Here is a 56,066-nt window from a genome sequence, read left to right on the forward strand (position 1 = left end):
CGGGGTCGACCGCCGTCATCCCCGCGTAGGTGTTGGTGACGATCGACGGCACCGCGAGTGCCACGAGGGCGATGTAGACGGGCCACATCGACAGGCCGCTGGCGAGGAAGACGAGGACCACGAGCCCGACCGTGGGCAGTGCCCGCCCGAAGCTCGACAGGTTGATCGCGACGAACGCGCCGCGCCCGGTGTGCCCGATGAGCAGACCGATCGGCAGGGCGATGGCGGCGGCGACGAGGGTGGCGAGCAGCGAGTACTGGAGGTGCTCGGCGAGACGGTGTCCGATGCCGTCGGGGCCGGTCCACTGCTCAGCGCCGACCAGCCAGTGGCCGAGGCCCGTGAGGAGTTCGTACATGAGGTCAGGCCCCCTGCTTCTGCCGACGGGTCCACGGCGTCAGGACGTACTGGAGGGTGACGAGCAGCGCGTCCGCGACGACTGCGAGGAGCAGGGTCAGGACGACGCCGACGATGACGGGGGTGGGGAAGTTGCGCTGGAACCCGTCGGTGAAGAGCTGCCCGAGCCCGCCGTCGCCGATGTACGTGGCCACGGAGACCAGGGAGATCGCCATCACCGTCGCGATCCGTACGCCCGCCATGATCACGGGGAGCGCGAGGGGCAGTTCGACGGTCAGCAGGGTGCGCAGCGGCCGGGAGCCCATCGCCTTCGCGGCCTCCTTCGTCCGGGCGGGGACGGAGTCCAGGCCCTCGACGGTGTTCCGCAGGAGCACGACGAGCGTGTAGATCGTCAGGCCGATGACGGTGGTGGTGCGGGTGAGCCCGCTGACCGGCAGGAGCAGGACGAACACGGCGATGGACGGGATCGTGAACAGGACGTTCGACAGCCCGAGGAGCAGCCCGCGCAGCCTGCGCACCCGGTGGGCCACCACGGCCAGGGGGAGCGAGACGATCAGCCCGAGGAGCACGGCGGTCAGGGCGGCCTGGAGGTGGGAGAGCGTCAGGGCGGTGAGATCGTCGGTGTGGTCGGCTATCCACGACCAGTCGACACTCATGCGGCCACCGTGCTCGCCGCGCTGTGCACCCGGCCCGCCCGGTCGTGGATGTCCTCGCGGGACGTCACGCCGGTGAGGACGCCGTCCGCGTCGACCCGGGCGACCAGGCCGCTCGGCGCGGCGATCGACTCGTTCAGCGCGGAGAGGAGCGAGTCGGTGTCCCGCAGGGGCCGGACCGGCATCTCCGCGTCCGTCTCCTGCTCGCGCCAGGCCAGGGGCTTGCGGGCCGCGTCGAGGGCGAGCCGCCAGCGGCCGCCTTCGGGGGCGGGACCCTGGGCGACCTCTTCGAGCGTCGTCAGGGACAGCAGCTTCAGGCCGCGCTCCGCGCCGAGGAAGTCCGCGACGAACGCGTCCGCGGGGCGGGCCAGCAGCTCGGCGGGGGAGGCGCACTGGACGAGATGGCCTCCGGTACGGAAGACGGCTATGCGGTCCCCGAGCCGTACGGCCTCGTCGATGTCGTGCGTGACGAAGACGATCGTCTTGTTCAACTCCCTCTGAAGGCGCAGCAATTCGTCCTGGAGCTGGGTGCGGACCACCGGGTCGACGGCGCCGAAGGGCTCGTCCATCAGGAGGACCGGCGGGTCCGCCGCGAGCGCGCGGGCCACGCCGACGCGCTGTTGCTGGCCGCCGGAGAGCTGGTGCGGGTAGCGCTTCCCCGCGTCGGCGGCGAGGCCGACCGTGTCCAGGAGTTCCGCCGCCCGGGCCCGCGCCTTTCCGCGGCCCCAGCCGAGCAGCAGCGGTACGGTCGCGATGTTGTCCAGGACGGTGCGGTGCGGGAAGAGCCCGGACTGCTGGATGACGTAGCCGATGGAGCGACGCAGCTCGGCGGCGTCCTGCTCCAGGACGTCCTTGCCGCCCACTCTGATCGTCCCGGAGGTCGGCTCGACCATCCGGTTGATCATGCGGAGCGTGGTCGTCTTGCCGCAACCGGAAGATCCGACGAGGACGGTCACGCCCCCTTCCGGCAGGTCGAGCGTGAGGTCGTGCACCGCGGTCGTGCCGTTCGGGAAGCGCTTGTGGGCCTTGTCGAATTGGATCATGAGGAGTCCCTTGCCCGACTGCATATCGGCATGCAGAGTTCTCGGTGACTGAATAGGTTGTCAATGGGTCGTCGCCGTGCGGGGGTGAATCCCTGGCTGTCAGTGGCCGCAGGACGAGACGGAACGCCCGACAGAGGAGGAATCGCTACTGATGTCGTCCCATATCCCGGACCGGGCGGCAGGCGGCAACCATGCGGTCGTCGTCCTTGACGGCCGCCGCATGATGGTCGCAGATGTCGTACGCATGGCCGAATCGGTCGCCCGTCCCCTCCCGGCGGCCGACGGTATGAAGCGTGTGGAAGCCTCCTGGATCGCCGCGCGGGAGATCGCTTCGTGGGGCCGCGTCTACGGCCGCTCCACCGGTGTCGGCGCGAACCGGAACGAGACCGTGCCCACGGAGGCGGCCGCCGACCACGGTCTGAGCCTGCTGCGGAGCCACGCCGGGGCGATCGGCGAGGAGCTGCCCGCACGGCAGGTCCGCGCCATGCTCGCCGTCCGCGCCAACCAGCTCCTCGCCGGCGGCGCCGGGCTGCACCCGACCGTCGTCACCGCGCTCTGCGAGGCCCTGGAGACGGGCGCCTACCCGAAGGTCAACGAGTTCGGCTCGGTCGGCACCGGCGACATCGCCGCGCTCGCGCAGATGGGCCTCGCGCTGGCGGGCGAGCATCCGTGGCAGGGCGCCGGGGCCGCCCCCGCGCCGCAGCCCCTCGACAACAACGACGCCCTCGCCCTGATCAGCAGCAACGCCCTCACCCTCGGCCAGTCCGCCCTCGCCCTGCACGAGCTGCGCACCCTGATCGCGGCCACGCAGGTGGTGGCGGCCCTGTCGCTGATGGCGATCGACGGCAGCTACGAGGCCTACGCGCTGCCCGTGCACGAGGCACGCCGGCACGCCGGTTCGTACGCGGTCGCGGAGCGGATGAGGCTGCTGCTCGGCGCCCCCGACCGCCCCACGCCGCCGCTCGGCCGGATCCAGGATCCGTACGGCTTCCGCTGCGTGCCGCAGATCCACGGGCCCGCGCACGACGCGGCGGACGCGCTCGAAGAGGTCCTCGCGGTCGAGATCAACGCGGCGGCCGAGAACCCGCTGATCTCGGCCGACGATATGGCCGCCTACCACCACGGCGGCTTCTACCTCGCCCAACTCGGCCTCGCCCTGGATTACTTCAGGCTCGCCGTGACCCAGGTGGTCCGCCTGTCCACCTCCCGGCTCTCGACGCTGAACGAACCGGGCTTCACCCGCCTGCGTCCGTTCCTCGCGGACGCCGAGCCGGCGTCCTCGGGCGTGATGATCCTCGAATACGCGGCCGGGGCGGCGCTCGGCGATCTGCGGGCCTTCTCCGCGCCCGCCTCGCTCGGCCACGCGGTGCTCTCGCGGGGTGTCGAGGAGCAGGCCGGCTTCGCGTCGCCGGCGGCACGGCAGACCCTGCGGGCGTGCCAGGCGTTCCGGCTCGTCGTGGGCTGTGAACTCGTCGCGGCCGTACGGGCGTTGCGCCAACGCGAGCTGCGCCTCGACCCGGAGCTGCCGGTCGGCCGCGCCTTCGGGCTCGCGGCCTCGGTGCTCGACGCGGAGTCGGCCGACCGGCCGCTGACGGACGACGTGGACGCGGCGGCCGGGCTGCTGGACCGGTTCGCCGAGCTGGGGGAGGCCTCGGTCCCGGCTGCTCGGCCGAAGGTGAGGACGTAGGCCTGGAGGCCCTCGTCCACGCGGGGTCGAGGCGTGCGGTGCGCGGGTCCCGGTCGTCGGTGAGCCGGTGGAGCGTCGGCGATCCGGTCACCCGGAGGGTCTTGGTGACCTCGCCGTCCACGAGCACGGTGACCTTGCCGGTGCCGCCGAGGACGATGTTGGCGTTCTTCCGCCCGGTAGGTGAAGGCGAGTCGGGCGTCACGCCCCGCCGTGAACTCCTCGCACCCGGCCGTCCACGTGCCGTCCAGCGACAGCTTGTTGAGCGGCAGATGGCCCTTCGGGAAGCGGTGGACGGCCGGCCGGTCGTCGGCCCGGAGACCACGGAGCGGGCGCGACCCCGGCGGACCGGCCGGGGCCGCTCTTCCGCTTCCCGCCCCTCCTCAGGAGCGGGTGGCGGTTCCGCAGCCCTCGTCCTCGGCTTCCCGCATGCGTTCCTCCATCGACGTGCTGCGGTCGTACGGGTCGACCACGGCGCCGTCGTCGCCCGTCCCGGCGGCGGTGCGCTCGGAGGGGAACGTGGGGGTCAGATAGCCGGTGTAGGTGTCGCAACCGCCGTTGGTGGTGTCCACCTTGTAGGAGACGAGCGAGAACGTCCCCGGCTCGATCACGATCTTCGCCGGGTCGTCCCAGCTCATCACCACCTCGCGGCGCACGATGGTCCGCGCGACCTCGTCGCTGTCCCTCCCGGCACGCACGACGGGGTAGACGTAGGTGATGTCGGTGGACACCTCCACCGCGCCGCGCCCGCCCTCCCGGAAGGTGACCCGGCCGCGGGTCTTGACCACGTCCCCGACCGGCCGCACGTCGGCGGACCGGAAGCGGCTGAACAGCAGGAGCGGGTCGTTCTCGCGGTCGGGTGCGCGGAGCGCCTTCCCGAGGAAGCCCCGCACATCCGCCTGGTGCGGGTTGATCAGCGCGATGGCCCTGTCCGGCCGCTCGCCGCGCAGTACGGCCGGGTCCAGGCTGGACGCGGCGAGGAAGTCCCGGGTCTTCGCGAGCGCTTTCGTGACCTCCGCCCTGCTCATCCAGCCGGTCGCCCGTGCCTCGGGCAGATGGATGCCCGCCGTCCCGTCGCTCCATCGCGCGGCCGGTGACCCCCTGAACGGCTCGTCCTGGGTGGGAGGCCGGTCCGCCGCCTCCTGCGCGGGCGGCCCGGTCGGGCGCTGCGACTCCGCGGCGAGCGGCGTGGTGATCGTCCCGTCGCCGCCGTCGAACCAGTCGGAGATCCCCCAGGGGCCGACGGCCACGACCACCACGGCGACGGCGGACGCCAGGCCGAGCACGGCCCAGCCCTTGCCGCCGCGCCGCCGGGCCGGGGTATACGTCCGCCACCCCTCCGGCCGGTCGGGCTCCTCCTGGAGCCGCTGTGTCACCATCCGGGCCCGCGCCGACGGTTCCTCGGGCGCCCCCGCGCCCCCGGCCTCGGCCTCCTTCAGGAAACGCTCCCACTCCTCGTCCGGTATGGACGCCCCGCCCTTGCTCAACGCACCGCTCCCGTCGCGCGTGTTGTGCTCGGCCCCTCCCCAGGTCCGAGCGCTGTACGGGGCATCATCACACGGCCCTCCGACACCCGGCGCCCGGCGGTCAGGTCACCGGCCGGGCGCCCCGACGCGCAGTCCGTCCACGACGGGATCCAGGAGCCGGCCGGCCCTCGGCACCCAGCCCTCGTGCGGATCGATCTGCCGGAGACCGGCGATGGCGGCGAAGAAGTCGTCCCGGGGCGCCCCGGGACGGACGGCACCGGCGTCCTCGCAGGCGCGCAGCAGGGTTCCGGCCGCCTCCATGACCGGGGCGGGGCCGGGCTCGGCGGGTCCGCCCGGCGCGCTGGTGACCAGCCGGATCGCGTCCGCCAGGCCGGCCTCGGTCAGGGCGGAGCGCGAGGTGGTCCATCCACTCGCGCAGGGCCCCGTTCGGGCGGGAGCGCCTGGAGCGACTCGCCCGAGGCATCGGCGACCTGCCGCGTCTCGTAGCGGTAGACCTCCAGGACGAGCGTCTCCCGGTGCGGGGAGTTCCGGTAGAACGTGCCCTGCCCGACGCCCGCCTTCCTGGCGATCGCGCTCAGCGGGGCGTCCGCGCACAGCGTCAGCTCGACCCATGGCCGCGCGCAGGATGCGCTCGCGGTCGCGCCGCCCGTCGGGACGCAGGGGAGCGTCCTTCCTCGGCTGCGACACGGCTCCTCCTCGCGGCTCCGGCCGAAACCCGTCCTTGTCGGCCGGACAGCTGTCCGTTACGTTTTTTCCCTTGAGCGGACAGCAGCACGGTCAGGGCTACCTCAGCGCCGGTCGCGTTCGCCGGCCACCGGGTCGACCGGTCGCCCGTCGGTGGCCCGGTTCCTCCTCACCAGACACCGGAGAAGGCTGAATCATGGCCCCAGCGACCTCGTCGACGTCCAGTGCGATCACCCTGAGCGTCAACGGCGAGAAGCACCATCTGTCCATCGACCACCGCACCACCCTGCTCGACGTCCTGCGCGAGCGCCTCGACCTCACCGGCACCAAGAAGGGCTGCGACCAAGGACAGTGCGGAGCCTGCACCGTCCTGGTCGACCGGCGGCGCGTCCTCTCCTGCCTCGGCCTCGCGGTCGCGGCCGAAGGGCGTGAGATCACCACCATCGAAGGAGTGGCCGAGGGCGATGGCCTGCACCCCGTCCAGCAGGCCTTCCTCGACCTCGACGGTTATCAGTGCGGCTACTGCACACCCGGCCAGATCTGCTCGGCCATCGCCGTCATCGAGGAACACGCGGCCGGCTGGCCGAGCGCCGTCACCGACGACCAGGGGCCCGGGTCCGGGCCGCCACCGCTGACGCCCGACGAGATCCGCGAGCGCATGAGCGGCAACCTGTGCCGCTGCGGCGCCTACGTCTCGATCGTCCAGGCCGTCGCCCGCGCCGCCGAGGCGCACGCCGAGGGCCGGGCGGCAGCCACGAAGGAGGCCGCCGCGTGAAGGAGTTCGGCTATCGGCGCGCCCACGACGTCACCGGCGCGGTCGCCCTCCTCGCCGCCGACCCGCAGGCGCGGTTCCTCGGTGGCGGCACCAACCTCGTCGACCTGATGAAGTCCGGCGTGGAGCGCCCCGCCCGCCTCGTCGACATCCGCGAACTTCCCCTGAACCGCATCGAACCCACGGCGGACGGCGGCCTGCGCATCGGCGCGACCACCACCAACAGCGATCTCGCCGCCCACCCCGAAGTCCGGCTCCGCTACCCGGCGTTGGCCCAGGCCGTGCTGGCCGGAGCCTCCGGACAGCTGCGCAACATGGCCACCGTCGGCGGCAACCTCCTCCAGCGCACCCGCTGCGGCTACTTCACCGACGTCTCCGGGCCCTGCAACAAGCGCGCTCCGGGCAGCGGCTGCCCCGCCGTCGCCGGCGAACACCGCAACCACGCCGTCCTCGGCGCCTCCGGCCACTGTGTGGCCGTCCACCCCTCCGACATGGGCGTGGCGCTGACGGCGTTCGACGCCGTGGTCTCCTACGAGAGCGCCGACGGGCCCGGCGAGACACCGTTCACCGACTTCTACCTCCCCGTCGGAGACACCCCGCACCGGGAGACCGCCCTGCCGCCCGGCGCCCTGATCACCCACGTCAGCCTGCCCGCCGCGCCCGTCGCCGCCCACTCGCGCTACCGCAAGGTGCGCGAACGCGCCTCGTACGCCTTCGCCATCGGCTCCGTCGCCGCGGCGCTCGACATCGAGGACGGCCTCGTACGCGAAGCGCGCCTCGCCCTCGGAGCCGTCGCCTCCCGGCCCTGGCGCGCCCGTGCGGCGGAAGCCGTACTGACCGGCGCACCGGCCGACGGCGCGTCCTTCGCCGCCGCCGCGGACGCCGAACTCGCCGCCGCCCGGCCGCTGCCCGACAACGGATACAAGGTGGCCCTCATGCGCAACCTCGTGGTCTCCGTATGCACCGAACTCGCGGCACGGGACGCCCGATGACGGCCACCACGCCGGGGCGCCGGGCCGCGCGCGGAGCGGTCGGCGTCGCCCACACCCGCGTCGAGGGCCGCGACAAGGTCACCGGCGCGGCCCGCTACGCGGGCGAGATCCCGCATCCGGACCTGGCCCACGGCTGGCTCGTGCTGTCCACCCTCACGCGGGGCCGGATCCTCGACGTGGAGAGCGCCCCGGTCCTCGACATGCCGGGCGTGCTCACCGTGCTGCACCACGGCAACGCCTCCCGGCTGAAGACCGACTGGACCGGCCTGTTCGGCACCCCGCCGGACCCGACCTGCGCCGTCTTCCAGAACGACAGGGTGCCGTTCGCCGGCTGGCCGGTCGCGCTGGTCGTCGCCGAGACCCCCGAGCAGGCCCGGGAGGCCGCCGAAGCGCTCGTGGTGAGGTACGACCGGGAGCCCCACGACACCGCGCTCGTCGCCGACCACCCCGGCGCCCGCCTCGCCGACTCCCAGACGTCCGCCGGGATGGAGGACGGCGACCTGGAGGACCGGCTGGCCGCGTCCGCCTTCGTGGTGGAGGGGCGCTACACCACCCCCGAAGGCCAGCACAGCATGATGGAGCCGCACGCGGCGACCGCCCGCTGGGACGGCGGGCGGCTCGACGTCGTCGACTCCAACCAGGGCGCCGGCTGGGTGCAGGGCGAGCTGGCCGCGATGTTCTCGCTCGACGCGTCCTCGGTGCGGGTGCGCTCCGAGCACATCGGCGGCGGATTCGGCAGCAAGGGCCTGCGGGCCCACCAGGTGTCCGCGGTGATGGCCGCGACCGTCCTGCGGCGCCCGGTGCGCGTCGTGCTGACCCGCCGTCAGATGTTCGCGCTGGCCGGCTGCCGCAGTCCCACCATCCAGCGGATCAGGCTCGGGGCGGCCCCCGACGGCCGGCTGCTGGCCCTGGAGCACCTCTCGCTGAACCAGACGTCGACGGTGTACGAGTTCGTCGAGACCGGCGCGGGTGTCGCCCGGGTGCTGTACGGCGCCGAGGCGCACCGCACCGCCAACCACGTCGTACGGCTCGATGTGCCCTCCCCGACCTGGATGCGCGCTCCGGGGCAGGCACCGGGGTCGTTCGCGATCGAGACGGCCCTCGACGAACTCGCGACACGCGCCGGTGTCGACCCGATCGAACTGCGCCTGCGCAACGAGCCGGAGACCGGTCCCGTCTCGGGGCTCCCGTACAGCAGCCGCAATCTGGCGGCCTGCTTCCGTGAAGGCGCGCGCAGGTTCGGCTGGGCGGACCGCGACCCGCGCCCCGGCACGCGCCGCGACGGACGCTGGCTGCTGGGCACCGGCACGGCGGCGGCCTCCTACGGTGCCGGCGCCGCCCCGTCCACCGCCCTGGTCACGGCGGAGGCGGACGGTTCCTTCACCGTACGGATCACCGCGGCCGACATCGGCACCGGAGCCCGCACCGCGCTCACCCTGGTCGCCGCCGACGCGCTGGAGACCGTGCCCGCACGCGTCCGGGTGCGCGTCGGCGACAGCGACTTCGGCCCCGCGATGATCGCCGGCGGCTCCATGGGCACCCGCTCCTGGGCCTGGGCGGTCACCGCCGCCGCCGCCGAACTGCGGGAACGGCTCGCGGCGACCGCGGTGATCCCCCCGGAGGGGATCACGGTGCGGTCCGACACCACCGAGGCCGTCAGGGACCTCGCGCGGAAGGAACGGCACTCCTACGGGGCCCAGTTCGCCGAGGCCGCCGTCGACACCGCCACCGGCGAGGTCCGGGTGCGCCGCATGCTGGGTATCTTCGCCGCGGGCCGCATCGTCAATCCGCTCACCGCACGCAATCAGCTCGTCGGCGGGATGACCTGGGGCATCTCCATGGCCCTGCACGAGGAGGCGGTCCGCGACCGGAACAGCGGCGGCCACTACGCCCCCGACCTCGCCGGCTACCACGTGGCCACGCACGCCGACGTCCCGGACATCGAGGCGGACTGGGTGGACGACGACGACCCGGACGATCCGGTCGGCATCAAGGGCGTCGGGGAGATCGGCATCGTGGGCGCGGCGGCGGCCGTCGCCAACGCGGTCTGGCACGCCACCGGCGTCCGCCACCGGGACCTGCCGATCCGCCCCGACCGGGTCCTCACGGCGACGGTGCCGGACCCCGCCGGGGGAGCGGCGGCCGCCGGCCCCTGACCGGGGGCGCGGCGCCCGTCCACCGGGAGCCGCACCCTGAGCCCCACCTGGGCCGGGGGGCCGTCATCCGGCGCCGAGTCCGCCGCGGATCCGCTCGACGACGGCGGCGACGAGCTGGTCGAACTGCTCGCCCGCGGTGGGAAGGGGCAGCGCGGCGGCCTGCCGGAGGGTGGGGATGTCGAGGTCGGCGTGAGCGGTGAGCCAGAGGTCGGGGACGAGCGTGTTCCGGTCGCCCTCGTGGTCGGCGGGCCCGTCGACCACGAGGGCGAAGGACAGCACGAGCAGGGAGAGCTGGCGGTGCGCCGCGAGCTCTGTTGCCTACGGCGCGGGCGCGGGGCCGGGGTGGTCGATCCCGATCCGGGCCAGGCGTAGCTCCTCGGCGTGCGGGCTCTTCCTCGCCACGTGGTTCACGAGCCAGTCGTGCACCTGGGGCGCGCGGGCCTCACGCACCACGGAGTCCGGCGCGTCACGCTCGAGCGCCTTCGGCCGGCGGACCAGGACGGCCGGCGGCACCGCCGCGGTGTCACCCGTCTGCCACAGCCGCACGCGAGCTCCCGCCGCGTCCACAGCCGCACGCGAGCTCCCGCCGTGTCCCCAGCCGCTTCGCGAGGGCGCGCAGCCTTCCGAGGTTTCCCTCGTGATCGTCGCCGTGCTCCTCCTTCGCCGCGCTCTCTCGGGTCCTCCGGCGCGGCCGACCAGGCCATCACCCCGGCCACCGTCGCGTCGGTCGGCGTCCCTGCGGCCACCTCGGCCTTTGGCGGTCTGTTCGTTCCGCGTACGACGTACCTCCGGCGCACAGCCGGTCTCCCGGAGAGGCGGGCGGCCGTACATGTTTGGCGGAGCCGTTCGAGGTCACTCCCCTACAGCGGCGCGAACCACCGGGAGCGGGACTTCCCCGGGTGAGTGACCCTGGAGTGCGCGCCGGGACCGAGGAGACAGGTACCGCTCGACGATGGAACTACCGCTGACCGCACAGGAGGACACGATGCGTGACGTACGCAGGATTCTGCGGGCCAAGGTGCTGAGGGCCCGCGGACTGGCCACGGAATCGGACGGCAAGGCGCTCGACGACCAGGACCGCAGGGACGAGGGCCGCCGGCAGCAGGCCGAGGCGCGCCGCCACGAGCAGCGGGACCGGCCAGACGGGCGTCCGGGCCGTTGAACGGGCGCGGGGTCCGGGCACCCGGGGGCGAGGACGGCCCGGTGGCGCGGCAGGCCCCGTCGGACGTGTCCGGCAGGGCCGCGCGGCCGGGCGCGGAAGCGCCGCGGCCGGGCAGGGTCGTGCGGCTTCCCGGCGTCTACCGGCCGCAGACCGACACGCTTCTCCTCGCCCTGGCCATGCGCCGGGAGGGGATCGGAGCGGGCACGGACCTGCTGGACCTCTGTACCGGGAGCGGCGCGCTGGCCCTGCACGCGGCCCGGCTCGGCGCCCGCGTCACCGCGGTGGACATCAGCCGCCGGGCCGTGGCGTCCGCACGGCTGAACACCGCGCTGGCCCGCCTGCCCGTCACCGTGCGCAGGGGTGACCTGCTCCGGGCCCTGCCTGGCCGTACGTTCGACGCGGTCGTCAGCAACCCCCCTTACGTCCCGGCTCCCGGCCTGTCGGTGCCGTGGCACGGGGCCGGCCGCTCCTGGGACGCGGGCCCCGACGGCCGGGTGATCCTCGACCGTATCTGCGACGACGCCTTCGCCGCGCTGCGCCCCGGCGGTCTGCTCCTGCTGGTCCAGTCGGGGCTGAGCCGCCCCGAGGAGACGGTCGGCCGGCTGTCCGCGGCCGGACTGGACGTCTCCGTGACCGACCGGGTGACGATCCCGTTCGGACCGGTCACCCGCGGCCGGGCGGCCTGGCTGCGGGACAGGGGTCTGCTGAGGGACCGCCTGGACAGGGAGGAGCTGGTGGTGATCCGTGCCCGGAAGGAATGAGACGCCCCGACGCGTGGTGCTGAACAGGGAAGGCCCGATCCTGGTGGAGGGGCCGGTCGAGGTCGTGGGCGACGACGGCACGACGACCCGGTCCGACCGCTTCGTCGTCGCGATCTGCACCTGCCGCCGCAGCCGCGCCTACCCCTGGTGCGACACCAGCCACCGCCGCCGCCGCCGCGAGCAGGCCGGGCCCTCCGGGGCCCCGCCCGGCGGCCGACAGCCCCAGGAGGGCGAGGAGGAGTCCCGACCGTGACGACACCGGCCACCACCCCCCATCGGAGCCCCGCGGCCTCTCCCGGACTGCCCCGGGCCCGCGGACCCCTGAGCGAGAGCGTCCTCGCCGTACTGACGGGCGGTCGAACCCGCCTGCCCGCGGCCGGTGCGGTCCGCGCCGCCGACCCGTACGGGGACGACCTGCACCTGCTCCTGTACGTCCTGTACGAGCTCCACTACCGGGGGTTCGCCGACGTGGACGAGCGCCTGGAGTGGGACCCCGCCCTGCTCGGCGTGCGCGCGGCGGCCGAGGACGTCTTCCTGGACGCCCTGCGCCGTGACAGCGGCCCGGGCGGCAAGGACGTGGCGCAGGCGGTCGACGCGCTCCAGCTGGAACCCGTCGGGGACGACGGGCACAGCGTCAGCCACCACCTCCAGCGGGAGGGCGAGCTGTGGCAGCTGCGCGAGTACGCCGCCGTGCGCTCCCTGTACCACCTCAAGGAAGCCGATCCGCATCTGTGGGTGGTGCCCAGGCTCCGCGGCCGGGCGAAGGCGGGCATGGCCGCCGTCGAGTTCGACGAGTTCGGAGCGGGCCGGGCCGAGGACATCCACGCCCAGCTCTTCGCCGACCTGATGACCGACCTCGGCCTGGACGCGCGATACGGCCGCTACCTCGACGCCGCGCCCGCGCAGGCCCTGGCCACCGTCAACCTGATGTCCCTGTTCGGGCTCCACCGGCGGCTGCGCGGCGCCCTCGTCGGGCACTTCGCCACCGTGGAGATCACCTCGTCCCCCGGATCGAGGAGGCTGGCCGAGGCACTGCGCCGCGTGGGCGCCGGCGTCGCGGCCCAGCGGTTCTACGACGAGCACGTGGAAGCCGACGCGGTCCACGAACAGGTGGTGCGCCACGAGGTGATCGGCGGCCTGCTGGAGGACGAGCCCGAGCTGGCAGCCGACATCGTCCTGGGCATCGAGGCGACCGGCCACCTGGAGGACCTCCTCGGGGACCACCTGCTGGCGGCGTGGCGCGCGGGGCGCTCCACGCTGCGCACACCACTGACGCGGCCCTGAGGAGAGGGACTCAGAGCTGCCGAGGTGACGACGGCATGATCAGAACCCCTGCTCATCCCCTGATCTGTCCAGGGCTCGCCCTCGGACCTGTGCGCATCCGAACCCGTCAGGGGGCTCCCTGGAGCACTCCGTCGCGCACCCGCTCGCAGGACTGGCTGAGCAGCCGCGACACGTGCATCTGCGATATGCCCAACTGTTCGGCGATCCGGACCTGGGTCATGTCCTGGAAGTAGCGGAGGTAGAGGATGGTCCGCTCCCGCTCGGGAAGCCCCCGCAGCCCCGGCTTGACGGCCTCGCGGTCGACGGCGACGCCCAGCGCCGCGTCGCAGGAGCCCAGCCGGTCGGCCAAGGGCGAGCCGCCCTCGACGCCTGCGGGCTCGGCGTCCAGCGAGATGGCGCTGTAGCTCTCCAGGGCCTCCAGACCCAGCAGTACGTCCTCCTCGCCGAGCCCGGTGGCCGAGGCGAGGTCGGCACAGGTCGGGGCCCCGGCCCCACTCCTCTGCGCCAGCTCGCGCCGGGCCACCCGCACCCGGTTGCGGAGGTCCTGGACGCGGCGTGGGACATGGACGTCCCAGGTGTGGTCACGGAAGTGCCGCTTCAGTTCCCCGGTGACGGTGGGTACGGCATAGGTCTCGAAGGCCTTGCCCCGCTCCGGGTCATAGCGGTCCACCGCCTTGACGAGCCCCATCGCGGCCACCTGCCGCAGATCGTCCATGGCCTCGCCGCGGTCACGGAAGCGGGTGGCGATCCGGTGGGCCATCGGGAGCCAGGTGCAGATGGTCTCGTCGCGCAGCGCGTCCCGCTCGGGCCCCGGAGGAAGCGCCCGGAGCCGCTGGAACGCCCGGTCGGGCGGCCGGGGGCCCGTGGCGTGGTCGGGACCGGAGGCGGCTGCAGCCTGCATGGGTGGTCACTCCTCGTCGGCGATGAGGTCGGTCAGCCGCAGGATGATCACCGGGCCGGACGAAGGCGCCGCCCGGAATCCCACGGGCGCGCCTCTTGTCCGAAGCACACAAAACACCCCATACCCGATGAAATAACCACTAAACTTGGATGGTCGTGGTGTACAGGGCCGACGACTCGGTCCGCGTGTCAGCCGGAGAGCGACGCCGGTCGGTATCCGTGAGCGTGGCGTCCACATCGAAGATCGCCGCGCCCGCCACGCTCACCCGTTCCTCCCGCCGCTCACCCGCTGCCCCCGTCGTCAGGCTTCGCGCTCCTGGGTGTCCGCCTCGTCCGTGACATGCACAGCCGCTTCCTCCGCCGAGGCGGCGTCGCCGTCGATGCCCACGTCCTCGGCGTAGACGTCGTTCTCCCGCCCGGTCGCGTCGTCCGCGCCGCTGAGCCGGCCTGCCCGGGGCTCGACGGTGGCCCCTTCCCGGGGCTCTCCCTCGCCCTCGGCGAGGTCGCCGATGCCGTCGCCGACGGGCTGTTCCACATCGTCGACCTCCTGGGCGAGCCGCTGGTCCAGCGATTCGCCGCGGCGCTCCTCCGCCCCCGTCGTGCCGAACTTGGTCACTCCCAGGGGGCGTTCGGGAGGGCTGTAGCCCTCTTCCATCTGGTCGTCCAGGTCCCGTTCGCCGAGCGTGTTCTCCAGGTCGAGCTCGTCGTTCGGCGGAATCCGGCCGTCGTCGTCCTGCGGCTGGTACACGTCGTCGCCGCGTGCGTCTGCGGGCATGTCCTGCTCCTCCGTCGTGCGTGCGGCCGTCCGGCCCGGATAGTGATGTGCGTCAGCGTCCGAGGGCCTTACGGAGCTCTTCCTTGTTCATGGAGGAACGCCCGTCGATGTTCTTCTTCTTCGCCTCCGCGTACAGCTGGTCCTTCGTGGGACCCTGCGCGCCCTTGTGGGAGCGTTCGCCACCGCGTTCGTAGGCGGACTTCCCGTCCTGCGTCGACGTCCTGCTCGCCGTCCTCGACTCGCCGGACCGGGCGCGCTGCTTGTTGACGGTCCGGGCCGCGATCTCCTTCGCACGACCCTTCGAAGCGCCCTGCTCCTCCTGGCTCTCCTTGATGTGCTCGTACTGCCGCTCACGCTTCTTGCTGGATCCGGCCGGCATGACGTGCTCCTCACTCCGCCTCGGGGGACGCCCACCGCGTTACCCGTACGGATCCCACTAAACAGCGCACCCCTGAACCCCGCTCCCGGACGCGTGCAACGGAGTAGCGCCGCCGAGGGCGGCGGACGGCGCCGAGGGCTGCTTTCCCAACCGGTCGGCGCCTGAGCTCCGCGTACGCCGGATACCTGCTGCTGGAGTACCCCCACAGCGGAGGCCAAACATGCCCCGGCCGACGGCCGGCCGTACATGTCCGTCCTCAGGTCACGGACGGGGGCGCAGGCCGGGGCCGCCGGTGGGGGGCGTGCCGGAGACGCTGCCGACCAACTGCGCACAGAGGTCGCGGAGTTTCACATTGCGGTGTTGCGACGCGGTGCGCAGGGTTCTGAGTGCCTCTTCCGGGCCGCAGCGGCGCTGGTTCATGACGATCCCGGCCGCCTGGTCGATCACGGCGCGTGACTGGAGGGCGGCCTCCAGGTCGGCGGTGAAGGTCCGGGTGTCCGAGAGCCGCTGGGCGAGCGCGACAGCCCCCGTCGCCTGGGCGGCGAGGGCGCGCAGCCCGCTCAGATCGGCGTCCGCGAAGCCGTTCTCCTTGGGCGAGTAGAGATTCAGGGCGCCCGCCGTGTGGGAGTGGGCCGCGATCGGCAGGGACAGCGACGACAGGGCCCCGGCGGCGACCGCGAAGGCGGGGTAGCCGTTCCACCGGTCCTCCACCCGCATGTCGCTCACATTGACCTCGTGCCCCTCGCGCAGCGCCTCCAGACAAGGGCCGTCGTCCTGCCCGTACTGGGCCTCGTCCAGCGGTGGGGCGCTGATGCCCGCGCTGGCCACGGTGAGGGGGCGGTTCTCACGCTCCAGAGTCACCCCGCAGCCGTCGGCCGTGGGGGACATGAGCAGGGCGCTCCGGGCCAGCGCCCGGAGGAAGTCGTCCAGCGTGTCCGTGTCCAGCAGGAGAGAGACGAGGTCGGGCGGCCCCGGAGTGAGGGCTCCGTCATCGGTCATGGTCGCTCCCTTCCCGGCCTGAATCCTGGGACCAGCATGGCACTGCACGGGCCCGGCCGCGCCACTCCCTCCGGGCGCGGGACTCCGCCCCGCGTCTGTCGCCGCCGGACAGGTGTCGCGCGTCGCGGAGCGGGCATACGCGGCGTACGCAGGTCAGGAAGCGGCCGCGCACTCAGCCCTGCTTCCCTGGAGTGCCCATGTTCCTGCTCAGCTATCACCTCGACGCCGCGCACCTGGTCGTGGAACTCGGCACGGTGGTCGACCTCGACAACGAGGCGGCGATCGAGCGTGAGATCGTCCGCCTGCTCCCGTGCTGCGGGCCCCGGGCGATCATCGTGGACCTCCGCACCCCCCTGCTCACCCCTCGCGCCCTGGGACTCCTCCTGCGGGTGCGGGGCCAGGCCGAGGAGCGCGGCGTCTCGATGGCGGTGGTGGCCGGGTACGACACGGCCCGCGAGGTTCTGAGCGCAGCCGGCCTCCACCGTGTCCTGCGGGTCGCCTCCTCCCTCCCGGGCGCGGAGCTGCGCAACCGGGGGTGCCGGCCGGTGCCCGAGGCGTCCCGGAACGGGAAGCCCGGCGACCGGCGGAGCGCGCCGCAGACCGCCGGGGCCTCGCAGCGTCCGCTCGGCCCGTACGCCGACACCTCGCGGCCCCGTTTCCCCGGGGACCGCTGACGGCCGGAGCCGGTGGCCGGAAAGTGACGGGGGATCGGCTCCGAGGGCAGAACCCCTGCTGAGGTGCGGTCCCCACGTGCTGCGGCGCTTTCGGGCCCGGTCGGGCCGGCTTCACGACACCGGGCCGACCGCGCCGGACGACAGGGCATAATGGAGCGCTGGAGGTCAGGAAACGGCCCATGAGAATTCTTCCTGCCTCCGTGGAGTTTCCCGTGAACATCTGTCCTCGTGGCCGCGCCGCCCTCACGGCCCCGGTCCTGCCTCCGGCCGCCGGCGCTTCCGGAGCCGCGCACCCGTCCGTACGGGCGCCCCGCAACCGGCCACCCGCGACGCGATCCCGCCCCGCAGGCGCACCGCCGACAGCCCTTCCCCTTGCGGCCGTTGGCGCGCCCACTCTCCAGCGGCCGTCCCGCAGCGACGCCTGACCTTCTCACCGCCCCACGCCCGGAGCCGGTGCGTAGGTGGCGGCTGCCCCTTCCCGGCGGCCCGGACCGCGCCGCTCAGCTCTGTCCCGCCCCTTTTCCGCGGTGGGTCACCGCCCAGAACGAGATGATCATGACTGACAGGCCTGTGGCCGAGGCGCCGGACACGACCGCGCTGCTCCTGGATACGGCGTCGCTGGACGAGTTCCTGCGCGCCCTCGCCCGCAGCGCCCTCGCCCTGGTGGAGGAGGCCGACGGCTGTGGCATCACGCTGGAGCGGCTCGGGCGTCCCGTCACCGTGTCCAGCGTAGGGGCCAGCGCCACGAAGCTGGACGAGGCCCAGTACGGGCAGGACGACGGCCCCTGCCTCCAGGCGATGCGCACCGGCCGCGAGGTCAGCGTGCCCGACACCCTGCGGGAGAGCCGCTGGGCCGACTACCCCGCCTACGCCGCCGTCTGCGGAGCCCGCTCCTCGCTGTCGTTGCCGATCGCGCCGCACAGCCACACGGCCGGGGCCCTCAACCTGTACGCGCCCGTACCGCACGCCTTCGACACGGTCGACCTGACGGCGCTGAGGCTGCTCACCGCACAGGCGACCGGGGCGATCGCGCTGGCCCAGCGCATAGCGGACACCGAGGAGTTCGCCGCGGACCTGGAGGCCGCCCTGCGCTCACGCACCGTCATCGACCAGGCGATCGGCGTGGTCGTCGGGCAGCAGCGCTGCACCCCGGAGAAGGCGTTCGACGTCCTGCGCACCGCCTCGCAGCACCGCAATATCAAACTGCGCGAACTCTGCGCCGAGTTGATATCCAGCATCACCGGCGAGGCCCCGCCCGAAGGCCGCATCCGGCCCCGGGCCTGACACCCTCGGGACCCCGGCCCGGGTGACTCCGTTTGAACACCGGCACACGGGTAGACGGCGCACGTCCCCGCCGGTCGAACGGAAGGAAGAACCCGTGTCCCGGGATCAGCGCAAGAACATCTTCATCATCGGAATGGACGAGGCGAACCTGAGAACGCTGGAGGCCGTTCCGGACGCCCGCCACCACCGCCTCCACCCCCTGCTCAGCGTCAAGGAGTTGCAGGAGGACGAGACCACCGTCGACGAGCTGCTGACCCGCGCCCGCGCCGTCCTCGACGCGCACGAGGGAGGCATCGACGCGATCGTCGGCTACTGGGACTTCCCCGTGAGCACCCTCGTACCCCTGCTGAGCAGGGAGTACGGCACGACGAGCACCAGTCTGGAATCCGTCGTCAAGTGCGAGCACAAGTACTGGAGTCGGCTGGAGCAGCAGAAGGTCATCGACGAACACCCCCGCTTCGGCCGGGTGGATCTGGACAGCGACGATCCGCGACCGCCGGACGGCGTGAACTTCCCCATGTGGCTCAAGCCCGCCCTGGCCTACTCCTCCGAGCTGGCGTTCGGCGTCTCGGACATGACGGAGTTCCGGTCGGCGGTCACGGAGATACGCGAGGGCATAGCCCGGGTGGGAAAGCCCTTCGAAGCCATACTCGACCTTCTGGAACTCCCGCCGGAAATGGCAGGGGTCGGCGGGCAGGTCTGTCTGGCCGAAGAGGCCATGACGGGGATCCAGGTGGCTGTCGAGGGATATGTCCACCGCGGCGAGGTCACCGTCTACGGCGTGCTCGACTCGATCAACTACCCCGGCTCCTCGTCCTTCCTGCGCCACCAGTATCCGAGCACCCTCCCGGCCCCGGTGATCCAGCGGCTGCACGAGGTCAGCGAACGCACCATGCGGCAGATCGGCATGGACGCGGCGACCTTCAGCATCGAGTACTTCTACGACCCGAAGACCGCCGACATCAGCCTGCTGGAGATCAACCCCCGGCACTCCCAGTCGCACGCGGAGATGTTCGACTTCGTCGACGGCGTGCCCAACCACCATCGGATGTTCCGGCTCGCCCTGGGCGGCGACCCGGCCCTGCCGCCCGGCGGCGGCCGCTACGAGGTGGCCGCCAAGTGGTACTACCGCTGGTTCGGCGAGGGCCGTGTCCACCAGGTGCCGACCGCCGAGGACATCGCCGCCATCGAGCGGGAGATCCCGGGCGTCCGGATCGACATGGTCCCCTCCGAGGGGCAGCGGCTCTCCTCGGTCAAGGGCCAGGACAGCTACAGCTACGAGCTCGCCCACATCTTCACCGGCGGGGACGACGAGGACGACCTGCGCCGCAAGTTCGACGCCTGCGTCGCGGCCCTCGGCCTGAGCTTCGACGAGACGCGACCGGGCGGGCGCGGCCGGAATTCTTCGTGACGCCCCGGGTACCCGCCCCCACCGGACCCGACGTCAGGAAGGACCCTGCCACCCGTATGCGATTCGTCGAGAACCTTCCGTACGAGACGGGGGAAGAGGACCACGTCACCATCACCATGGCGGACGGGGTGCGCCTGTCGGCCAGGATCTGGCGGCCCACCTCCTCCGACGGGGACCCGGTCCCCGCGGTCGTGGAGTGCATCCCCTACCGCAAGAACGACCTCACCTCGACCCGCGACGCCATCCACCACCCGTACATCGCGGGCCACGGCTACGCCTGCGTACGCGTGGACCTGCGAGGGACGGGGGAGTCGGAGGGCGTGCTCCTGGACGAGTACCTGGAGCAGGAGCAACGCGATGCCGAAGAGGTGCTGGCCTGGGTCGCCGCGCAGCCCTGGTGCGACGGGAGCACCGGCATGATGGGCATCTCCTGGGGCGCCTTCGCCGCGCTCCAGACGGCGGCCCGGCGCCCCGAGAGCCTGAAGGCCATCGTCATCGCCTCGTTCACCGACAACCGGTACGCGGACGACATGCACTACCTCGGCGGCGCCATGCTCTCCGACAACCTCGCCGAGGCCGGGACCATGTTCGCGTACGCCACCTGCCCGCCCGACCCCGCCCTCGTGGGGGAGCGGTGGCGCGCCATGTGGCGGGAGCGGCTGGAGGCCGCCCGCCCCTGGGTCCTGGAATGGCTCCGCCACCCGCGCCGCGACGCCTACTGGCAGCACGCGTCCCTCAACGAGGACTACACGCGGCTGCGCTGCCCCGTGCTGGCCTCCAGCGGCTGGGCGGACGGTTACTCCAACGCCGTCACCCGGCTCCTGGCAGCCGTGGACGTCCCCCGCAAGGGGCTGATCGGACCCTGGTCCCACACCCTGCCGCACCTCGGCGAGCCCGGTCCGGCCATCGGCTACCTCCAGGAAGTTGTCGCATGGTGGGACCACTGGCTCAAGGGCGTCGACAACGGGGTGATGGACGGGCCGATGCTCCGGACCTGGATGCAGGACAGCGTCCCGCCGTCCACGTCCTACCAGGAGCGCCCCGGCCGCTGGGTCGCCGAACCCTCCTGGCCCTCGCCCCGGGTCAAGGAGGTGGCGTACCCGCTGCGCGGCTCCGCCATCGTGACGGCGGACACGGAGGAGGCGGCCGCGCCCGGCCGTGACCGTACGGTCCGGTCGCCGCTCTCCGTCGGCCAGTTCGCCGGCAAGTGGGCCTCGTACAACGCTCCGCCCGACCTGCCCTACGACCAGCGCGAGGAGGACGGCGGCTCCCTGGTCTTCGAGACCGAACCGCTCGCCGAACGCCTGGAGATCCTCGGCTCGCCCTCCGTCGCCCTGGAGGTCTCCGCCTCCGCTCCGGTCGCCCAGATCACGGCCAGGATCTCCGACGTCGCCCCCGACGGCCGCGCCACCCGGGTGACGTACGGCGTACTGAATCTGACCCACCGCGAGAGCGACGAGCACCCCGAGCCGCTGGAGCCCGGCCGGCGCTGCCAGGTCCGCATCCCGCTGAACGGGGTCGCGCAGGCGTTCCCGCCCGGCCACCGGGTCCGGCTCTCCCTCTCGACCTCGTACTGGCCCCTGGTGTGGCCGGCTCCGGAACCCGTCCTGCTCACCGTCCACGAGGAGGGCGGCGCGCTGACTCTTCCCGTACGCCCCATCGAGGAGCCCAACGGCATGCCCCAGGCGGACTTCGGGGAACCGGAAGGCTGCCGGCCGCCGCCCGTCACCCGGCTGACCGAGCCCGAGCAGGCCTGGGACGTCTCCAGGAGCCTGGTCGACTACCACTCGGCCCTCGACATCGTGAAGGACCGGGGCATGCAGCGGTACGAGGCGAACGGTATCGAGGTGGGGCTGCGGGCCTGCGAGAAGTACACCTCCGTGGCCGACGACTTCACCTCCCCGAGCGCCCGGTCCGCGTGGACCATGCGGTTCTCCAGGCCCGGCTGGGACGTCCGGGTCGAGACGAGCACCGTCCTGACGGCGAACGCGGACGCGTTCACCGTCGACGCCACGCTGGACGGTTACGAAGGAGGCCGGCGGGTCTTCTCCCGCACCTGGAACGAGACCGTTCCCCGGGATCTGGCCTGATGACCCGGCAGGGAGGACGAGGCCGGACGTGACGATCACCACCGAGGGCGCGGTGTACGGGTGCCTCGGCATCGGGGCCTTCCTCGCCGCGGTGCTGCCCCGGCTGCTCTCCCGTCTGCCGGTCTCCGTGCCGATCGTCTTCCTGGCCGCCGGAGTGGCCCTCTACCTGACGCCACTGCCGCTGCCGGAGGTCGACCCGGTCGCCGACCGCCTCTGGGTGCACCACCTCACCGAGCTCTGCGTGATCGTCTCGCTGATGGGAGCGGGGCTGGCCATCAACCGCCCCTTCGGGTGGAGGTCCTGGGCGTCGACCTGGCGGCTGCTCGGGCTGGCGATGCCCCTGACGATCGGGGCGACGGCGCTGGCCGTATGGGGACTGCTCGGCTGGCCGGTGTCCGTGGCTCTCCTGGTGGCCGCGGTCCTCGCGCCGACGGACCCCGTGCTCGCCTCCGAGGTGCGCGTGGGGGAGCCTTCCGCCGAGAAGAACGACGAGGACGAGGTCCGCTTCGCGCTGACGAGCGAGGCCGGACTCAACGACGGCCTCGCCTTTCCCTTCGTCCTCGCGGCCATCGCCCTGGCCGCCGCGGGGGAGAGCTGGGCCGGGGGCTGGCTGACGCACTGGGCCTGGAGCGACGTACTCGTACGGATCTCCGTGGGCGTGGCGGCGGGCCTCGCCATCGGCCTCCTGCTGGGGCGGCTGCTCTTCCGGTCCCGCGCCGGATCGCTGCGGCTCGCCGAACAGGGCGAGGGGTTCGTGGCGCTGGCGGCGACCTTCCTGGCCTACGGCCTGACCGAGGCCCTGCACGGCTACGGCTTCCTCGCGGTCTTCGTCACCGCGTGCGCCCTGCGCCGGTCGGAGCACAGCCACGGCTACCACCAGGTGATGCACGCCTTCGTCGAGCAGATCGAACGCCTGCTGATGGCCCTGCTCCTGTTCGGCGTGGGCGCCTACGTGGCCTCGGGCGGACTGGCCGCGCTCACCTGGAGGGGGGCGGCGGTCGGCGTGCTGCTGCACCTGCTCATCCGCCCGGCCGCCGGCCTGCTCGCCCAGCTGCGGGGCCCGGGCCGGCCGAAGGAGCGCGCGGCCGTCGCCTTCTTCGGGATCCGGGGCATCGGCTCGCTCTTCTATCTCGCCTACGCCTTCGGCGAGGGGGACTTCGGGCCGTTGGAGAGGGAGATGTGGGCGGTCGTCGTCTTCGCCGTCCTGGTCTCCGTGGTGGTCCACGGGGTCGCGGCGGCCCCGGTGACCTCCTACCTCGACCGGCGCTCGGCCGGGTCCTCCCGACGCGATGCCCCTGCGGGCCCCGGCCCCGAGAGCGGGTGAGCCGTGTCTCACCAGGGCCCCACGACTTGTCTATGCAACGAGTTGCATAGAAGGATCGCGGTATGGCCCTCGACCACGCGATCCTCGTCTCCCTGCTGGAGAAGCCCGGCTCCGGCTATGAGCTGGCCCGGCGGTTCGAGCGGTCCATCGGGTACTTCTGGACCGCCACCCACCAGCAGATCTACCGCGTGCTCGGGCGGATGGTGACCGACGGCCTGCTCCGCGTCCGCGAGGTGCCGCAGCAGGGCCGGCCGGACAAGAAGGAGTACTCCGTCACCGGGCCCGGCCGCGCGGCCCTCGCCGCGTGGCTGCACAAACCGATCGAACCGGAGAGCCTCCGGCATGACCTCGCCGTGAAGATCCGGGGCGCGGCCTTCGACGACCCGGCCGCCCTGATCCGCGAGGTCGAGCGGCACCACCGGGCCCACCGGGACCGGCTCGCGCACTACCTCGCCGGGGAACTGCGCGACTTCACCGGGCCCGACGCCCCCGCGCCCGCGGACGCGGGCCAGGAACTCCAGCACGTCGTGCTGCGCGGCGGCATCGCGTACGAGCGCATGACGATCGCCTGGCTCGACGACGTACTCGACACCCTCGTCCGGCTCGCGGCTCCGGGGCCGGACGCCTGAACGGCTCCCGGGCCGCCACCTCCGTAACCACCACGACCCTCACCCTTCCCGACCCTCACCCTTCCCGGAAGGCACCGCCATGGCTGAGTCCGCGTCCTTGCTGTTCAACCCGCGTACCTACGACCCCCAGCACTTCGACCCGGAGACCCGCAGGCTGCTGCGCGCCACCGTCGACTGGTTCGAGGAGCGCGGCAAGCGCCGGCTGATCGAGGACTACCGCTCCCGCGCCTGGCTGGGCGACTTCCTCGCCTTCTCCGCGAAGGAGGGGCTGTTCGCCACCTTCCTCACCCCCGCCTCCGCCGCGGGCGACGACGACCAGCGCTGGGACACCGCCCGGATCGCCGCACTCAACGAGATCTTCGGGTTCTACGGTCTGGACTACTGGTACGCCTGGCAGGTGACCGTCCTCGGTCTCGGCCCGGTCTGGCAGAGCGACAACGCCGCCGCCCGCGACCGGGCGGCCGAACTCCTCTCCCAGGGCGAGGTGTTCGCCTTTGGTCTCTCCGAGAGGACCCACGGCGCCGACATCTACTCCACCGACATGCTGCTGGAGCCGGACAGCGCGGTCGACGGCGGCTTCCGGGCCTCCGGCTCCAAGTACTACATCGGCAACGGCAACGCCGCCGGTCTCGTCTCCGTCTTCGGCCGGCGCACGGACGTCGAGGGCCCCGACGGCTACGTCTTCTTCGCGGCCGACAGCCGCCACCAGGCGTACCACCTGGTGAAGAACGTCGTGGACTCCTCCAAGTACGTCAGCGAGTTCCGCCTCGCCGACTACCCGGTGGCCCCCGCCGACATCCTGCACACCGGACGGGCCGCCTTCGACGCCGCGCTCAACACCGTCAACATCGGCAAGTTCAACCTGTGCACCGCCTCCATCGGCATCTGCGAGCACGCGATGTACGAGGCCGTCACCCACGCGAGCAACCGCATCCTCTACGGCCGCCCCGTCACCGCCTTCCCGCACGTGCGCCGCGAGCTGACCGACGCCTATGTCCGGCTCGTCGGGATGAAGCTGTTCAGCGACCGAGCCGTCGACTACTTCCGCTCCGCCGGGCCGGAGGACCGCCGCTACCTGCTCTTCAACCCGATGACGAAGATGAAGGTGACCACGGAGGGCGAGAAGGTCATCGACCTCATGTGGGACGTCATCGCCGCCAAGGGCTTCGAGAAGGACAACTACTTCGCCCAGGCCGCCGTCGAGATCCGGGGCCTGCCGAAGCTGGAGGGCACGGTCCACGTGAACCTCGCGCTGATCCTCAAGTTCCTGCGCAACCACCTGCTCGACCCGGTCGACTTCCCGGCCGTCCCGACCCGCCTCGACGCAGCCGACGACGCGTTCCTCTTCCGGCAGGGTCCCGCGCGCGGCCTCGGCTCCGTACGCTTCCACGACTGGCGCCCCGCCTTCGACGCGTACGCCGCGGTGCCGAACGTCGCCCGCTTCCGCGAGCAGGCGGACGCCCTGTGCGCCTTCGTCGAGACGGCCGCCCCCGACGAGGCGCAGAGCCGCGACCTCGACCTCCTCCTCGCCGTCGGCCAGCTGTTCGCGCTCGTCGTCCACGGTCAGCTGATCCTGGAGCAGGCCCGCCCGACCGGCCTGGACGAGGAACTGCTCGACGAACTGTTCGCCGTGCTCGTACGCGACTTCTCCGCACACGCGGTCGAGCTGCACGGCAAGGACTCCGCGACCGAGGACCAGCAGGACTGGGCGCTCGGCGCGGTACGCCGCCCCGTCGTCGACGCGGCCCGCTCCGAGCGGATCTGGGAGCGCGTCGAGGCGCTGTCGGGGGCGTACGAGATGGCGGAGTAGCCCGCTCCCGGGAGGGGCGGCGGGCCGGGGCCCGTTCCGTTTGCGGGGCGGTGGACATCGCGTTTCAGTGGGAGAGCCCCCCTCGCCCCCTTGGAGCTGACATGTCGATGGCGTTCGGTTCACCCCTCGGTCCGTCCGATCCGTTCAGTGACCTGTTGAACCGGTTCTTCGGCATGTCGCCCGCCTCCTCGCCCCCGGCCATGCAGCGCGTCCCGATCGGGCGGCTGCTGACGGAGTCCTCCCACGAACTGCTGGGCCGGGCCACGAGCAAGGCGGCCGAGGACGGAACGGCGGACCTCGACACCGAGCACCTGCTGTGGGCGGCGGCGCAGGTCGAGCCCTCGCGCGGGCTGCTCACCCGGGCCGGGGTCGACCCCGACGCCCTCGCCGGGCAGCTCGACGCGGTGCTGCCCCGGGAGGCCGGCGAACCGTCCGCCGAGCCAGGTCTCACCCCGGCGGCCAAACGGACCCTCACCGCCGCCTACGCCCGCTCGCAGGCGGCGGGAGTGTCCTACATCGGCCCCGAGCACATCCTGGGCGCGCTCATCGACGACGCGGACTCCGGGGCCTCCCGCTTCCTGGGCGCGGACGACCTGGACGTGGGGAAGCTGCGCGGCGCCACGGACCGGGCGACGGGCGGGGACGGGGCCTTTGGCGGGGGGAAGCAGCCGTCGACGACCCTGGACGAGTTCGGCAGGGACCTCACGGAGGAGGCGAAGGCCGGGAAGCTCGACCCCGTCGTCGGGCGGGCCGAGGAGATCGAGCAGACCATCGAGATCCTCTCGCGGCGCTCCAAGAACAATCCCGTCCTCATCGGCGAGCCCGGCGTCGGCAAGACCGCCATCGTGGAGGGCCTCGCCCAGAGCATCGTCGTGGGCGAGGTGCCCGACGCACTGAAGGACAAGCGGGTCGTCTCGCTCGACCTGTCCGGCATGGTCGCCGGAGCCCAGTACCGGGGCCAGTTCGAGGAACGGCTGAAGAAGGTCATCGAGGACGTGCAGAAGTCCGAAGGGGAGATCATCCTCTTCATCGACGAACTCCACACCGTCGTCGGCGCGGGTGCGACGGGAGAGGGCTCGATGGACGCGGGCAACATGCTCAAGCCCGCCCTCGCGCGCGGCGAGCTCCACGTCGTGGGCGCGACGACGATCGACGAGTACCGCAAGCACATCGAGAAGGACGCGGCCCTGGAGCGCCGCTTCCAGCCCGTTCTCATCCCGGAGCCGACCGTCGAGGAGACCGTACAGATCCTCGAAGGGCTGCGGGACGCCTACGAGGCCCACCACCAGGTCCGCTTCGCCGACGGGGCCCTGACGGCGGCGGCCGAGCTGTCCGACCGCTACGTCAGCGACCGCTTCCTGCCCGACAAGGCCATCGATCTGATGGACCAGGCCGGGGCCCGCGTACGGCTGCGCAGCGCGAACCGCTCCACCGAGGTCGTCAGCCGCGAGGACCGCCTCGCCAAGCTGCGGCGCGAGAAGGACGAGGCCGTCGCCGGCGAGGAGTTCGAGAAGGCCTCCGGGCTGAAGCGGCAGATCACCGAGGTCGAGGGGGAACTCGCCGGGATCGAGGAGCGCCGCGAGGGCGTCGTCTCGGTCACGGCCTCCGACATCGCCGACATCGTCTCCCGCCGCACCGGCATCCCGGTCTCCCGGCTCACCGCCAGTGAGAAGGAGAAACTCCTCAAGCTGGAGGAGGAGATGCACGCCAGGATCGTCGGCCAGGACGAGGCGGTCACCGCGGTCTCCGAAGCCGTGCGCCGCAACCGCGCGGGCATGGGCGACCCGAACAGGCCCGTCGGCTCGTTCCTCTTCCTCGGGCCCACCGGCGTCGGCAAGACGGAACTGGCCAAGACGCTGGCCGAGCTGCTGTTCGGCGACGACGACCGCATGGTCCGGTTCGACATGAGCGAGTTCCAGGAGAAGCACACGGTCGCCCGGCTCGTCGGAGCGCCGCCCGGATACGTCGGTTACGACGAGGCCGGCCAGCTGACCGGGAAGGTACGGCGCAACCCCTACAGCGTGGTGCTGTTCGACGAGGTCGAGAAGGCACACCCCGACGTCTTCAACACGCTGCTCCAGATCCTCGACGACGGCCGGCTCACGGACGGACAGGGCCGTACGGTCGACTTCCGCCACTGCGTCGTCATCATGACGTCCAACATCGGCGCCCACCGCATCCTCGCCCACCGGGGCGACGCCGCCGAGCTCAAGGACGAGCTGATGGAGGACCTGCGGGGACGGTTCCTGCCCGAATTCCTCAATCGCATCGACGACATCATCGTCTTCCACAGCCTCACCGAGGCCGACCTCTCCGAGATCGTCGAGCACCTGCTGGACCGCAGCAAGCACCGGGTCCACGCCCAGGGCATGACCCTGGAGGTCACCGAAGCGGCGAAGAAGCTCCTGGTCACCCACGGTTACCAGCCGGAGTTCGGCGCCCGACCGCTGCGCCGCACGATCCAGACGGAACTGGACAACCGCGTCGCCTCCCTGCTGCTCGGCGGCGGGGCCGACCCCGGGGACACGATCGTCGCCGACGTGGTCGACGACTCCCTGCACTGCACGATCCGCAAGGGCGACGGAGCCGCGAGGACCCCGGTGGACCCCGCCGCCCCCGGCGGCAAGGAGTGAGTGACTGATGTCCGGGGGCGTCTCGGTCCTCGGGGAGCCGCTCCAGGGCTGCGGCCGCACCGGTGCGGGCCACGCGCGCTCCGGCACCGCCTGCTGCCCTCCGTCCTCGGCGCGAGCATCCTGGCCACCACGATCAACCCGGTCGCCGGCATCGTCACCGGCCGAGGCCCCGGCGCGGACGCGTCGACGCTCCGGGCACGTCAGCACCACCGGACCCGTCAGGACCCCGGAAGGGTCAGCCGTCGTGTGACGCGCAGCGCCGACTCCAGCAACCGCGCCCTGACCTCGGTGGTCCGGTACATCCGGTCCGACCGGAACGAGATGCCGATCGCCCCGACCTGGTCACCGCTGTACACGGGCGCCGCCACGCACGTCGTGCCCCGCGCGTACTCCCCCCGGTCCAGCGAGAGCGGGCCCGCGGGGGCGGAGTCGAGCTGCCGCAGCAGCTCCTCGCGGGAGGTGATGGTGCGGGGTGTGAGGTCGGCCAGGGAGTGCCGGGAGAGATAGCCGGCGCGGGCCTCTCCATCCAGCTCGCGGAGCACGCTCTTGCCGAGCGCGGTGGCGTGCCCGGCCTCCTGGAAGCTCACCCACAGGTCCACCCGAGGGGCCGGGGGGCTGTCGACGATCTCCAGGACCCGGATCTCCCCCTCGTCGTACAACGTCAGGTAGGCGGCGGCGGACAGGCTGTCGCGCAGCGACGACAGCAGCGGGCGGATGCGCTCCCGCAGCGCCTGGCCGTCGACGGCGGCGTGCCGTGGGGAGTCGCGCTCACGGAGGGTGAACGCGTCGTCGTCCAGCTCGTGCAGATAGCCGTCCTGGGTGAGCTCGCGCAGGAGCCGCCGGGCCGTGGGTTCGGGCAGCCCCGCCTCCTGGGCCAGCTGCCGCACGGAGGCGCCGTCCCGGTGTGCCCCAGCGGCCTCCAGCAACCGGAGGTCCTGCCGGACGGACACCGTCGGCTCGGGGCCGGCCTGGTCACCCATGGCACCAGCATGGACCCGGCGCGGGGGAGCGGCAAGGCCGCTCCGGCGGGCGGACGGGAAGAAGCCGGCCTCGAACCCGACCCCGACCCCGACCTCGAACCCGACCCCGTACGGACCGTACGCCGCCGCGGTACGCCTCCGATGCGGCCAGGCCCTCCGCCCCCGGCATTCGGTACGCTCTCGTCTGATCTTCGGGGCGTGTGCAGGCTCCGGACTGCCGTGACCAGGGGGATGGTTCCGAATGAGCAGCGCACCTTCGAACGACCCGTTCCAGCCGCTCAAGGCCGACGACCCGGCTGTTGTGGGGGGCTATCGGCTGGCCGCCGTGCTGGGCGCGGGCGGGATGGGCAAGGTGTACCTCTCGTACACGCCGGGCGGGCGTCCTCTCGCGATCAAGGTGATCCGGGCGGAGTTCAGCGAGGATCCGGAGTTCCGGCGGCGTTTCCAGCAGGAGGTGCGGGCCGCGCAGCGGGTGCAGGGCCTGTACACCGCGCCGGTCATCGACTCGGACACCGAGGGGGCGCAGCCATGGCTGGCGACGGCGTACGTGCCGGGTCCCTCGCTCGCGCACGCGGTGGCCCGGCACGGTCGACTGCCGCTGCGGAGCGTGCTGTTGCTGACCGTCGGGGTGGCGGAGGCGCTCGGCGTCATCCACGGTGCGGGCATCGTCCACCGTGATCTGAAGCCCGCGAACGTCCTGCTGGCCGCCGACGGGCCCCGGGTGATCGACTTCGGTATCGCCCGGGCCGCCGACGCGACCGCCCTCACCGGCACCGGCGTCAGCGTCGGCACCCCGGCGTTCATGTCGCCGGAACAGGCGGCGGTCGGCACCGTCACCCCGGCCACCGACGTCTTCGCCCTCGGCCAGATCGCCGCCTATGCCGCGATCGGCGCGCCCGCCTTCGGCGACGGCCCCTCGCACGCCGTCCTCTACCGGATCGTCCACGAGGACCCCGACCTCGGCCGGCTGCCCGAGGAGCTGCGCCCCCTGGTCACCCGCTGTCTCAGCCGCGACCCCGCCGACCGTCCCAGCCTCACCGACATCATCCGGATGTGCCACGAGATCTCGCCCGAACCACTGCGCCAGGGCGAGGACTGGCTCCCGCGGGCAGTCGCCGGCTCCATCACCGAACGCCACCAGCTCCCCGCCCCCGCGCCCACCCCGCCCCCGCAGCCCACCACCGCCCCCGCGCCCACGCCGACGCAGCACTCCCCGCAGCCCCCGGCACCGGGCCCCGCCCACCCGTACACCCCGACCGGCTACGCCGTGGCCGCCGCACCCACACAGGCCGGCCCCGGAGCACGGACCGGCCCCGGAGCGCCGGGGGCACCCGGGGCGCCGGGAGTCCCAGGGGCGCCGGGAGCCGTGCCCACCGGTCACTGGCAGCAGAACACCCACCCCCAGGGCTACGCCACCCCGCCGCCCCACTACCCGTCCGGATTCGCCCAGCCCGGCTACCAGCAGCCCGGCTCCCAACCGTCCGGCTGGGGCTCGCCCGGTTTCCGGCCCGCCGCGCCGCGCCCCAAGCGGACGGGGCTGATCGTCGCCGCCTCGGTCGTCGGCGCGCTGGTCTTCCTCGGTGTCATCGGCTCCCTGCTGCCGGACGACCCCGACACCTCCGGCAAGGGGGACCGGGCCTCGTCGTCCTCCAACGGCGCTTCGAGCGGCGGCGGTTCGGGGGACATGGCGGGCTCAGGGGGCAAGGCCCGGGAGAAGCCTGCCGATCCCGAGCCCGTCACGTACAAGGGCATCGACATGACGGCGAACTACGCCCTGAAGCTCGCCGATCATCCGCCCCGGCCGCAGGAGGACACCGGCAGCGGAGTCAGTTACGGCAAGGGGGACTTCTACTTCTCCTGGGACTCCCTCTTCGGCGACGAGCGGGTGGGCAGTGCCAACGGGAAGTTGGTGGTGCTGAAGAACTCGCAGAAGGGTTCGCTGGAGGTCTGCCGGCAGGAGACCCGCTACACCGAGAAGATCGACCTCGAACAGCTCACGTCCGGGTCGCAGATCTGCGTACTCAGCAAGGCCGGACACATCGCTGTGGTGACCTACCGCGGCAAGGCGGGCCCGGACGACCCCAGCCGTTACATCACCCTCGACCTCACGGTCTGGCGCAACGCCGAAGAGGCGCAGCAGAGCTGACGGCACCCGTACCCGGCCCCACGTCCGTCATCGACGGGCAGCGGGGCCGGCACGGGCGGTCAGCGACCGAGGAGCTCGCCGTCCCGGGCGACGATCCGTCCGCCGCGCACCACCATCTCGCGCCGCGGCAGGTCGACCACGACCTGCGGCAGGCACTCCCCGCGCACCAGCAGGAAGTCGGCCGGCGAACCGGGTTCGAGGTCCACCTCCGGCAACCCCAGGAGTCGGGCACCGCCGTCGGCCCCCGAGCGGAAGGCCGCCTCCAGCTCCTCGTCGAGACGGGCGTCCTGCACCTGGGCCAGCAGGTGCGAGCGGTGCAGCATGTCCGCGTTGCCGAACGGACTCCACGAGTCCCGTACGCCGTCCGAGCCCAGGCCCACGAGGACCCCGTGCTCGCGCAGCCGGCCGATCGGCAGCACCAGGTCCGACGAGGGAGCGACGGTCGTCAGGGAGATCCCGGCGTCCGCCAGGTCCGCAGCCAGCCGGTCGAGCTCCCGCTCGGGCAGTCCGGGCACGCAGAAGACATGGCTGACGGTCACCTTGCCCCGCAACGACAGCGCCCGGGTGCGGTCGATGATCGCGCGCAGCGACTCCAGCCCCGTCGCGGCACGCTCGTGCAGATGGATGTCGACGCCCACGGAATGCCGGTCGGCGATCCCGAAGACGATGTCGAGCTGTTCGTCGAGCGCCTCGTCGAACCCGATCGGGTCGATGCCGCCGACCCGGTCGATCGCCCCGGTACGCGCCGCCTCCTCCAGCAGCTCCTCGGTGCCCGGCGTACGGATCACCCCGTGCTGCGGAAACGCGACGATCTCCACGTCGAGTGCGTGCCGCAGGGCCCTGCGGGCGGATCCGACGCCCTCGACGCCCACCAGGTCGTAGGCGGGAGCGACGTCGACATGGGCCCGCATCGCCCGGGTGCCCTGGGCCACGGCGTGGCCCATCAGGCGTTCCGCGCGCTTTTCCAGGGGAGTGCGCAGCGCGTGGTAGAGCTTCACGTCCTCGGCGGTGTACTCCGCGATGGAGCCCGCCGGACTCCGCGTCACCCAGGGTTCGCCCCACGCCGTCTTGTCGGGGTGGATGTGCGCGTCGACCAGGGTCGGCAGCGCGATCCCGCCCTTGCAGTCGACGGCCTCGGCGCCGCGCGGCGCGGGGTCGGCGCTGATGACGCCGTCGACGACGGTGAGATCGACGGGCGTCGCCGCCCCGTAGGGCCGCACGTTCTTGAACACCGTGGCGCGCGCGTGGCCGCCCGTGCGGTCCGGCTGCTCCGTGATCCGGTCGGCGGCGGACGGCGACGCTCCGCCGGTCCGGGGCGCGGCGGCGGCCTCGGACCCGGGCGCGGTGATGGCGGCGGCGGTGCCCGCGAGGGCGGCGGCGCCGGCCGGCATGGAGCGCCGGGAGGGACCGGCGGCGGGGGAGGCGGTGGAATCGGCGTGCATCGAGGGTTCCTTCGAAGGGGAGTGGGGAGCGGAGGAAACGACGGAGGGGAGGGCGCGGTCAGGCGGCCGGTACGGGGAAGCCTGCCCGCACCACGCGCGCCGGGCGGCTCAGCACGCCGAGGTCGGCCAACGGGTCGCCGTCCACCACCAGGACGTCGCCCGCGAAGCCCCGCGCCAGGCGGCCGGCGGTGGAGCCGAACCCGAGGAGCCTCGCGGCGCCCGTGGTCGCTGTGCGGATCGCGTCCAGGGCGGAGAGCCCGGCCGCGTGCATCAGCTCCACCTCGCGGCCGATCGGGTCGACCGTTCCGCCCGAGGAGTCGGTGCCCGCGGCGAGAGGGACGCCCAGCTCGTGCGCCGCGAGCACCGCCCGCTTCAGCACGGGGAGATACGTGCGGCCGCGCTCGGCCAGGACCGGGTCCGAGGACTCCGCCAGCCCGGCGATGGCGGTGAGCGTCGGTGTGAAGTACGTGTCCCTGCGGCGCATTTCGCGCAGGGTGCGCTCGCCGACGAACGCCCCGTGCTCCAGGGACCGGATCCCGGCCGTGACCGCGTCGTGGCAGCCCTTCTCGCTGTAGCTGTGGCAGAGCACCCCCTTTCCGCCGCGCCGCGCCGCCGCCACGATCGTGGACAGCTGCTCGTGGTCGTAGACCTGGACGAGCGGGTCCTGTTCGGGCAGCCCGGCGCGCTCGTTCACCCGGGTCTTGATGGTGTCGGCCCCGCGGGCGAGGTTGACCTCGACCACCCGGCGCAGTGCCTCGGCCGAGCGCACCCCGTCGCGCAGCCGTGCGAGCGGCGCGAGGTCCGGGTCGGCGAGGATCGTGTCGCCGAGGTCCGGGGTGACGAAGATTCCCGCGGCCCGGAGCCGGGGCGCCCGCTCCGGCGCCTGGCGGGCCAACTCCCTTACGGCGACGTCCTGGTAGAAGTTGGTCGAACCGCTGCGCGCGCTGGTCGCGCCCTTGAGGACCGCGTCGCGCGCCTCGGCGGCCGTGTTGAGGTGGATATGGGCGTCGACCAGGCCGGGCAGGATCCACTGCCCGTGGGCCCGCAGCACCGGCACCCCGGAAGGCGTCCGCGTCCCGACGCGGCCCCGGGGCCCGGCCGCGCGGACGACGCCCCCGATGATCACGACCACCGCGTCCTCGGTGACCTCGCCCGTCAGCGGGTCGAGCAGCCTGCCGCCGTCCACGACCAGATCGCCGCCCCGCCCCGACGAACCGCGGGACGCGGTCGGCGCGGCGGACGCCTCGGGAGCGGCCTGGGCCAGGACGGCGGAGGTCCCGGCCAGGGCCGCGGCGCCCGCGAGAACACCTCGCCGGGTCAGCCGGCCGGAGGGGGGCGGGGTGTTGTCGACGCACATGGAAAGGCTCCTTCGGCCGCGGCAAGCGGGAGTGAACGTGGGAGCATTTTGTATACCAGGCTGGTCGGCGGTCTGGGAAGGAGTGATTCCGCTCTTCGTGTGTGCGGAAAACTTGCAGCTCTGTGCCGTGTCAAGTGAACGCTGGGTGGGTGCGGCGGAGTTCCCCTGCCGGGAGGGCCTGTCTGGTATACAAAGCTAGGCGTCGTCGAACAGGGACCGTAGAGCCACGGCCCGGCTGTCCCGTACGTGCAGCAGGGTGCTCGCCGCCGCGGACTCCTCGTCGCCCGTCGCGATGTACCGGAACATGACCGCGTGCTGGGCCCGCATGTGCTCCGGTTCCTCCCGCATCCCGAACAGCAGCTGGAGCTGTCCGCTGAGCTGCTCCATGGTGCGGGCCAGCATCGGGTTGCCGCTCAGGGCCACGATGTCCTCGTGGAAGGCGGTGTGGGCCGCCACCTCGCGCGCCCCCTCGGCGTCGGACGCCGCCTGCTCCGCCCGGTCGAGGGAGGTCCGCAGCGCGGTGACGCCCGGCGGCTCCGCCGGGGCGGACCGCGCCACCCGCCGGGCCGCGAGCCGCGAGGCCTGGACGGCGAGCGGCTCCCACACCTCGTACAGGTGCTCCACGTCGGCCCGCTCCATCCGGCGCACCCGGACCCCGCTGTGCGGAAGCAGCTCCAGGAGTCCTTCGCCCACCAGGGCGCGCAGCGCCTCACGGACCGGGACGCGGGACATCCGCAGCTCCTCGGCGACCTCGCGCTCCACGAGGCGGGCGCCCTGCGGGTAGCGGCGGTCGACGATCCGCTCCCGGACCGCGTCGCGTGCGCGGGCGCTGAGCGACGTGCGCTCCGGGGCGCCGGCCCGTTCGCTCCCGGGGCCGTCCGGCCGTGCCCGGTCCTGCCCTGCGCTGCTGCCCGCCACGTACGCCATCCTCCGTTCGGCATGCCCCGTGGCCGAGGATACGCGGGGCCCGCGACCGTCAGGCCGTGCCCGGGGTCCGTCCGTCCGGCAGGAAGAGCACCGAGTTGATGTACCGCTCCCGGTGCGGCACGAAGGCCCGGCGCAGCAGGCCCTGGTGCACCAGGTGCTCCGTCCGGGCCTGGTGGGCCACCAGGTCGAACCCGTCGAGCGTGATCCAGCGCCGGCCCGCCAGGAGCCAGCCCGCGTAGCCCTGGCCGGTCAGCAGGTCGACCGCCGGCGCGATCGGTCCGAGCCGGCTCTCCAACTCGATGAGCAGGGCCGGGCGGTCCTTGCGCAGCAGTTCCGCCGCACCGAGCAGCGCCGCTCGCTCGCTGCCGTCGACGTCCATCTTCACGAAGCCGACCCCGCTCAGCCCGAGACCGTCGACGGTGATCGACGGCACCTCCAGGCAGTGCGCGTGGATGTCGCGGCGGGCCAGCGACGACACGCCCCGGTCGCCCCGGTCGCCCTCCGGGAACCACAGCTGTGCCGTGCCCGCCCGGTCGGTCGCCGCGCCCTGGACCACGCGGGCGTTCGACGGCAGCGTCCGGCGCAGGTGTTCGGCCAGATGCGGCACGGGCTCGATGGTGACCACCTCGGCGCAGCGGGCGGCGAGCCGCCGCGACCAGGGGCCGTACCAGCCCCCGATGTCGACGGCGACGCCGTCCGGCGGGCAGAAGTCGGCGAGCCGCCGGAGCTCGGGCTCGAAGCGCGGGTAGAGGGCGACGGCGGCCGAGCCGACCAGACCCTCGGGCAGCCGGGACGCCACCGCCGCGGCGAACGTGGTCACGTGGCCGAGGCCTTGAGCCGGGTGAGCAGGCGCTCGTGGTCGTCCGCCCCGACCTTCCGGCCCGATGAGGGCAGCAGCTGCGGGATGCCGTCCACGATCGGGTAACTCAGCCGCAGCCGGGGGTTGTAGAGCGCCTCCTCCTCGGCCAGCAGGGACAGCGGGCCCTTGTCGAGCGGGCAGGCCAGCAGGGCGAGCAGCGGGTCGTCGGGGTTCATCGGGGGCTCCTCGGTGTCGGAGGTGTCGGACGCGTCCGGGGCGTCCGGGGTGTCGGAAGTGTCGTGGGATGTCGTGGGGTGTCGGACGCGGCGTGCCGTATCCGGGTCAGGACGGGGCGGCGGGCTGCGGATCATGGCGCGGCATGGCCAGCAGGACGGAGAGGGCGAGCGCCGTGCCGCCGACCCGCAGGGTCAGCAGCAGCGGATCCTCGGGAAGCGTCTCGCCGAAGGCGAGCGTCCCCAGGACCGCGGTGAACAGGCTGGTCACCGTGGTGCACACCGGCACGATGAGGGAGGCCCGGCAGCGCTGCAACGCCGTCTGCGACATCACCAGACCGGCCCCCGCGGTGAACAGCAGCAGATACGGATACGGGGACGCCAGCAGCGACCACGCGGCCTCGCCCAGATCGGTGCTGTTCAGGCGGCTGGACGTGCCCTTGATGGCCAGCGAGCTGACCCCGTAGAGCAGGCCCACCGCCACCCCGTACCCGATGCCGCTGGTCGGGACCCGGTGCCGTTGCGCCGCCCGGCTCTCGACCCGTACGTACAGCCAGACGCCCGCCCCCAGCGCGGGCACGCAGACCAGGAGCACCAGAGCCCACGGCGCGCCGCCGCTCACCACGTCCTCGCCCTCGCGCACCGAGGCCACGACCATCAGCAGGGCGACCAGCACCCCGCCCAGCGCATAGCGTTCGCGGCCCGTCGACTCCTCGCCGAGCACGGCCGAGGACAACAGCAGGAGCAGCACCAGACCGGAGACGAAGATGCCCTGCGCCGCCGCGATCGGCAGCGCCCGGTAGACGATCAGCTGGGCCCCGAACCCGGCCGCCAGCGCCAGCGCGCCGACGATCCACAGCGGACTGGTCAGCAGCACCCGGATCACCCGCAGCGGCCGACCGGCGGAGAGCGCGGGCAGCGAGCCGAGAGCCCGCTTCTCCACCACGAACCCCACGCTGTACAGCGCGTTGGCGACCAGCGCCGCGCCGACGCCCCACCACATCGAGCTACCTCCGCCGCGCGTGGGCCAGCAGGATGGAGGCGGCCCCGGGCACCGAGCACGCCGCCCGGTCCAGCAGCCGCAGCGGACGCGGCACCCCGTGGAAGGGGGCGCCCGTGATCCTCACGTCGTCGAAGCCGGACGCCGCCAGGAACGAGCGCAGCGCACGGGCCGTGTACAGCCGCAGATGCCCGACCACCTCCGAGCCGGGGCGGCCGTGGATCCCGCGCAGACTGACCTCCGAGAACACCGGCTGCACGCCGGCGAGCAGCAGCGCCCGGTTGTACCAGGCCGCCAGGTTCGGGGTGGACAGCATCAGATGGCCGCCGGGCCGCAGGACCCGCCGCAGCTCGTCCAGCGCCTGGTCCGGGTCGACCAGGTGCTCCAGGATCTCGCTGAACAGCACCGCGTCCGCGCATCCGTCGGCCAGCGGCAGCCCGCCGTGCTCCAGCTCGCCCCGCACCACGAGACCCATCCGGGGCCGGGCCCTGCGCAGCGCGTCCTGCGACCAGTCGACGCCGATCAGCCGGTGCCCGGCGAGGATCGGGGCCGCCGTGGCCGCCGCCGTGCCGTCGCCGCACCCGATGTCGAGGATCACCTGCCCCGGCGCGCCCAGCGCGTCGGCCAGCAGCCGGGCCTGCCGCAGGGTGCGCCCGTCGCCCGAGGCGACGGGAACGGCCGGGTTCTCGTAGAAGTCCCGCAGCCCGGGCGGGGGAGAGGTGGTGCCGGTCATACGGTCTCCGAGGACGTCGAGGCCAGGTGACGGGTGAACAGCTCGCGCAGGCGTACGCCGTCCTCGTCGCCCAGCAGGGTGCGCGACCAGCGCAGCGCCAGATGCAGTCGGCCGCCCGTGGACGCCGTGGTGAACGTCAGCCCCCGGGGCATCCGGGCGGGCGCGGAGAACCACACGGCCGTTGCCCGGCCCGCCTCCCCGAAGTCCAGCGGGTACGGCACCCGGCCGATGTTGCTCAGCAGCGTCGTCGAGGTCCACGGCCCCGCCAGCACCCGCAGCCCCCGGGTGAGGGCGGCGCGGGCGGCCACCGGCAGCAGCGGCGCGGTCAGCAGGGAGGCGGAACGGCCGAGCGGGGGCCGGGGGCGCGCCTTGAGCGCCCGGGTCCGCTCCGCGGTCGCCCGGAGCAGGGCGGGGATGTCCGCCCCGGGCGCCAGCTCGGACCCGGCGAAGCCGACCTCCACCAGCCGGGTGCCGTTCCCGATCGGCATCTCGGGGCCCCGGGTGCGGTCGTCGACCGGCATGGTGATCCGCAGCGGCCGACGGTCGGCCCCCGGAGCGCCCTGCGTCCGGTTCCACTCGGCCACCGTGAGCGCGGTGGCCACCATCAGCTGGTCGTTCACCGTGTATGGCGCGCCGGACTCCCGCTTCGGGACCGGCAGTTCGACCAGCAGCATCGCGTTGCCCGGTACCGGCGCGGGCCCCGGCGAGCCCGCCGCGATCCGGGCGGGCCGGGCCAGGGGCGCCGCCGGGGACTCCCCGACGAGCGGCTCGGACGCCGGCCGCGCGGGTGCGGGGGCCGCCGGGACGCGGTGCGCCCCGTAGACCTCGGCGGCCGTCGCCGCCAGCCGCATGCAGGCCGGGCCGTCGAGGGCCGTGTGGTGCACGGTGAAGAGCAGGACGCACCCCTCGGTCCCCGGCTCCTCGACCACGGTGAGCCTGAGCGGCGGCGACGCCGTCAGCGGCGGAGCCTCGTCGAGCGACCGCGCGCGGGCCCGGTCGAGGGCCCCGGGCGCGGACGCCGGGAAGGAGACCGGATCCGCGTCGGGACTCCCGGTCAGCTCCCACTCGTAGCGCCGGGCGAACGGGGAACGGGGGCGCTCCCGTATCAGGGCCCGGGGGTGCCGGGCCAGCGCCTCGGCGAACGCGGCGCGCAGCCGCGCCTCGTCCACCCGGCCGGGCAGATGGATCTCGATGTGCACGGTGTTCGGCTCGGCGTCCTGCGCACAGTGCCGGGCCACCTCGTCGACCACCGGGAACGGCACCCGGCCCGGGGCCCCGGGCCGGGGCGTACCGCCCCGCGCCCGGGGGTGCTGCGTGGTCGCCATCAGGTGGCCCCTCCGGGACGGGACGGCGGCGGCTGCTGACCGCCGGGCTGCTGCGTCGGGCCGTCACCGCCGTCCCCTTCGTCCGAGCCCGAGGCGGACCCGTACCCGATTCCGGGCGCGGGAGGCGGAGTTCCCTGCGGACGCTTCGGGTCGGTGGACACCGTCCGGCCCGCGGTGGCGGTGGCCTGCGCCGGAACCGTGGGCGCCCCGCCGTCCGCGGCGGCCGTGCCCCGGCCCCCGGCGGCCCGCCTGCCGAGCGGCTCGCGTCCGACCGTGACCAGTGCGGCGAACAGGCCGACCAGAGCGAGGAACTGGGCCGTCGCACCGAACGCGCCCTCGCCCGCCGCCGTGGTCTCCCCGGTGCCCACCGCCGCGACGACACCCGCGGCGGCCATCGCCGCGAACGCGACCGGCGCGAGCAGCCTCGGCCGGAAGTGGGCGAGTACGGCGAGGACCGGCACCACCAGGGCGAGCGGCCCCGAGATCACCACCCCCACCAGGGTGAGCGCCACGGTGCCCAGGACCAGCCCCGGACCCGGCACGACGGGCTGCTCCCCGGCCGCGTACGGCTCGGCTCCCCGTCGGCGCACGAACGCGAGCCCCACGAGCGCCAGGAGCAGGACACCCGCGCCGATCAGCCCCACCTGGTAGATCCGGGCCGGCTCGTACTCCAGGGTGACCTTGCCGCCCTCGCCCTCCGGGATCAGCCAGGCCTGCTGCCAGCCGTCGATCCGCAGCGGCGTCAACTCCTTGCCGTCCAGGGTGGCCTTCCAGCCCTTGTTGTGGTTCTCGTGGATCTGGAGGTAGGAGGCCTCGCCCGCGCCGACGGCGATCGTGCGCCGGTCGCCGTCGCCCCGCTCGACGTCCACCGGACGCGGCGTGTCCGCCGCGGCCTCGGAGGTTCCGTTGCTCAGCGTGACGTCCGTGATGGCGAGCGGCCCCGCGTCACCCGCCTCGACCGTGGTGGACGAGGCGGCCAGCTCCACCGTGCCGCCCTCGGTGCACGGCGTGACCTCGATGGGGCGGCGCTGCGTCAGGTCCCGCACCAGACCCTCGGCGCGGGTCTCCAGGAACGTACCGCCGACGGACAGGACCGGACCCTTTCCGCAGGCCAGGCTGAACTTCTTGTCCGGCTTCGGCTGCGGCGAGCGGTATTCCTCCAGGGCCGGGATGTAGACCTCGCTCAGCCCCACCGGCAGCTGCAACTGGTCGTCGGCGACCGGGTTGTGGACGGTCAGCGGAGCCTGACGCGAGATGGTGATGTCCATCCGGTCGGTCCTGATGGGCGAGAAGCGGGCCATGCCGTTCTCGTCCACGGAGGCCACCGCCGTGCCGTCGGGGGAGCTGATCTGCACCTGCTCGGGGCGGGTGGACAGACCGCCGGCCGCCGCGAAGACGATCTCCCCGACCTCCTTCTTCTCCGGCCAGGACAGACGCAGCGTGGGGCGTTCGCCCGCGATCCAGGCCGTGGTCAGATCACCGTCGGTCAGATTGCGCGGACTGAGGTTGGTGCCCAGCCGTGCGGTGGAGTCGGCGCTCACCTCGATCCTGTCCCGCTCGCCCGTCAGCTCGAACAGCAGCTTGTCCAGGTCCTCGCCGGGCACCGGCACCGCGCTCGCGGACACCTTGTACGGGCCCGCCTCCCGGGCCGTGAACTGCCGGTGCAGGCCGACCTCGGCCGCCACCGACGACAGGCCGCCCGGGTCGCTGCCCCGCCGCAGCGAGTAGACCGTGGAGTCCGCGCCCTCACGGGGCGCGTCGGAGGGCAGCTCCAGCATCCGGGTCACCTGCACCCCGGGGATCGCGATGTCGGTGAAACCGGCGCCGGTGAGCCCGGGACGCCCCTGCTGGGACTCCAGGATCGTCACCTTCAGCCAGGAGGCCTGCCCCGCGGGCGCGGCCACCGTCTGCGCCGATCCGTCCGGCTTCAGCGGGCTGTCCTTGTGGCCCCGCTCGGTCTCGACCCGGACGACGGTCGGTGCTGCCCGCACGTTCGCGCTGGGCAGCGGCGTCACCTGGAGCGAGCCCGGAAGCTCCGTCGGAGCGGTGAAGTCGATGCGCACCCACTCGTCCTCGGGAGAGCCCGGGGACCCCTCCGCCCAGCCGGTGTCCGGGTTGCCGTCGAAGGCGTTGACCGGGTCGTACTGCGGCAGGTGGAACAGCCAGTTGCCCACCGACGAGGCGCTGACCTTCTTGGCGCCGCGCAGCACGGCCGTCGTCTGGTGCTCCGCGCCGGACGACGGCAGGATCTGCCGGGGGCTCCGGTCCGGATCCTGCGCGGCCCGAACCGCGTTGCGCTCATCGGCGGTGTAGGTGTACGAGGTGTTGGAGTTGACCAGCCCGAACCGGGTGTCGGCACGCCGCAGCCCGTCGCCCGCCGCGTACAGCGACGGCCGTCCCAGACCCGGGTGCGCGTCACCGGCCAGCACGGCCGGCCGGCCCTTCAGCGCGCCGCTCGCCGACAGCGGCAGCAGGGACTCGGGCCCGCCGCTCACGACGGCCGTCGAGGCCACCGGGGACGTGGTCGCCCGCCCCGTACGCTCCGTCCCGGCGGGCGGCTCGTAGATCTCCACGGCCCGCTGCCGCGGATAGAGGCCCTCGACCTGCACGGGGGTGTCCGCCGCGATCCGGCCGCCGGTCATCACCGGACCGAATCCGGTCACGCGCCGGTACCCGGACGCTTCCAGGGTGCGCTTCACCGTGGTCGTGGGGACGTACCCCAACTGGTCGGGATCCAGGTCGTTGCGGACCACCACATGGTGCAGCCCCGCCCGGTTGAGGTACTCGCTCAGTCCGGGGACCTCGCCGCCGGTGGTCAGCGCCTGCTCGACGGCGTCCATCGCCCGCCGGTTGCCCGGCGTGCCGAACGGCACGTAATCCCGTTGCGCCCAGGGCGAGTTCGCCAGCACGTCGAGCGGCTGGTCGATCGGGGAGCCCCAGGTGTAGATGCCGTGCGCGGTCGCGGGGACCACCAGGGCGCGGTCGTCGGCCGCGTTCTTCTTCAGCCAGCTCGCGGTCGTCTCCCAGTACGTGGGCAGCTGCTGGAACGAACCGGTCTGCAGGATCGAGCCGTTGACGTACGGCCAGGCGAGACCCGGCAGCACGAGCGCGGCGGCGATCACCGGCACCAGCCGGCGGGCGCGCCCGCCGCCACGGGCCGCCGCGGCGACGGAGGCCACCGCGGTGAGGTGCGCGAGGCCCAGGGCCAGCGCCAGCGCCAGCCCCGTCTGGAACTTGTAGATGTTGCGGAACGGCACCAGCCAGCCGTCCAGCCAGTCCTGCACGGTCCCGTGGAACAGCCCGCCCAGCGCACCGCCGTAGCCGGCGAGCGTGATGAGCGCGACGCTCAGCACGGTCAGCACCAGCCAGCGGCGCTCGGGCAGATCACGGCGCGCCAGCCCCGCCAGGCCCAGGGCGGCGGCGAGCGCCGAGCCCAGGATGGTGACGGTCGCCGTGGCGACGGTCCAGCCGGCGGGCAGCCAGGCCTCGCCGAAGTTCAGATAGCCGACCCAGTTCCCGCCGCCGCGCAGCACCTCGGTCGCCGACATGGTCGTCGTGGTGGTGTACGAGGACTCCACGTACGGCATGAAGTTCTCGCCGAAGGTGCCCAGCAGCAGCAGCGGAACGATCCACCAGGCGGTCGCCAGGATCACGCCCGGGATCCACCACGCCAGCAGGGCGCGCTTGCGCGGCCCGCCGGGACGGGACAGCAGGTACAGCCCCACCGGCAGCAGCGAGGCCAGCGTGGACGCGGCGTTGACGCCGCCCATCAGCGGGATCAGCAGCGCGGAGCGGGCCGCCGCGATCCTCGGCGCGAGGCGCGGGTTCGTCAGCGGCAGCAGCACCCACGGCAGCAGGGCGCCCGGCAGGGCCGCCGCCGAGGTCGATCCCACGACGATGGTGTACGTCGGCCACAGCGCGTACGCGACCGCGGCCGGCAGCCGGGTGGCCGGGGAACCCACGGCCAGCCGCTCCGCCAGCCGGAGAGCACCCCAGAAGGCGGTCGCCACGATCAGCGACAGCCACAGCCGCTCCGCGAGCCAGACCGGTACGTGCAGCAGGTCGGCGGCCCCGTAGTACGGCAGCATGGGGATGGCGTAGCCCACGTACTGGTCGGCGATCCCGCCGAACCCGGCCCGGCTGTGCCACAGCTCGCCCAGGTCGCCGAGGAAGCGCCAGGGGTCCACGACGACGCCGAGCTTGGTGTCGAACGTCATCCGGCCGGGCGACACCGCGAGGAACGCCGCGAACACGGCGGCCCAGAAGCCCAGCAGCCACCGCCGCGAACGGGGCGTGGGCGGTCCGTCGGCGGGACCGGAGGGCGCGGGACCCGCGCCCTCCGGTGCCGTGGACCGGGGTGGGTGGACAGCGCTGGTCATGAACACCGCCGGAGAATGAGGAGGAGGTTCCAGGTGGCGAATTCCCGCAGGACGGGGATGCGCGGCACGAGCTGGGGAAGGACGGGCCAGTAGCGTGAGCGTGCGGAGACGACGGCCACGTCGGAGCGGCTCCGGACGTGGCTCAGGGTCTCCCCGACGCCGATCTTGAAGAGGTTCTCGCCGAGCCGGTGCTTGGCCGGACCGCCGGTGCGCCGCTCGTAGCGGCTCCGGGCGCGTTCGGCGCCGAGGTAGTGCCAGGGCGCCCACTCATGGCCGCCCCACGGGGAGAGCCAGTTGGTGTACGAGACGTAGATGAGGCCGCCGGGGCGGGTCACCCGCGCCATCTCGCTGAGGAAGGTGTGCGGATCGGCGACGTGCTCCAGCACGTTGGAGGAGAAGCAGACGTCGGCCGCGCCGTCGGCGAGCGGCAGCAGATAGCCGTCGGCGACGACGGTGTCCGCGCGCTGCCCGGGGCCGATCTCCGCCGGGTCCGGTTCGAAGAGGTAGCTGTGCGCGCCGCGCCGCCGGAACTCGCGGGTGAAGTAGCCGTCGCCGCCGCCGATGTCCACGACGACCTGGTCGCGGAGCGGGCCGTGCCGCTCGACCTGGTCGGCCGCGTCGCGGGCCAGCAGGGTGTAGGCCGTGGCGGGGTCGCCCTGTTCGCGCAGGAAGGCGCGGAACAGGGTGGCCGACCGCCGGAACGAGGGGTCCTTCACGCGCTCGCGCCGATCACCGGGGCGCTCGGGCCGCCTACGGCCCCGGCGCCCGCGCCGGCGGTCGCCTCGGCGGCGACCGCGGCGAACCGGCGGACACTGGCGGTCCACCGGTAGTCGGCGGCCCGTTCGCGGGCCGCCTTGCCCATCGCCTCGCGCCGCCCGTCGTCCAGCGCGAGCGCGCACCAGGAGGCGGCGAAGGACGACGACCCGGGGGCGAGGATTCCGGTGACACCGTCCTCGACGGAGTCGCGCAGTCCCGGCACGTCGAAGCCCAGGGTCGGGGTGGACCGGGCCGCGGCCTCCGTGACCACCAGACCCCACCCCTCCACGGCCGCCGGGTGCAGCAGCATCCACGCGGCGCAGAGCAGCCGGTGCTTCTCCGCCTCGGTCACATGACCGGCGAACTCCACACCGGGACCGGCGAGCTGTTCCAGCCGGGCCCGCTCGGGGCCGTCACCGACGATGACGAGCCGGCCGCCGGTGACCGGTCGGACCCGCTCCCAGAGCTGGAGCAGCAGATCGATCCGCTTGTAGTCGACGAGCCGGCCCAGCGCCACGAACAGCGGTGTGTCGGACCGCTCGCCCTGCGGGCTCGGCTCCTGGACCCCGTTGTGCACCACCCGGATCCGTCGGTCGGGCACGCCCAGTTCGCGCAGCGCGCCCGCCGTGGACGGGGACACCGCGATCATCAGGTGGTCGCGGTAGGCGCGGGACAGCGCCCAGTGTTCGAGCTTGCGCCCGGCACGGGCCACCGGCGTCGGGAAACGCATGTCCCACAGGTCGGTGTGCACATGGTTGACCAGGCAGACCGTGGGTCCGCGGTGCCACAGGGGGGCCAGGTACGGCATGCCGTTGCAGACCTCGACGAGCAGGTCGCACGAGCCGATCTGCCGGGCGAACGCGGACCGCGCGCCGACGTAGTGCCCGAGCGTGGAGCCGGCCGAGACGACCCGGTAGGGCCGTCGGGCGGCCGGTCCGCCGCACAGCAGCGTGACGTCGTGGCCCTGCTCGGTGAGACCCAGGGCGAGCTGGTCGACCAGCAGCTCGGAGCCGCCGGCGGCAGGATTGCCCAGGTCGCGATGGGCGAGGAAGACGATACGTCTCGGGGTCGCGGGGACCGTGGCGGGCGCCGGGCTCTGACCCGGGCGCGCGACGGCGTCAAGCAGTGGGGGAGGGACGTGCTGGGGCATGGGTGCTCCAACTCGGCTCGGGGGACGGGGACTCCGGGGAGCGGCCCTCGGGGCGAGGGCCGCTCGGAGCGGGGACGTACCGGGGGGCCGGGACAGGGGTGCGCTGGGCCGGGGAGCCGGCCGCGGGGCGAGGGATCGAGAAGAGTGATGAGGGAGAAGAGGTGATGAGGGTGATGACGAAGTGAAAGAGGAGAGGGGCGGACGGGGACGAGACCGGGGGGCCGTGCTCTGGTGGGGATAGACAGTTTTCGGCACGGGTACGCGCCCGGCTACTCACCGGTGCAACAACTTGCCGGTAACTCAGGTGTGCGGAATCGTCATCATGTGAGTGTTCGGCGCTTCCGGCTCCGTCCGGCGGCCACGGACGACGAGCACGACGCCCGCCAGCGCGAGCACACCGCCCAGCCCCGCCGCCCCGGCCGGCGCGGTCGTGCCGAGCATCGCCAGCCGGTCGCTGTCCGCCGACGCCAGCTCGACCTGCTTGAGCTGGGTCTCCTCGGTGAACTCCACCCGCTTGCTCTCCAGGAGCACGACGGCGTCCTTCTCGGAGCCCGGGGCGCGCAGCGTCTTCCTCGGGCCGATCGCCGCGTTCATGATGCGGCCGGTGCGCTGGTCCACCACCAGCTCGATGCCGCTGTTGGAATACCACTCCTCGGCCAGCACCTGGGGGATCTTCTTCTTCCCCACGAGCAGTCCCGGCACCTGGCGCACCCCGGTCTTCGTGGGTTCGACCTCGCCCTTGAAGAGCAGGCCGGAGTAGCCCTGAACCTCCTGCTCACCGGCGTAGGAGAGCCGCACCGCCCCGCCGAGCGTGCCGTCCCACCAGCGGTAGGAACGCTTCTCGACGTCGAAGGGGAACTTGAGATAGGCCTCCCCGTCGAACGTCGGGGACTCCTCGCAGCAGTGGACCGGCTCGTTCGTGACCCGGTCGGTCACCCAGCGCTCCAGCGTCCACTGGAGGGCGTCACGGGGGTCCGAGGCGGGCAGGGTGTCCTGGTGGTCGACCGAGGTGGAGACGTCCCACACGGCGTTGCCGCTCTTCTCGCTGTCGGCCACGTCACCGCGCACCTGCCGCGTGATCGTGATCGTTCTGCCGTCGACCGTCTCCACCTCGGACGTGTCGAAATAGCTGCCCGTTCCGGTGAAGACGGTGGTGGTGTCGATGTCGATGGGGGTGCGCTTGGCGTGCGGCTGGACGTACCAGACGAGCAGCGGCGCGAGGACGAGCAGGAAAACCCCTGCCCCCAGCAGGACAAGCGACAAGGGTGAAGCGTTGTGGCGCATCCGGGCACTCCTGGGTCGAAATCTCTTCGCGGAGGTGCACGGGCCCGGGCCGGTCAGCCCTTGATTGGCGTGAACAGTAAGCAAGCCCTTGACGGAATGTCAATGTGCTGTCGACACTGTGTCCCAGCCGGAGGGGCCCGGCTGACGGGGTGGGGATCGCCTCCAGCAAGGAGCTGACCCGAACTATGCGCAGACTCATCGCCGCCGCTGTCACCGTCCTGGTGGCCGCCACGCTCGCCGTTGGCGCGGCGGTCGGTGCCGTGGCACTGCTCGACGCCACTCCCGACCAGCCCAATACGCCTCTGATCAGCTATGACACCGCCCCGGCGGCTCCGTGACCCGCCCGGCCTGGCAGGACGTCCCCCGGTCGAAGCTCGACCGTTTCGAGGCGATCGCCCGGGCCGAGGCGCCTGAGCTCGCTCAGACGATCCTGTACCAGATTCGCCAGGAATATCCCTATCTGCACCTGGTCGAGGACGAGTCTGGGGAGCCGCTGGCCCTCGTCGGAATCCACCGCGCCATCGAAGGCTTCGTCCACAACCTCACCGCCGGCGCGCACCCACGGGTGCCGCCGGAGATGTTCCAGGAGTTCGGGCGCGGCGAGGGGCTCGAGGGCCGCAGCCTCGACGCGCTCCAGGCCATCTATCGCCTCGGGGTCCGGCTCACCTGGCGCAGGCTCGCCGAGATCGGCCAGCAGGCCGACATTCCCGCGCCCGCCATGTACGAGCTGGCCGAATCGGGATTCGAGTATCTGGACGGGCTCGTGGAACAGTCGGTACGGGGCTACGCCGAGGCGGCGGCCCGGCGCGCGAGCGAACGGCTCCGCCTCCAGCGCCAGCTGATCGAGCTCCTCCTGGTGGAACACCGGGGCGACGTGTCCGTGGCCCTGTCCGAGCGGGCCGCCCGCATCGGCTGGGAACTCCCGGAGACGATCGCCGTGGGCGTGCTCATGCGCCCGGCCCGCGAGGCCGTGGCCCCGGCGGTCGGGCAGGGCATCCTGCTGGAGATGGAGAGCGAGCAGCCGCGCATCGTCATCCCCGACCCGGACACGGCGGGCCGTGCGGAGATCCTGCGGCGCGCCACGGCCGGCTGGTCCGGGGCGATCGGCCCGGCGGTCCCGCTGGCGGCCGCGGCGACCTCGCTGCGCTGGGCGGAGACCGCGGTCCAGCTGATCAAGAAGGACCTGCTGCCGCAGGGCGAGGTGCTGTACTGCACCGAGCGGACGGAGGAACTGCTGCTGCTCCCCGCCCAGGAGCTGATCGACGCGTCCGCCCGCCGCTGCCTCGCCCCGCTGGACGGCCTCGGCCCGACCCAGGCCCGGCGCCTGGCCGAGACGCTGCTCGCCTGGATCGAGACCCCCGGCGGCGCCCCGGAGGTGGCCGCCCGCCTCGGCATCCACCCGCAGACGGCCCGCTACCGGCTGCGGCAGATCCGCGAGCTGTGGGGCGACGCCATCGACGAACCGGACCAGCGCTTCGAGATGCTCCTGGTGCTCCGCGCCCGGCGCCTGAGGGGTGATCCGGCCGCCGTCCCGGGCTGAACCGCGGCCGGCGGCCGGGGGAGGTCCGGCCGCCGGGGTCCCCGGACCGCCGGGATCAGACCGGGGTGACGTACGCCCCGGCGATCCCGCCGTCGACCAGGAAGTCCGTGGCGTTCACGAACGAGGAGTCGTCGCTCGCGAGGAACGCCACGGCGGCGGCGATCTCGGTCGGCTCGGCGAACCGGCCGACCGGGATGTGCACAAGACGCCGGGCGGCCCGCTCCGGGTCCTTCGCGAACAGCTCCTGGAGCAGCGGGGTGTTGACCGGACCCGGGCACAGGGCGTTGACCCGGATCCCGTCCCGCGCGAACTGCACGCCGAGCTCGCGCGACATCGCCAGGACCCCGCCCTTGGACGCGGTGTACGAGATCTGCGAGGTGGCAGCGCCCATCCGGGCCACGAAGGACGCCGTGTTGATGATGGAGCCCTTGCGCTGCTCGCGCATGTAGGGGATCGCCGCCTTGCAGCAGAGGTACACGGAGGTCAGGTTGACCTCCTGCACCCGCCGCCAGGCCTCCAGGCCGGTGTCCAGGATGGAGTCGTCGTCGGGCGGGGAGATGCCCGCGTTGTTGAACGCGATGTCGACCGAGCCGCAGGCGTCGAACGCGGCCCTGAAGAGGGCGTCGACCTGGCCGGCGTCGGTGACGTCGGTAAGCACGAAGAGCCCGCCCGCCTCCTCGGCGGCCGCCTTGCCGCTCTCCTCGTCCACATCGGCGCAGACGACGTGCGCGCCCTCGGCGGCCAGCCGCCGGACGGTGGCCAGGCCGATGCCGCTGCCGGCTCCGGTGACGACGGCGGTGCGGCCGACCAGGCGGCGGCAGACGGATGAAGTGTCGGTCATGGTGCTCAGGCCTCCGTGCTGATGAAGACGTTCTTGGTCTCGGTGAAGGCGGCCAGCGCGTCCGGGCCGAGCTCGCGGCCCAGGCCCGACTGCTTGTAGCCGCCGAAGGGGGTCGAATAGCGCACGCTGGAGTGCGAGTTGACGGAGAGGTTTCCCGCCCGGACCCCGTGGCTCACGCGCAGCGCGCGGCCGACGTCCCGGGTCCAGACCGAGCCGGCGAGTCCGTAGTCGGTGGCGTTGGCGAGGCGCAGCGCGTCCTGTTCGTCCTCGAACGGCAGGACCACCGCGACGGGCCCGAAGACCTCCTCCACGGCCACCGGCGCCTCGGGCGGGACCCCGGTGAGGACGGTCGGCGGGTACCAGAACCCGGGTCCCTCGGGGGCTGTTCCGAGGATGGCCCGGCCGCCGTCGGCTCCCCGGCCGCCGTCGACGAGCCCCCGGACCCGGTCCCGCTGGACGGCCGAGATCAGCGGCCCCATCTGGGTCCTCTCGTCGGCCGGGTCGCCCACCACGACGGCGGACACGGCCGGGACGAGCAGGTCGAGGAAGCGGTCGTACACGGAACGCTCGACCAGGATCCGGGTGCGGGCGCAGCAGTCCTGACCGGCGTTGTCCAGGAAGGACATCGGCGCGGCCGCCGCCGCGGCCTCGACATCGGCGTCGGCGAAGACGATGTTGGGGCTCTTGCCGCCCAGTTCCAGGGTGAGCCGCTTCACGCGCTCCGCGCAGCGGGTCATGATGTGCTTGCCGGTCCGGGTGGAGCCGGTGAACACGATCTTCGCGACTCCCGGGTGCTCGACCAGGGCGCTCCCGGCCACCGGGCCCTCGCCGGGCAGCACCTGGAACAGTCCCTCGGGAAGACCGGCCTCAAGGGCGAGTTCGGCCAGTCGGAGAGCGGTCAGCGGCGTCGTCTCGGCGGGCTTGAGGAGGACGGCGTTGCCTGCCGCGAGGGCCGGGGCGAGGCCCCAGGCGGCGATCGGCATCGGGAAGTTCCACGGAGCGATGACCCCGACGACGCCCAGCGGCTCCAGGAGCGTGAAGTCGATGCCGCCCGCCACCGGGATCTGCCGGCCCAGGAGTCGTTCGGCCCCGCCCGCGCCGTAGTCGAGGAGATCGCGTACGTTGCCGGCCTCCCACCGGGCGTTGCCGATGGTGTGTCCGGCCTCGCGGACCTCCAACCGGGCCAGTTCCTCGATGTGTTCGTCGACGACGACGGCGAAGCGGCGCAGCAGGCGCGCCCGGTCGGCGGGCGCGGCGGCCGCCCAGCGGCGCTGGGCCGCGGCGGCCAGGGTGACGGCGGCGTCCACGTCGGCGGCGGAGGCCGCGGGGACGGTGGCGACGACCTCGGCGGTCGCCGGGTTGAGGACGTCCAGGGTGGGTGGTGACACGTACGGACCCCGATCACGGAAGCTGGTGGCGGTGCGGAGGGTTTCTGGCTGTCAGAGGCGTTCGAAGGAGCGGCGCAGCTCCCAGTCGGTCACCGCGGAGTCGTACGCGGTCAGTTCGACGCGGGCCATGTTGAGGTAGTGCGCGACGACTTCCTCGCCGAACGCCTCCTTGGCGATGGGGCTGGCCTCCCACAGCTCGGCGGCCTCGCGCAGGGTCGTCGGCACCTGGTCGTAGTCCCCGGTGTAGGCGTTGCCCGTACAGGCCTCGGGCAGTTCCAGCCGGTGCTCGACCCCGTACAGTCCGGCGGCGACCAGTCCGGCGACGGCCAGGTGCGGGTTGACGTCGCCGCCGGGCAGCCGGTTCTCGAAGCGCATCGAGCGCCCGTGGCCGACGACCCGCAGGGCGCAGGTGCGGTTGTCGACGCCCCAGGCGACGGCGGTGGGGGCGAAGGAGCCGGGCTGGAAGCGTTTGTAGGAGTTGATGGTGGGCGCGTAGAGGAGGGAGAAGTCCCGCAGGGCGGCGAGCTGGCCGGCCAGGAAGTGCCGCATCAGCTCGGACATGCCGCCCTCGCCCTCGCCCGCCATCATGTTCGCGCCGTCCGCGTCGGTCAGCGAGAGGTGGATGTGGCAGGAGTTGCCCTCGCGCTCGTCGTACTTGGCCATGAACGTCAGCGAGACGCCCTCCTGGGCCGCGATCTCCTTGGCGCCCGTCTTGTAGACGGCGTGCTGGTCGCAGGTGGTGAGCGCCTCGTCGTAGCGGAAGACGATCTCGTGCTGGCCGGGATTGCACTCGCCCTTGGCGGACTCGACGGTCAGTCCGGCCTCCTGCATCTCGTTGCGGATCCGGCGCAGCAACGGCTCGATGCGGCCGGTACCGAGGATCGAGTAGTCGATGTTGTACTGGTTGGCCGGGGTCAGCCCGCGGTAGTCGCGGTCCCAGGCCTCCTCGTAACTGTCCCGGAAGACGATGAACTCCAGCTCCGTGCCCACCTGGGCGGTGCAGCCGAGCTCCGCCAGCCGGTCGAGCTGGCGGCGCAGGATCTGACGTGGGGCCGCGACGACCGGACTGCCGTCGTGCCAGGCGAGATCCGCGATCAGCAGGGCGGTCCCCTCGTGCCAGGGGACGGGGCGCAGGGTGGCGGGGTCGGGGACCATGCCGAAGTCGCCGTAGCCGTTCTCCCACGAGGACATCGCGTAGCCGTCGACGGTCCGCATCTCGGTGTCCACGGCCAGGAGGTAGTTGCAGCCCTCGGTGCCGTGCTCCAGCACCTCGTCGAGGAAGAACCCGGCCGCGAACCGCTTTCCCTGGAGCCGGCCCTGCATGTCCGGGAAGGCCAGCACCACGGTGTCTATCGACCCGTCCGCGACCCGTGAGCGGAGCTCGTCGACGCCGAGCGGGGGTGTGCGGTCTGCCACGGGATGCCTCCTTGGGTGAACCGAGAGGCTTAAGGTATGACAGAGGACCATTGCTTGGGAAGGGGATCCGCCAGTGGCCACGAGGAGAAGAGCGGACGACACCCGTCCGGCGGCAGGAGCGGCGGGAGCGGCGGGGCCGTCCGTGGCCGATGGGGCGGCGGCCGGCGCGACCGGGGGCGGGGGTGGCGCCGCGACCGACAGGCTGGACTCCGTGCTGCGACCCGTCCGCGCGGGCAACGGCTTCGAGGAGGCGCTGGAGCAGGTCCTCCAACTTCTGCGCCTGGGTCTGGTCCCGCCCGGCGAACGGCTGCCCTCCGAACGCGAGTTGTCCCAGCACCTCAGGATCAGCAGGGTGACGCTGCGCGAGGTTCTCAAGGTCCTCCAGGACCAGGCCATGGTCGAGAGCCGCCGGGGCCGCTACGGAGGAACGTTCGTCCTGCCGCGCACCGCCGCCCTCGACGGCAGTGACGAACTGCGTCGCCGCGTCGCCGCCGTCGACGTGGAGGACACCCTGCGCTTCCGCGAGGTGCTGGAGGCCGGAGCGGCGGGCCTGTGCGCCGAAGGGCTCCCGGCGGACGGCGGGGCCGCGCTGCGGGCCGCGCTCGACGCGACGCAGGGCGCCCGGCTGGAGGACTACCGCCGCCAGGACACCCTGCTCCACCTCACGCTCGCCGAACTCTCCGGCTCCCGCACGCTCGCCGCCCAGTACGCCGCGGTCCGGGCCACCCTCAACGAACTGCTCGACTGCATCCCGCTGCTGGTGCGCAACCTGGAGCACTCCCAGCAGCAGCACGCCGCCGTCGTCGAGGCGGTCCTGGACCGGGACGCGGACGCGGCCCGCGAGATGATGCGCGAGCACTGCGGAGGCACGGCCGCCCTGCTGCGCGGCTTCCTCGCCTGAGCCGCCCCCCGCGGGCCGCCGGGGCCGGTGGCGAGGCGATTCCATCACCACTTCTCGAATCCGCGACCACTCTTTGACGCGCGCCCCTTGCGGTTCCCCCGACGTTCCACAAAGGTGTGCCGACGAACCTTTGATCGAAGCAGTTCCCACGATGACGTCGACACACATCTGGAGCGCCTCATGGCTCAGGGAACCGAAACACCCGCCGGACCACCCGGAGACGCGAGCCCGGGGGTGTCCGGCACGGACGCGTATCTGCACCGCAGGACCCTGCGCCGGGGCAGCGCCGGCTGGCTCCTGCTGACCGGGCTCGGCGTCGCCTACGTCGTCTCCGGCGACTTCTCCGGCTGGAACATCGGCCTGTCCAAGGGGGGCTTCGGCGGACTCGCCGCGGCCATGGTCCTGATGGGCGTCATGTACGCGTGCCTGGTCTTCGCGTTGGCCGAACTCTCCGCCATCCTGCCCACGGCGGGCGGCGGTTACGGCTTCGCCCGGCGGGCGCTCGGGACCTGGGGCGGCTTTCTCACCGGCACGGCCATCCTCATCGAGTACATCCTCGCGCCCGCCGCGATCGCGTTGTTCATCGGTGACTACGTCGAATCGCTCGGCCTCTTCGGCCTCACCTCCGGCTGGCCCGTCTACCTCGCCTGCTTCGCGATCTTCATCGGCATCCACCTCTGGGGAGTCGGCGAGGCGCTCCGCTTCAGCCTGGTGGTGACCGCCATCGCGGTGGCCGCGCTGCTGATCTTCGCCGTCGGCGCGTTCACCGAGTTCGACGCGAGCCGCCTCAACGACATCCCGGCGGACACCTCCGCCTTCGGCTCCTCCTCCTGGCTGCCCTTCGGCCTCCTCGGGATCTGGGCCGCCTTCCCCTTCGGCATGTGGTTCTTCCTCGGTGTGGAAGGCGTACCGCTCGCAGCCGAGGAGGCCAAGGACCCGGTGCGCTCGATGCCGAAGGCGCTGGCCATCTCGCTCGTCGTGCTGGTCTTCCTGGCCGTCATCACCTTCATCTCCGCCACCGGCGCCCAGGGGGCCAACGCCATCAAGGAGGCCGGGAACCCGCTCGTGGTGGCCCTCCAGGGCACCGGCGAGCCGACCGCCCTGAGCCGCTTCGTGAACTACGCGGGCCTCGCCGGACTGGTGGCCTCCTTCTTCTCCCTGATCTTCGCCGGATCCCGCCAGCTGTTCGCCCTCTCCCGGGCCGGCTACCTGCCGCGCTTCCTCTCACTCACCAACCGACGCAAGTCCCCCTACCTCGGCCTGCTGATCCCCGGAGTCATCGGGTTCACGCTCGCCGCCTGGAGCGGCAACGGCGGCCGGATGCTGAACGTCGCCGTCTTCGGCGCCACGATCAGCTACGCCCTCATGGCCCTCTCCCACCTGGTGCTGCGCCGCCGTGAACCGGAGCTGCCGCGGCCGTACCGCACCCCCGGCGGCGCGCTGACCTCGTCCGTGGCCTTCGTTCTGGCATGCTCGGCCCTGGTGGCGACCTTCCTGGTGGACCGCGACGCGGCGTTCATCGCGCTCGGCGTGTACGCGGTGGCGCTGGCCTACTTCGCCTTCTACAGCCGTCACCGGCTGGTCGCGGGGGCCCCGGAGGAGGAGTTCGCCGCGCTGGCGGCGGCCGAGGCGGAACTCGCCCGCGACTGAGACGGCCGGCCCGGGCGGCGGGCTCCCGCCTCTCGGAGGCGTACGGGGCGGGAGCCCGTCCCCTGACAGCGACCGCGTGATCACCCGACCCGAAGGAGTCCGTTCCATGTCCCGGCCCGTCATCGGCATCAGCACCTACCAGGACCAGGCCCGCTGGGGCGTGTGGGAGATGCCGGCGGTGCTGCTGCCCGCCGGCTATCCCCGCCTCGTCCGGGCGGCGGGCGGGCTCGCCGTGCTGCTGCCGCCCGACGACGCGCGGGACGCGGCCCGGGACACCGTCGCCGCCCTGGACGGGCTGGTGATCGCCGGGGGAGCGGATGTCGAACCGGCGCGCTACGGGGCGGTCGCCGATCCCCGTACCGGCCCCCCGGCCCGCGAACGCGACGCCTGGGAGCTGGCGTTGATCCGGGCGGCGATCGAACGGGAGGTGCCGCTGCTCGGCATCTGCCGGGGCATGCAGCTCCTGAACGTCGCCCTCGGCGGCACCCTGCACCAGCACCTGGACGACCACACCGGCGGCACCGGCGTCTTCGGCAGCCATCCGGTGACCCCCGTGCCCGGCACCGCGTACGCGGACGCCGTCCCGGAGACCGCCGTGGTGCCCGCCTACCACCACCAGGCGGTCGACCGGCTCGGCGGCGGCCTGGTCGCCTCCGCCCACGCACCCGACGGGACCGTGGAGGCCCTGGAACTCCCCGGGCACGGCAGCCTGGTGCTCGGCGTGCAGTGGCACCCGGAGATGGGCGAGGACACCCGGGTCATGACCTCCCTGGTCCGGGCGGCAGGGGTGCGGTCCCGCCGGATCCCTCGAACCCCGGACCGGAGAAGTCGGGCCCCGCGAACGCCGGTGAGCTGAAGCGGGAGCCGTGCCCCTCGCCCGCGTCCGGCGTGGGCGTCGCCGCGTCGGCCAGCTCCTGGAGGAGGAACGGCCTGATCCCCCGCTCGCGCAACGCCGCGAGCCACACCTCACGGGCGTCCTCGACGGCGGGGAGCCGGTCGGGCACGGTCGCCGCGCCGACCGCCGACTGCTTCGCCGCCGTGCGGTAGAGGGCGACGACGCTGACCAGGGCCGTGACCGCCGCGACCACCAGGCTGAACCAGCCGACGCCGACGAGGGTGCCCGCCAGGGCGGGCAGGGCCTCGACGAGTCGCAGACCGTAGCCCAGCAGCAGGAACGTCGCCGTGGCCACCGCCGCGAGCACGGGCGTCAGCACTCCGAGGACCGCGAGCACCCCGGCCCCCGGCCGCTCCTGATCGCCCGGACCGGACAGCGGCGACACCCTGGCCTGCTGCCGACCGCCCCGGGCCCGCCGCCGCAGGGCCGCGTACCGCCGGTACTCGGCGTCGGCGGCGGACGTCGTGCGTGCCACGGCCGCCAGGCCCCGGACACGCAGCCGGCCGCCGGGGAGACCCGAGCGTTCGAGCAGGTGCTGGAACTCCGGGGAGGCGATCACCTCGTCGAGCGCGTGTCCGTAGTCGGATCTGTCCTCGTCCCCGAGCCGGGAAGGGCTGCCCATGCTGTCCCTCGGTCGACACAGGTGTGCCGACACCTGTGTGGTGGGTGTGTTGCGCCCCGGACCGCGGGGGTGCGCACGCGGCACGTGCGCACCCCCGCCGGCTTGCCCGGTGAGGCGTTCGAGACGTTCCGGAGGTGTGTTCCGGAGTGTGCTCCTAGAGGTGCTGCGCGACCGCGGGCATGAGGTCCTGGAAGGTCCGCCCGTCCGCCGGCGCGCCGATCGCGGTCATCTGCCAGCCCGAGCCGGACCGCTGGACCTTGGCCATGATCTGGGCGGTGTGCCGCCCGCCGCCGGTCAGGGTGTACCGGGCCAGCTCCTGGCCGTTGCTCTCGTCGACCAGACGGCAGAAGGCCGCCTCGACC

The 56,066-nt window shown here is 73.1% G+C and carries 49 protein-coding genes and 3 pseudogenes (2 of these 52 only partly in view); 23 read left to right on the forward strand and 29 right to left on the reverse strand.

Annotated features, from left to right (window positions below; translation table 11 throughout):
• The 3 genes in view from ACIRJT_RS20190 to ACIRJT_RS20200 are tightly spaced (at most 4 nt apart) and all read right to left on the reverse strand, a layout consistent with a single transcriptional unit that may run on beyond the window.
• Positions 1-355, reverse strand: partial view of an ABC transporter permease gene (locus ACIRJT_RS20190; RefSeq protein WP_403911010.1) — the 5' portion only. 323 nt of this gene lie to the left of the window's left edge; 355 of the gene's 678 nt are visible here — the first part of the coding sequence; its start codon is at positions 353-355; its stop codon lies beyond the left edge, outside the window.
• Between the two features lie 4 nt (positions 356-359).
• On the reverse strand, positions 360-1,010 hold the full coding sequence (locus tag ACIRJT_RS20195) for an ABC transporter permease (RefSeq protein ID WP_403911012.1): 651 nt from the start codon (positions 1,008-1,010) through the stop codon (positions 360-362).
• A complete protein-coding gene (locus tag ACIRJT_RS20200) occupies positions 1,007-2,050 on the reverse strand; it encodes an ABC transporter ATP-binding protein (RefSeq protein ID WP_403911013.1) in 1,044 nt (347 codons plus the stop codon). The genes ACIRJT_RS20195 and ACIRJT_RS20200 overlap by 4 nt, the downstream gene beginning before the upstream one ends.
• 151 nt (positions 2,051-2,201) lie before the next feature.
• On the opposite strand from ACIRJT_RS20200, the gene ACIRJT_RS20205 reads away from it, so the two are divergent.
• Positions 2,202-3,737, forward strand: coding sequence for an aromatic amino acid ammonia-lyase (locus ACIRJT_RS20205; protein ID WP_403911015.1), 1,536 nt, complete (start codon positions 2,202-2,204; stop codon positions 3,735-3,737).
• Positions 3,738-4,117: 380 nt separating this feature from the next.
• On the opposite strand, the gene ACIRJT_RS20210 is transcribed toward ACIRJT_RS20205, so the two are convergent.
• Together ACIRJT_RS20210 and ACIRJT_RS20215 are read right to left on the reverse strand one after the other, a co-directional pair.
• Positions 4,118-5,221, reverse strand: coding sequence for a hypothetical protein (locus tag ACIRJT_RS20210; RefSeq protein WP_403911017.1), 1,104 nt, complete (start codon positions 5,219-5,221; stop codon positions 4,118-4,120).
• 105 nt (positions 5,222-5,326) lie between these two features.
• Positions 5,327-5,908: pseudogene (locus ACIRJT_RS20215) on the reverse strand (TetR/AcrR family transcriptional regulator).
• A 193-nt stretch (positions 5,909-6,101) separates the two neighbouring features.
• On the opposite strand from ACIRJT_RS20215, the gene ACIRJT_RS20220 reads away from it, so the two are divergent.
• From ACIRJT_RS20220 to ACIRJT_RS20230, 3 genes are read left to right on the forward strand one after another with little or no spacing between them, the layout of a single operon-like run.
• Entirely contained in the window at positions 6,102-6,680 is a 579-nt protein-coding gene (locus ACIRJT_RS20220) for a 2Fe-2S iron-sulfur cluster-binding protein (RefSeq protein ID WP_403911019.1), read from the forward strand.
• On the forward strand, positions 6,677-7,669 hold the full coding sequence (locus ACIRJT_RS20225; protein ID WP_403911021.1) for an FAD binding domain-containing protein: 993 nt from the start codon (positions 6,677-6,679) through the stop codon (positions 7,667-7,669). Before ACIRJT_RS20220 ends, ACIRJT_RS20225 begins: the two co-directional genes overlap by 4 nt.
• Complete coding sequence (locus ACIRJT_RS20230; protein WP_403911023.1) at positions 7,666-9,825, forward strand: xanthine dehydrogenase family protein molybdopterin-binding subunit; 2,160 nt, start codon at positions 7,666-7,668, stop codon at positions 9,823-9,825. The genes ACIRJT_RS20225 and ACIRJT_RS20230 overlap by 4 nt, the downstream gene beginning before the upstream one ends.
• Positions 9,826-9,888: 63 nt before the next feature.
• Here ACIRJT_RS20230 and ACIRJT_RS20235 read toward each other — a convergent pair whose 3' ends face one another.
• Positions 9,889-10,104: a hypothetical protein gene (locus ACIRJT_RS20235; protein ID WP_403911025.1), complete on the reverse strand. Its 216-nt coding sequence runs from the start codon at positions 10,102-10,104 to the stop codon at positions 9,889-9,891.
• Positions 10,105-10,185: 81 nt separating this feature from the next.
• Positions 10,186-10,571 (reverse strand): annotated as a pseudogene (locus ACIRJT_RS20240) (DNA alkylation repair protein); the annotation flags it as partial.
• A gap of 206 nt (positions 10,572-10,777) precedes the next feature.
• Between ACIRJT_RS20240 and ACIRJT_RS20245 the strand changes: the two are divergent.
• The 4 genes from ACIRJT_RS20245 to ACIRJT_RS20260 are packed head-to-tail and all read left to right on the forward strand — an operon-like array spanning position 10,778 to position 13,032.
• Positions 10,778-10,987, forward strand: a complete 210-nt coding sequence (locus ACIRJT_RS20245; RefSeq protein WP_403911027.1) for a hypothetical protein — start codon at positions 10,778-10,780, stop codon at positions 10,985-10,987.
• A gap of 41 nt (positions 10,988-11,028) precedes the next feature.
• Positions 11,029-11,748 (forward strand): HemK2/MTQ2 family protein methyltransferase, encoded by a 720-nt coding sequence (locus ACIRJT_RS20250; protein WP_403911028.1) that lies wholly within the window; start codon positions 11,029-11,031, stop codon positions 11,746-11,748.
• A 13-nt stretch (positions 11,749-11,761) separates the two neighbouring features.
• Entirely contained in the window at positions 11,762-12,001 is a 240-nt protein-coding gene (locus tag ACIRJT_RS20255) for a CDGSH iron-sulfur domain-containing protein (RefSeq protein ID WP_403911030.1), read from the forward strand.
• Positions 11,998-13,032 carry an iron-containing redox enzyme family protein gene (locus ACIRJT_RS20260; RefSeq protein WP_403911032.1) on the forward strand — a complete coding sequence of 345 codons (1,035 nt, stop codon included), beginning with the start codon at positions 11,998-12,000 and terminating at the stop codon, positions 13,030-13,032. The genes ACIRJT_RS20255 and ACIRJT_RS20260 overlap by 4 nt, the downstream gene beginning before the upstream one ends.
• A 106-nt stretch (positions 13,033-13,138) precedes the next feature.
• On the opposite strand, the gene ACIRJT_RS20265 is transcribed toward ACIRJT_RS20260, so the two are convergent.
• The 4 genes from ACIRJT_RS20265 to ACIRJT_RS20280 all read right to left on the reverse strand — a co-directional run bounded on the left by ACIRJT_RS20265 (position 13,139) and on the right by ACIRJT_RS20280 (position 16,085).
• A complete protein-coding gene (locus ACIRJT_RS20265; RefSeq protein WP_403911034.1) occupies positions 13,139-13,933 on the reverse strand; it encodes a SigB/SigF/SigG family RNA polymerase sigma factor in 795 nt (264 codons plus the stop codon).
• A gap of 300 nt (positions 13,934-14,233) precedes the next feature.
• Complete coding sequence (locus tag ACIRJT_RS20270; protein WP_403911036.1) at positions 14,234-14,707, reverse strand: DUF5709 domain-containing protein; 474 nt, start codon at positions 14,705-14,707, stop codon at positions 14,234-14,236.
• A 52-nt stretch (positions 14,708-14,759) separates the two neighbouring features.
• Entirely contained in the window at positions 14,760-15,086 is a 327-nt protein-coding gene (locus tag ACIRJT_RS20275) for a plasmid stabilization protein (RefSeq protein ID WP_403911038.1), read from the reverse strand.
• A gap of 261 nt (positions 15,087-15,347) precedes the next feature.
• Complete coding sequence (locus ACIRJT_RS20280) at positions 15,348-16,085, reverse strand: GAF and ANTAR domain-containing protein (protein ID WP_403911040.1); 738 nt, start codon at positions 16,083-16,085, stop codon at positions 15,348-15,350.
• Positions 16,086-16,282: 197 nt separating this feature from the next.
• On the opposite strand from ACIRJT_RS20280, the gene ACIRJT_RS20285 reads away from it, so the two are divergent.
• From ACIRJT_RS20285 to ACIRJT_RS20325, 9 genes and pseudogenes are all read left to right on the forward strand, one after another.
• Entirely contained in the window at positions 16,283-16,759 is a 477-nt protein-coding gene (locus ACIRJT_RS20285) for an STAS domain-containing protein (RefSeq protein WP_403911042.1), read from the forward strand.
• Positions 16,760-17,314: 555 nt separating this feature from the next.
• Positions 17,315-18,043, forward strand: a complete 729-nt coding sequence (locus ACIRJT_RS20290) for a GAF and ANTAR domain-containing protein (protein ID WP_371622079.1) — start codon at positions 17,315-17,317, stop codon at positions 18,041-18,043.
• Positions 18,044-18,137: 94 nt separating this feature from the next.
• Complete coding sequence (locus ACIRJT_RS20295; protein ID WP_403911044.1) at positions 18,138-19,454, forward strand: acetyl-CoA carboxylase biotin carboxylase subunit family protein; 1,317 nt, start codon at positions 18,138-18,140, stop codon at positions 19,452-19,454.
• Between the two features lie 56 nt (positions 19,455-19,510).
• Entirely contained in the window at positions 19,511-21,544 is a 2,034-nt protein-coding gene (locus ACIRJT_RS20300; protein ID WP_403911046.1) for a CocE/NonD family hydrolase, read from the forward strand.
• 28 nt (positions 21,545-21,572) lie between these two features.
• Positions 21,573-22,868: a cation:proton antiporter gene (locus ACIRJT_RS20305; RefSeq protein WP_403911048.1), complete on the forward strand. Its 1,296-nt coding sequence runs from the start codon at positions 21,573-21,575 to the stop codon at positions 22,866-22,868.
• A 62-nt stretch (positions 22,869-22,930) separates the two neighbouring features.
• On the forward strand, positions 22,931-23,497 hold the full coding sequence (locus ACIRJT_RS20310) for a PadR family transcriptional regulator (protein ID WP_403911050.1): 567 nt from the start codon (positions 22,931-22,933) through the stop codon (positions 23,495-23,497).
• Between the two features lie 79 nt (positions 23,498-23,576).
• A complete protein-coding gene (locus tag ACIRJT_RS20315) occupies positions 23,577-25,307 on the forward strand; it encodes an acyl-CoA dehydrogenase family protein (protein ID WP_403911052.1) in 1,731 nt (576 codons plus the stop codon).
• A 101-nt stretch (positions 25,308-25,408) separates the two neighbouring features.
• Positions 25,409-27,940, forward strand: a complete 2,532-nt coding sequence (locus ACIRJT_RS20320) for an ATP-dependent Clp protease ATP-binding subunit (protein ID WP_403911054.1) — start codon at positions 25,409-25,411, stop codon at positions 27,938-27,940.
• Between the two features lie 75 nt (positions 27,941-28,015).
• Positions 28,016-28,102, forward strand: a pseudogene (locus ACIRJT_RS20325) (DUF1345 domain-containing protein); the annotation flags it as partial.
• Between the two features lie 56 nt (positions 28,103-28,158).
• Here ACIRJT_RS20325 and ACIRJT_RS20330 read toward each other — a convergent pair.
• Positions 28,159-28,920 (reverse strand): IclR family transcriptional regulator, encoded by a 762-nt coding sequence (locus ACIRJT_RS20330; RefSeq protein WP_403911056.1) that lies wholly within the window; start codon positions 28,918-28,920, stop codon positions 28,159-28,161.
• A 241-nt stretch (positions 28,921-29,161) separates the two neighbouring features.
• Here ACIRJT_RS20330 and ACIRJT_RS20335 point away from each other — a divergent pair, with 241 nt between their 5' ends.
• Positions 29,162-31,066, forward strand: a complete 1,905-nt coding sequence (locus tag ACIRJT_RS20335; protein WP_403911058.1) for a serine/threonine-protein kinase — start codon at positions 29,162-29,164, stop codon at positions 31,064-31,066.
• Between the two features lie 59 nt (positions 31,067-31,125).
• Here ACIRJT_RS20335 and ACIRJT_RS20340 read toward each other — a convergent pair whose 3' ends face one another.
• The 12 genes from ACIRJT_RS20340 to ACIRJT_RS20395 form a co-directional block, all read right to left on the reverse strand.
• Entirely contained in the window at positions 31,126-32,508 is a 1,383-nt protein-coding gene (locus ACIRJT_RS20340; RefSeq protein ID WP_403911060.1) for an amidohydrolase family protein, read from the reverse strand.
• A 58-nt stretch (positions 32,509-32,566) separates the two neighbouring features.
• Positions 32,567-33,865 carry an amidohydrolase family protein gene (locus ACIRJT_RS20345; protein WP_403911062.1) on the reverse strand — a complete coding sequence of 433 codons (1,299 nt, stop codon included), beginning with the start codon at positions 33,863-33,865 and terminating at the stop codon, positions 32,567-32,569.
• A gap of 195 nt (positions 33,866-34,060) precedes the next feature.
• A complete protein-coding gene (locus ACIRJT_RS20350; RefSeq protein WP_403911064.1) occupies positions 34,061-34,792 on the reverse strand; it encodes a GntR family transcriptional regulator in 732 nt (243 codons plus the stop codon).
• Between the two features lie 49 nt (positions 34,793-34,841).
• A complete protein-coding gene (locus ACIRJT_RS20355; protein WP_403911066.1) occupies positions 34,842-35,612 on the reverse strand; it encodes an FkbM family methyltransferase in 771 nt (256 codons plus the stop codon).
• Positions 35,609-35,827, reverse strand: a complete 219-nt coding sequence (locus tag ACIRJT_RS20360; protein ID WP_007453982.1) for a Trm112 family protein — start codon at positions 35,825-35,827, stop codon at positions 35,609-35,611. Before ACIRJT_RS20360 ends, ACIRJT_RS20355 begins: the two co-directional genes overlap by 4 nt.
• 106 nt (positions 35,828-35,933) lie before the next feature.
• Positions 35,934-36,827, reverse strand: coding sequence for a hypothetical protein (locus tag ACIRJT_RS20365; protein WP_403911068.1), 894 nt, complete (start codon positions 36,825-36,827; stop codon positions 35,934-35,936).
• A gap of 4 nt (positions 36,828-36,831) precedes the next feature.
• On the reverse strand, positions 36,832-37,557 hold the full coding sequence (locus tag ACIRJT_RS20370; protein WP_403911070.1) for a methyltransferase domain-containing protein: 726 nt from the start codon (positions 37,555-37,557) through the stop codon (positions 36,832-36,834).
• Positions 37,554-38,882: a condensation protein gene (locus tag ACIRJT_RS20375; protein ID WP_403911072.1), complete on the reverse strand. Its 1,329-nt coding sequence runs from the start codon at positions 38,880-38,882 to the stop codon at positions 37,554-37,556. Before ACIRJT_RS20375 ends, ACIRJT_RS20370 begins: the two co-directional genes overlap by 4 nt.
• Positions 38,882-43,261 (reverse strand): alpha-(1->3)-arabinofuranosyltransferase family protein, encoded by a 4,380-nt coding sequence (locus ACIRJT_RS20380; RefSeq protein WP_403911074.1) that lies wholly within the window; start codon positions 43,259-43,261, stop codon positions 38,882-38,884. Before ACIRJT_RS20380 ends, ACIRJT_RS20375 begins: the two co-directional genes overlap by 1 nt.
• Positions 43,258-43,977 carry a class I SAM-dependent methyltransferase gene (locus tag ACIRJT_RS20385; RefSeq protein WP_403911076.1) on the reverse strand — a complete coding sequence of 240 codons (720 nt, stop codon included), beginning with the start codon at positions 43,975-43,977 and terminating at the stop codon, positions 43,258-43,260. The genes ACIRJT_RS20380 and ACIRJT_RS20385 overlap by 4 nt, the downstream gene beginning before the upstream one ends.
• Entirely contained in the window at positions 43,974-45,167 is a 1,194-nt protein-coding gene (locus ACIRJT_RS20390) for a glycosyltransferase family 4 protein (protein ID WP_403911077.1), read from the reverse strand. Before ACIRJT_RS20390 ends, ACIRJT_RS20385 begins: the two co-directional genes overlap by 4 nt.
• Positions 45,168-45,467: 300 nt before the next feature.
• Positions 45,468-46,451 carry a DUF3068 domain-containing protein gene (locus ACIRJT_RS20395; protein WP_403911079.1) on the reverse strand — a complete coding sequence of 328 codons (984 nt, stop codon included), beginning with the start codon at positions 46,449-46,451 and terminating at the stop codon, positions 45,468-45,470.
• Positions 46,452-46,636: 185 nt separating this feature from the next.
• On the opposite strand from ACIRJT_RS20395, the gene ACIRJT_RS20400 reads away from it, so the two are divergent.
• Together ACIRJT_RS20400 and ACIRJT_RS20405 are read left to right on the forward strand one after the other, a co-directional pair.
• Positions 46,637-46,789, forward strand: a complete 153-nt coding sequence (locus ACIRJT_RS20400; protein WP_371622061.1) for a hypothetical protein — start codon at positions 46,637-46,639, stop codon at positions 46,787-46,789.
• Positions 46,786-47,991: a helix-turn-helix domain-containing protein gene (locus ACIRJT_RS20405; protein ID WP_403911081.1), complete on the forward strand. Its 1,206-nt coding sequence runs from the start codon at positions 46,786-46,788 to the stop codon at positions 47,989-47,991. Before ACIRJT_RS20400 ends, ACIRJT_RS20405 begins: the two co-directional genes overlap by 4 nt.
• 55 nt (positions 47,992-48,046) lie before the next feature.
• Here ACIRJT_RS20405 and ACIRJT_RS20410 read toward each other — a convergent pair whose 3' ends face one another.
• From ACIRJT_RS20410 to ACIRJT_RS20420, 3 genes are read right to left on the reverse strand one after another with little or no spacing between them, the layout of a single operon-like run.
• Positions 48,047-48,832: a 3-oxoacyl-ACP reductase gene (locus ACIRJT_RS20410; protein WP_403911083.1), complete on the reverse strand. Its 786-nt coding sequence runs from the start codon at positions 48,830-48,832 to the stop codon at positions 48,047-48,049.
• A 5-nt stretch (positions 48,833-48,837) separates the two neighbouring features.
• Positions 48,838-50,220 carry an aldehyde dehydrogenase family protein gene (locus ACIRJT_RS20415; RefSeq protein ID WP_403911085.1) on the reverse strand — a complete coding sequence of 461 codons (1,383 nt, stop codon included), beginning with the start codon at positions 50,218-50,220 and terminating at the stop codon, positions 48,838-48,840.
• A gap of 51 nt (positions 50,221-50,271) precedes the next feature.
• Positions 50,272-51,636 carry a glutamine synthetase family protein gene (locus tag ACIRJT_RS20420; protein WP_403911086.1) on the reverse strand — a complete coding sequence of 455 codons (1,365 nt, stop codon included), beginning with the start codon at positions 51,634-51,636 and terminating at the stop codon, positions 50,272-50,274.
• A gap of 142 nt (positions 51,637-51,778) precedes the next feature.
• Between ACIRJT_RS20420 and ACIRJT_RS20425 the strand changes: the two genes are divergently transcribed.
• From ACIRJT_RS20425 to ACIRJT_RS20435, 3 genes are all read left to right on the forward strand, one after another.
• Positions 51,779-52,537: a FadR/GntR family transcriptional regulator gene (locus ACIRJT_RS20425; RefSeq protein ID WP_403911088.1), complete on the forward strand. Its 759-nt coding sequence runs from the start codon at positions 51,779-51,781 to the stop codon at positions 52,535-52,537.
• A 180-nt stretch (positions 52,538-52,717) separates the two neighbouring features.
• On the forward strand, positions 52,718-54,187 hold the full coding sequence (gene eat, locus ACIRJT_RS20430) for an ethanolamine permease (protein WP_069756850.1): 1,470 nt from the start codon (positions 52,718-52,720) through the stop codon (positions 54,185-54,187).
• Positions 54,188-54,293: 106 nt separating this feature from the next.
• Positions 54,294-55,043 carry a gamma-glutamyl-gamma-aminobutyrate hydrolase family protein gene (locus ACIRJT_RS20435; RefSeq protein WP_403911091.1) on the forward strand — a complete coding sequence of 250 codons (750 nt, stop codon included), beginning with the start codon at positions 54,294-54,296 and terminating at the stop codon, positions 55,041-55,043.
• Here the strand turns inward: ACIRJT_RS20435 and ACIRJT_RS20440 are convergent.
• Complete coding sequence (locus ACIRJT_RS20440) at positions 54,946-55,704, reverse strand: hypothetical protein (RefSeq protein WP_403911093.1); 759 nt, start codon at positions 55,702-55,704, stop codon at positions 54,946-54,948. The two genes, ACIRJT_RS20435 and ACIRJT_RS20440, sit on opposite strands and share 98 nt — an antisense overlap.
• A gap of 154 nt (positions 55,705-55,858) precedes the next feature.
• Positions 55,859-56,066: the 3' portion of a TerD family protein gene (locus tag ACIRJT_RS20445; RefSeq protein WP_007451990.1), read on the reverse strand. The gene runs 374 nt beyond the window's last position; only the last 208 of its 582 coding nucleotides appear in the window; the start codon falls outside the window, past its right edge; it ends in the stop codon at positions 55,859-55,861.

Origin of the sequence: Streptomyces sp. NPDC102283 (assembly GCF_044766265.1) — a bacterium.
Classification (GTDB): domain Bacteria; phylum Actinomycetota; class Actinomycetes; order Streptomycetales; family Streptomycetaceae; genus Streptomyces.

Bases quoted from the DNA above. Each gene is read 5' to 3' on its own strand.
- ACIRJT_RS20195 (WP_403911012.1), bottom strand. From the start codon at position 1,010: ATGAGTGTCGACTGGTCGTGGATAGCCGACCACACCGACGATCTCACC.
- ACIRJT_RS20200 (WP_403911013.1), bottom strand. From the start codon at position 2,050: ATGATCCAATTCGACAAGGCCCACAAGCGCTTCCCGAACGGCACGACC.
- ACIRJT_RS20205 (WP_403911015.1), top strand. From the start codon at position 2,202: ATGTCGTCCCATATCCCGGACCGGGCGGCAGGCGGCAACCATGCGGTC.
- ACIRJT_RS20220 (WP_403911019.1), top strand. From the start codon at position 6,102: ATGGCCCCAGCGACCTCGTCGACGTCCAGTGCGATCACCCTGAGCGTC.
- ACIRJT_RS20230 (WP_403911023.1), top strand. From the start codon at position 7,666: ATGACGGCCACCACGCCGGGGCGCCGGGCCGCGCGCGGAGCGGTCGGC.
- ACIRJT_RS20245 (WP_403911027.1), top strand. From the start codon at position 10,778: ATGGAACTACCGCTGACCGCACAGGAGGACACGATGCGTGACGTACGC.
- ACIRJT_RS20265 (WP_403911034.1), bottom strand. From the start codon at position 13,933: ATGCAGGCTGCAGCCGCCTCCGGTCCCGACCACGCCACGGGCCCCCGG.
- ACIRJT_RS20270 (WP_403911036.1), bottom strand. From the start codon at position 14,707: ATGCCCGCAGACGCACGCGGCGACGACGTGTACCAGCCGCAGGACGAC.
- ACIRJT_RS20275 (WP_403911038.1), bottom strand. From the start codon at position 15,086: ATGCCGGCCGGATCCAGCAAGAAGCGTGAGCGGCAGTACGAGCACATC.
- ACIRJT_RS20280 (WP_403911040.1), bottom strand. From the start codon at position 16,085: ATGACCGATGACGGAGCCCTCACTCCGGGGCCGCCCGACCTCGTCTCT.
- ACIRJT_RS20285 (WP_403911042.1), top strand. From the start codon at position 16,283: ATGTTCCTGCTCAGCTATCACCTCGACGCCGCGCACCTGGTCGTGGAA.
- ACIRJT_RS20290 (WP_371622079.1), top strand. From the start codon at position 17,315: ATGACTGACAGGCCTGTGGCCGAGGCGCCGGACACGACCGCGCTGCTC.
- ACIRJT_RS20300 (WP_403911046.1), top strand. From the start codon at position 19,511: ATGCGATTCGTCGAGAACCTTCCGTACGAGACGGGGGAAGAGGACCAC.
- ACIRJT_RS20310 (WP_403911050.1), top strand. From the start codon at position 22,931: ATGGCCCTCGACCACGCGATCCTCGTCTCCCTGCTGGAGAAGCCCGGC.
- ACIRJT_RS20315 (WP_403911052.1), top strand. From the start codon at position 23,577: ATGGCTGAGTCCGCGTCCTTGCTGTTCAACCCGCGTACCTACGACCCC.
- ACIRJT_RS20320 (WP_403911054.1), top strand. From the start codon at position 25,409: ATGTCGATGGCGTTCGGTTCACCCCTCGGTCCGTCCGATCCGTTCAGT.
- ACIRJT_RS20330 (WP_403911056.1), bottom strand. From the start codon at position 28,920: ATGGGTGACCAGGCCGGCCCCGAGCCGACGGTGTCCGTCCGGCAGGAC.
- ACIRJT_RS20335 (WP_403911058.1), top strand. From the start codon at position 29,162: ATGAGCAGCGCACCTTCGAACGACCCGTTCCAGCCGCTCAAGGCCGAC.
- ACIRJT_RS20340 (WP_403911060.1), bottom strand. From the start codon at position 32,508: ATGCACGCCGATTCCACCGCCTCCCCCGCCGCCGGTCCCTCCCGGCGC.
- ACIRJT_RS20345 (WP_403911062.1), bottom strand. From the start codon at position 33,865: ATGTGCGTCGACAACACCCCGCCCCCCTCCGGCCGGCTGACCCGGCGA.
- ACIRJT_RS20350 (WP_403911064.1), bottom strand. From the start codon at position 34,792: ATGGCGTACGTGGCGGGCAGCAGCGCAGGGCAGGACCGGGCACGGCCG.
- ACIRJT_RS20360 (WP_007453982.1), bottom strand. From the start codon at position 35,827: ATGAACCCCGACGACCCGCTGCTCGCCCTGCTGGCCTGCCCGCTCGAC.
- ACIRJT_RS20365 (WP_403911068.1), bottom strand. From the start codon at position 36,827: ATGTGGTGGGGCGTCGGCGCGGCGCTGGTCGCCAACGCGCTGTACAGC.
- ACIRJT_RS20370 (WP_403911070.1), bottom strand. From the start codon at position 37,557: ATGACCGGCACCACCTCTCCCCCGCCCGGGCTGCGGGACTTCTACGAG.
- ACIRJT_RS20375 (WP_403911072.1), bottom strand. From the start codon at position 38,882: ATGGCGACCACGCAGCACCCCCGGGCGCGGGGCGGTACGCCCCGGCCC.
- ACIRJT_RS20380 (WP_403911074.1), bottom strand. From the start codon at position 43,261: ATGACCAGCGCTGTCCACCCACCCCGGTCCACGGCACCGGAGGGCGCG.
- ACIRJT_RS20390 (WP_403911077.1), bottom strand. From the start codon at position 45,167: ATGCCCCAGCACGTCCCTCCCCCACTGCTTGACGCCGTCGCGCGCCCG.
- ACIRJT_RS20395 (WP_403911079.1), bottom strand. From the start codon at position 46,451: ATGCGCCACAACGCTTCACCCTTGTCGCTTGTCCTGCTGGGGGCAGGG.
- ACIRJT_RS20400 (WP_371622061.1), top strand. From the start codon at position 46,637: ATGCGCAGACTCATCGCCGCCGCTGTCACCGTCCTGGTGGCCGCCACG.
- ACIRJT_RS20410 (WP_403911083.1), bottom strand. From the start codon at position 48,832: ATGACCGACACTTCATCCGTCTGCCGCCGCCTGGTCGGCCGCACCGCC.
- eat (WP_069756850.1), top strand. From the start codon at position 52,718: ATGGCTCAGGGAACCGAAACACCCGCCGGACCACCCGGAGACGCGAGC.
- ACIRJT_RS20435 (WP_403911091.1), top strand. From the start codon at position 54,294: ATGTCCCGGCCCGTCATCGGCATCAGCACCTACCAGGACCAGGCCCGC.
- ACIRJT_RS20440 (WP_403911093.1), bottom strand. From the start codon at position 55,704: ATGGGCAGCCCTTCCCGGCTCGGGGACGAGGACAGATCCGACTACGGA.